The organism is Pseudomonas sp. GW822-FHT04C11, assembly GCF_058800905.1.
Genome location: NZ_JBXAMS010000025.1, coordinates 1 through 57523 on the forward strand (window position 1 = coordinate 1; position 57523 = coordinate 57523).

48 protein-coding genes are annotated in these 57523 nt (G+C 59.9%); 12 read left to right on the top strand and 36 right to left on the bottom strand.

The window, feature by feature from the left end; genetic code table 11:
• Positions 1-719 precede the first annotated feature (719 nt).
• Positions 720-1052, top strand: coding sequence for a hypothetical protein (locus AC1RJ3_RS28200; RefSeq protein ID WP_493081727.1), 333 nt, complete (start codon positions 720-722; stop codon positions 1050-1052).
• Positions 1053-1205: 153 nt separating this feature from the next.
• On the opposite strand, the gene astA is transcribed toward AC1RJ3_RS28200, so the two are convergent.
• The 7 genes from astA to AC1RJ3_RS28235 all read right to left on the bottom strand — a co-directional run bounded on the left by astA (position 1206) and on the right by AC1RJ3_RS28235 (position 8500).
• Complete coding sequence (astA, locus tag AC1RJ3_RS28205; protein WP_493081729.1) at positions 1206-2240, bottom strand: arginine N-succinyltransferase; 1035 nt, start codon at positions 2238-2240, stop codon at positions 1206-1208.
• 31 nt (positions 2241-2271) lie between these two features.
• Positions 2272-3288, bottom strand: coding sequence for an arginine N-succinyltransferase (locus AC1RJ3_RS28210; RefSeq protein WP_493081731.1), 1017 nt, complete (start codon positions 3286-3288; stop codon positions 2272-2274).
• A 132-nt stretch (positions 3289-3420) separates the two neighbouring features.
• On the bottom strand, positions 3421-4770 hold the full coding sequence (locus AC1RJ3_RS28215) for an APC family permease (RefSeq protein WP_493081733.1): 1350 nt from the start codon (positions 4768-4770) through the stop codon (positions 3421-3423).
• 143 nt (positions 4771-4913) lie between these two features.
• Positions 4914-5666, bottom strand: a complete 753-nt coding sequence (locus tag AC1RJ3_RS28220; protein ID WP_493081735.1) for an N-formylglutamate amidohydrolase — start codon at positions 5664-5666, stop codon at positions 4914-4916.
• A complete protein-coding gene (locus AC1RJ3_RS28225) occupies positions 5650-7002 on the bottom strand; it encodes a type I glutamate--ammonia ligase (RefSeq protein ID WP_493081737.1) in 1353 nt (450 codons plus the stop codon). The genes AC1RJ3_RS28220 and AC1RJ3_RS28225 overlap by 17 nt, the downstream gene beginning before the upstream one ends.
• On the bottom strand, positions 6999-7643 hold the full coding sequence (locus AC1RJ3_RS28230) for a cysteine hydrolase family protein (protein WP_347927090.1): 645 nt from the start codon (positions 7641-7643) through the stop codon (positions 6999-7001). The genes AC1RJ3_RS28225 and AC1RJ3_RS28230 overlap by 4 nt, the downstream gene beginning before the upstream one ends.
• A 2-nt stretch (positions 7644-7645) precedes the next feature.
• Complete coding sequence (locus tag AC1RJ3_RS28235; RefSeq protein ID WP_054597875.1) at positions 7646-8500, bottom strand: MurR/RpiR family transcriptional regulator; 855 nt, start codon at positions 8498-8500, stop codon at positions 7646-7648.
• A gap of 258 nt (positions 8501-8758) precedes the next feature.
• Between AC1RJ3_RS28235 and cobF the strand changes: the two genes are divergently transcribed.
• Positions 8759-9526, top strand: a complete 768-nt coding sequence (gene cobF / locus AC1RJ3_RS28240) for a precorrin-6A synthase (deacetylating) (protein WP_493081740.1) — start codon at positions 8759-8761, stop codon at positions 9524-9526.
• A 9-nt stretch (positions 9527-9535) separates the two neighbouring features.
• Here cobF and AC1RJ3_RS28245 read toward each other — a convergent pair whose 3' ends face one another.
• Both AC1RJ3_RS28245 and xthA read right to left on the bottom strand, forming a co-directional pair.
• Complete coding sequence (locus tag AC1RJ3_RS28245) at positions 9536-10873, bottom strand: substrate-binding domain-containing protein (RefSeq protein WP_493081742.1); 1338 nt, start codon at positions 10871-10873, stop codon at positions 9536-9538.
• 111 nt (positions 10874-10984) lie between these two features.
• Positions 10985-11797, bottom strand: coding sequence for an exodeoxyribonuclease III (gene xthA / locus AC1RJ3_RS28250; RefSeq protein ID WP_103317224.1), 813 nt, complete (start codon positions 11795-11797; stop codon positions 10985-10987).
• A 175-nt stretch (positions 11798-11972) separates the two neighbouring features.
• Here xthA and AC1RJ3_RS28255 point away from each other — a divergent pair, with 175 nt between their 5' ends.
• From AC1RJ3_RS28255 to AC1RJ3_RS28285, 7 genes are all read left to right on the top strand, one after another.
• A complete protein-coding gene (locus AC1RJ3_RS28255) occupies positions 11973-12623 on the top strand; it encodes a GNAT family N-acetyltransferase (RefSeq protein WP_054597871.1) in 651 nt (216 codons plus the stop codon).
• A 65-nt stretch (positions 12624-12688) separates the two neighbouring features.
• Positions 12689-14416, top strand: a complete 1728-nt coding sequence (locus AC1RJ3_RS28260) for an autotransporter assembly complex protein TamA (RefSeq protein WP_493081745.1) — start codon at positions 12689-12691, stop codon at positions 14414-14416.
• Positions 14413-18084 carry a translocation/assembly module TamB domain-containing protein gene (locus AC1RJ3_RS28265; RefSeq protein WP_493081747.1) on the top strand — a complete coding sequence of 1224 codons (3672 nt, stop codon included), beginning with the start codon at positions 14413-14415 and terminating at the stop codon, positions 18082-18084. Before AC1RJ3_RS28260 ends, AC1RJ3_RS28265 begins: the two co-directional genes overlap by 4 nt.
• 281 nt (positions 18085-18365) lie before the next feature.
• On the top strand, positions 18366-18839 hold the full coding sequence (locus AC1RJ3_RS28270; protein ID WP_054598367.1) for a MarR family winged helix-turn-helix transcriptional regulator: 474 nt from the start codon (positions 18366-18368) through the stop codon (positions 18837-18839).
• Positions 18836-20311, top strand: coding sequence for an efflux transporter outer membrane subunit (locus AC1RJ3_RS28275; RefSeq protein WP_493081749.1), 1476 nt, complete (start codon positions 18836-18838; stop codon positions 20309-20311). The genes AC1RJ3_RS28270 and AC1RJ3_RS28275 overlap by 4 nt, the downstream gene beginning before the upstream one ends.
• Positions 20312-20326: 15 nt before the next feature.
• Complete coding sequence (locus tag AC1RJ3_RS28280) at positions 20327-21529, top strand: HlyD family secretion protein (protein ID WP_103317218.1); 1203 nt, start codon at positions 20327-20329, stop codon at positions 21527-21529.
• 64 nt (positions 21530-21593) lie between these two features.
• Positions 21594-23123 carry a DHA2 family efflux MFS transporter permease subunit gene (locus tag AC1RJ3_RS28285; RefSeq protein ID WP_347927084.1) on the top strand — a complete coding sequence of 510 codons (1530 nt, stop codon included), beginning with the start codon at positions 21594-21596 and terminating at the stop codon, positions 23121-23123.
• Positions 23124-23203: 80 nt separating this feature from the next.
• Here AC1RJ3_RS28285 and AC1RJ3_RS28290 read toward each other — a convergent pair whose 3' ends face one another.
• Positions 23204-23953 (bottom strand): UDP-2,3-diacylglucosamine diphosphatase, encoded by a 750-nt coding sequence (locus AC1RJ3_RS28290; protein WP_493081752.1) that lies wholly within the window; start codon positions 23951-23953, stop codon positions 23204-23206.
• Complete coding sequence (locus AC1RJ3_RS28295) at positions 23950-24453, bottom strand: peptidylprolyl isomerase (RefSeq protein ID WP_054597864.1); 504 nt, start codon at positions 24451-24453, stop codon at positions 23950-23952. Before AC1RJ3_RS28295 ends, AC1RJ3_RS28290 begins: the two co-directional genes overlap by 4 nt.
• Before the next feature lie 278 nt (positions 24454-24731).
• Here AC1RJ3_RS28295 and AC1RJ3_RS28300 point away from each other — a divergent pair, with 278 nt between their 5' ends.
• A complete protein-coding gene (locus AC1RJ3_RS28300) occupies positions 24732-26429 on the top strand; it encodes a glutamine--tRNA ligase/YqeY domain fusion protein (RefSeq protein ID WP_103319887.1) in 1698 nt (565 codons plus the stop codon).
• 20 nt (positions 26430-26449) lie between these two features.
• Complete coding sequence (gene cysS, locus AC1RJ3_RS28305; RefSeq protein WP_019689810.1) at positions 26450-27832, top strand: cysteine--tRNA ligase; 1383 nt, start codon at positions 26450-26452, stop codon at positions 27830-27832.
• Between the two features lie 80 nt (positions 27833-27912).
• Here the strand turns inward: cysS and AC1RJ3_RS28310 are convergent, their stop codons facing one another.
• The 24 genes from AC1RJ3_RS28310 to AC1RJ3_RS28425 form a co-directional block, all read right to left on the bottom strand.
• A complete protein-coding gene (locus AC1RJ3_RS28310) occupies positions 27913-28290 on the bottom strand; it encodes a type II toxin-antitoxin system VapC family toxin (RefSeq protein WP_103319884.1) in 378 nt (125 codons plus the stop codon).
• Complete coding sequence (locus tag AC1RJ3_RS28315) at positions 28287-28751, bottom strand: type II toxin-antitoxin system Phd/YefM family antitoxin (protein ID WP_237142943.1); 465 nt, start codon at positions 28749-28751, stop codon at positions 28287-28289. Before AC1RJ3_RS28315 ends, AC1RJ3_RS28310 begins: the two co-directional genes overlap by 4 nt.
• A 174-nt stretch (positions 28752-28925) precedes the next feature.
• Positions 28926-30389: an NADH-quinone oxidoreductase subunit NuoN gene (nuoN, locus tag AC1RJ3_RS28320; protein ID WP_019689813.1), complete on the bottom strand. Its 1464-nt coding sequence runs from the start codon at positions 30387-30389 to the stop codon at positions 28926-28928.
• 7 nt (positions 30390-30396) lie between these two features.
• A complete protein-coding gene (gene nuoM / locus AC1RJ3_RS28325) occupies positions 30397-31929 on the bottom strand; it encodes an NADH-quinone oxidoreductase subunit M (RefSeq protein WP_054597861.1) in 1533 nt (510 codons plus the stop codon).
• A gap of 39 nt (positions 31930-31968) precedes the next feature.
• Entirely contained in the window at positions 31969-33822 is a 1854-nt protein-coding gene (nuoL, locus tag AC1RJ3_RS28330) for an NADH-quinone oxidoreductase subunit L (RefSeq protein ID WP_103319882.1), read from the bottom strand.
• Positions 33819-34127 (bottom strand): NADH-quinone oxidoreductase subunit NuoK, encoded by a 309-nt coding sequence (gene nuoK / locus AC1RJ3_RS28335; protein ID WP_054597859.1) that lies wholly within the window; start codon positions 34125-34127, stop codon positions 33819-33821. Before nuoK ends, nuoL begins: the two co-directional genes overlap by 4 nt.
• Before the next feature lie 4 nt (positions 34128-34131).
• Positions 34132-34632 carry an NADH-quinone oxidoreductase subunit J gene (gene nuoJ / locus AC1RJ3_RS28340; protein ID WP_019689817.1) on the bottom strand — a complete coding sequence of 167 codons (501 nt, stop codon included), beginning with the start codon at positions 34630-34632 and terminating at the stop codon, positions 34132-34134.
• A gap of 9 nt (positions 34633-34641) precedes the next feature.
• Positions 34642-35187 (bottom strand): NADH-quinone oxidoreductase subunit NuoI, encoded by a 546-nt coding sequence (gene nuoI, locus AC1RJ3_RS28345; protein WP_203226134.1) that lies wholly within the window; start codon positions 35185-35187, stop codon positions 34642-34644.
• 12 nt (positions 35188-35199) lie between these two features.
• Positions 35200-36207 carry an NADH-quinone oxidoreductase subunit NuoH gene (gene nuoH / locus AC1RJ3_RS28350; RefSeq protein ID WP_019689819.1) on the bottom strand — a complete coding sequence of 336 codons (1008 nt, stop codon included), beginning with the start codon at positions 36205-36207 and terminating at the stop codon, positions 35200-35202.
• The gene (gene nuoG, locus AC1RJ3_RS28355; RefSeq protein ID WP_347927082.1) at positions 36204-38918 is read right to left on the bottom strand and encodes an NADH-quinone oxidoreductase subunit NuoG; all 2715 of its coding nucleotides are present in this window, start codon (positions 38916-38918) and stop codon (positions 36204-36206) included. Before nuoG ends, nuoH begins: the two co-directional genes overlap by 4 nt.
• A 136-nt stretch (positions 38919-39054) precedes the next feature.
• Entirely contained in the window at positions 39055-40410 is a 1356-nt protein-coding gene (gene nuoF, locus AC1RJ3_RS28360) for an NADH-quinone oxidoreductase subunit NuoF (RefSeq protein WP_019689821.1), read from the bottom strand.
• Positions 40407-40904 carry an NADH-quinone oxidoreductase subunit NuoE gene (gene nuoE / locus AC1RJ3_RS28365; RefSeq protein ID WP_007970445.1) on the bottom strand — a complete coding sequence of 166 codons (498 nt, stop codon included), beginning with the start codon at positions 40902-40904 and terminating at the stop codon, positions 40407-40409. The genes nuoF and nuoE overlap by 4 nt, the downstream gene beginning before the upstream one ends.
• A gap of 2 nt (positions 40905-40906) precedes the next feature.
• Complete coding sequence (gene nuoC, locus AC1RJ3_RS28370; RefSeq protein ID WP_054598365.1) at positions 40907-42691, bottom strand: NADH-quinone oxidoreductase subunit C/D; 1785 nt, start codon at positions 42689-42691, stop codon at positions 40907-40909.
• A gap of 73 nt (positions 42692-42764) precedes the next feature.
• Complete coding sequence (locus AC1RJ3_RS28375; protein ID WP_019689823.1) at positions 42765-43439, bottom strand: NuoB/complex I 20 kDa subunit family protein; 675 nt, start codon at positions 43437-43439, stop codon at positions 42765-42767.
• A gap of 10 nt (positions 43440-43449) precedes the next feature.
• Entirely contained in the window at positions 43450-43863 is a 414-nt protein-coding gene (locus AC1RJ3_RS28380; RefSeq protein WP_007905050.1) for an NADH-quinone oxidoreductase subunit A, read from the bottom strand.
• A gap of 642 nt (positions 43864-44505) precedes the next feature.
• Positions 44506-45831, bottom strand: coding sequence for an isocitrate lyase (aceA, locus tag AC1RJ3_RS28385; protein WP_054597855.1), 1326 nt, complete (start codon positions 45829-45831; stop codon positions 44506-44508).
• Positions 45832-46329: 498 nt separating this feature from the next.
• Positions 46330-47151 carry a secretin N-terminal domain-containing protein gene (locus AC1RJ3_RS28390; protein WP_347927080.1) on the bottom strand — a complete coding sequence of 274 codons (822 nt, stop codon included), beginning with the start codon at positions 47149-47151 and terminating at the stop codon, positions 46330-46332.
• Between the two features lie 235 nt (positions 47152-47386).
• Positions 47387-47809 carry a GNAT family N-acetyltransferase gene (locus AC1RJ3_RS28395; RefSeq protein ID WP_054597853.1) on the bottom strand — a complete coding sequence of 141 codons (423 nt, stop codon included), beginning with the start codon at positions 47807-47809 and terminating at the stop codon, positions 47387-47389.
• On the bottom strand, positions 47802-48968 hold the full coding sequence (locus AC1RJ3_RS28400; RefSeq protein WP_054597852.1) for a ribosomal protein uL16 3-hydroxylase: 1167 nt from the start codon (positions 48966-48968) through the stop codon (positions 47802-47804). Before AC1RJ3_RS28400 ends, AC1RJ3_RS28395 begins: the two co-directional genes overlap by 8 nt.
• A gap of 85 nt (positions 48969-49053) precedes the next feature.
• A complete protein-coding gene (gene purB, locus AC1RJ3_RS28405; RefSeq protein WP_103319869.1) occupies positions 49054-50424 on the bottom strand; it encodes an adenylosuccinate lyase in 1371 nt (456 codons plus the stop codon).
• A gap of 137 nt (positions 50425-50561) precedes the next feature.
• Positions 50562-51185, bottom strand: coding sequence for a high frequency lysogenization protein HflD (hflD, locus tag AC1RJ3_RS28410; protein ID WP_054597850.1), 624 nt, complete (start codon positions 51183-51185; stop codon positions 50562-50564).
• Positions 51182-52315, bottom strand: a complete 1134-nt coding sequence (gene mnmA / locus AC1RJ3_RS28415; RefSeq protein ID WP_493081762.1) for a tRNA 2-thiouridine(34) synthase MnmA — start codon at positions 52313-52315, stop codon at positions 51182-51184. Before mnmA ends, hflD begins: the two co-directional genes overlap by 4 nt.
• A gap of 59 nt (positions 52316-52374) precedes the next feature.
• Complete coding sequence (locus tag AC1RJ3_RS28420) at positions 52375-52821, bottom strand: NUDIX hydrolase (protein ID WP_493081764.1); 447 nt, start codon at positions 52819-52821, stop codon at positions 52375-52377.
• A 173-nt stretch (positions 52822-52994) separates the two neighbouring features.
• Positions 52995-55220 (bottom strand): NADP-dependent isocitrate dehydrogenase, encoded by a 2226-nt coding sequence (locus tag AC1RJ3_RS28425; protein ID WP_493081766.1) that lies wholly within the window; start codon positions 55218-55220, stop codon positions 52995-52997.
• Positions 55221-55712: 492 nt separating this feature from the next.
• On the opposite strand from AC1RJ3_RS28425, the gene icd reads away from it, so the two are divergent.
• Positions 55713-56969: an NADP-dependent isocitrate dehydrogenase gene (icd, locus tag AC1RJ3_RS28430; protein ID WP_054597846.1), complete on the top strand. Its 1257-nt coding sequence runs from the start codon at positions 55713-55715 to the stop codon at positions 56967-56969.
• 79 nt (positions 56970-57048) lie between these two features.
• Here icd and cspD read toward each other — a convergent pair whose 3' ends face one another.
• Positions 57049-57312 (bottom strand): cold shock domain-containing protein CspD, encoded by a 264-nt coding sequence (gene cspD, locus AC1RJ3_RS28435; protein ID WP_162491273.1) that lies wholly within the window; start codon positions 57310-57312, stop codon positions 57049-57051.
• Positions 57313-57523 lie beyond the last annotated feature (211 nt).

The window sequence follows — 57523 nt, forward strand, 5'->3', positions numbered from 1 at the left end:
CGACCTCCTCTCGATGTGTCCGGCTGCGCCGTACGGCGCTGCGCGCCCACCCCCTGATGAACACCTCCACTCGGCCTTCCGAAGGGGCGGGTGGATCAAGATCAACAGCTGCAGGCGAGCTAACGCTCGGCCTGTTGAGTGGTGGGGGCGGGTGCATCATTTCGTTGTGGTGGGTGATGTCCGTAGCAGCTGTCGAGCCTGCGAGGCTGCGTTCGAGGACGAAGTCCTCGCAAATCCTGGGAACACGGTTTTCCCGAACGAAAGCGGTGTCTGGTTTTACGACCGCTGCGCGGCCGAACGCAGCCTAGCAGGCTCGACAGCTGCTACGGGCGTAGTCCTGCGTGGCATTTCAATGTTGTGTAAATTCCGATGCTGCGATGGCGGCCACTCAATCGATGAAGTTTCCGGGCGAACTTGTCGGAGATTTCCCGCATGCTGTGGCGGTGTGCATGAACTGGTGCGTGATGGGCTTCATCGATAGTCTTGGGCTGTCACTGCAAATTCAGTGACAGGGTGTGGAAGCCCTTCTATCGTTAGGCGCACAAAGCGCCACCAGTTCGGCGTTTTTTATCGTCTGAGTTTTATGGTGGCTGTGCGCGGGGCGCTTTCGAGCGCGCCGGGTGCCTAACGTCCCGGTCTTCCACACCTGCGTACAGCCGCCACCTATTGCGTGGAAGTGATGTCTGGCGGCTTCAACCCATACGTTAGGAGTCACAAAAATGAACACCTACACCCCCAATCCACCCTACGTCCCGCCAACCTCCCATCCTTCCAACCGCTACATGGCCCTCACCAGCAACTGCTCCGACATGCCGACCCTGTTCGTCGACACCCATGCACCACTCGATATCCTGCTCGACGCTGCCCGTTATCGCATTCGTGCGGTGACTCAAGTGCTGGAGAACCTGGCCATGCGTGGCGAAATTGCCAGCGATTCGGTGATCCTCAACGAATTCGCCTTGCTGTGCGCCATTCCGTTGCGTGACGGTTGTGATCTGCTGGATGTGCTTGGGCGGCGGTTGCCAGAACCTGTTTCGGCATCAGTTAAATAGAGTGTTCAGTGCAGTCTGTCTTTTTCTCGATCCTGCGACAGGCTTTTCACGAATTACTCACATCCTGAAGCGCAGATTGAACTGACAAAAGGATTTGACCCCATCAAGCAGAAAGCCCGCCATGTGCGGGTTTTTTGCTGTTTGTCTGGCACGTTATGCGGCAACCGCCTGCTGTTGTTGCTTGAGCAACGGCACGGCGCGTACCGAGCTGCCAGCTTGCAATTGCAGGCGCTTGGCGGTCAGGCGATCGACCAGCAAGCTGTTGCCGACCAGTCGGGCGCGGGCGGCGGTGATCCGGCAGTTTTCCAGGCGCTGGTTATGGATCAGCCAGAGCGGCGCGTTGTCGTCAGGTGTGCCGACCATCAGGTCCAGAGACTGGCTGTTGCGCACGGCACGGATTTTCGAGACTTGGGCTTCGATGACCGGGCCGCCGTCGAAAATGTCGATGTAACCCTTATGGGCAAAGCCTTCGTTGCAGAGGATTCTGCGCGCCGGTTCGGCGTTTTGATGAGCCTTGCCGATTACCGCCTGGGCTTGCTCGGTGAGCATGCAGGTGTATAGCGGCTGACGTGGCATCAGCTCGGCGATGAACGACTTGTTGCCGAGCCCGGACAGGTGATCGGCGTGGCTGAAATCCATTTTGAAAAAATGTCGACCCAGGCTGTCCCAGAACGGCGAGCAGCCTTGCTCGTCGGCGCTGCCGCGCAGTTCGGCGATCAGTTTTTCGCCGAACAAGTGCGGGAACTCGGCAACAAACAGCAACCGCGCCACCGACAGCAGGCGGCCGTTATGGCCCTGGCGCTGATCTGGGCGCAGGAACAACGAGCAGATTTCCGATTGGCCGGTCATTTCGTTGTTGAGGAACAAGGTCGGAATTTGTCGACGGATTCCCAGGTCCGCCGAGGTGTTGACCGTCAACCCGACGCGGTAGTTGTACCAGGGTTCGCGCAGCCCGACGGCACCTGCCAGGGCGCTGACGCCGATCACTTGCTGATCGTCGTCTTCGAGCACGAACAGGTAGTCGGCGTCGGCCCGTTCAACCTGACCGGCAAAGGTCCGCTGCGCCCAGCGTACGCGCAGGGTCAGACGTTCTTCGTTGGCCGGCAGCGAGGTGAACCCCGGGCCGGCGCTGCGTGCCAGCGCCAGTAACGCAGGCAGGTCGGTCATTTGAACCGGGCGCACGATCATGATGGAGCTCCTTGAGCGCGGAAGACCTGCTTCATAGCGCAATCAGCCGAATCGGGCCGCCATTGTCCAGTTGCAAGGCATCGAGCTGAGTGGCGTCGAGCAGGACGGGTTCGTCTGCGCTCCAGTCCAGCTCGGCGACAATTGCCCGGTAGTTTTCCAGCGCGTCATTGCTCAGCAGGTACGGCGTCTTGCCGCCGCTGTGTGAACTCAGGCGGGCAACGGTCGTGCGGGTCTGGGCGATCGAACGAATGCTCGGGGTGCGCGCAAACAGCGTTGGCCCACCATCGAAGAGGTCGATGTAGCTGTTGGTCTCGAAGCCTTCACGCTCAAGGATGTCGAAGGCTTCCTGGCCATCCGGATGAATCCGGCCAATACACGCCTGAGCGCTTTGCGGCAGCATCGGCACGTAGATCGGGTAGTGCGGCATCAACTCGGCGAGAAAGCTTCGGTTCTGCAAGCCGCAGAGACGTTCGGCCTCGACGTAGGGCAGGTCGAAAAAGTGCTTGCCCAGCGCATCCCAGAATGGCGATTCACCCGTGTCGCTGCTATAGCCGACGATTTCGGTAATCACGGCGTCGGAAAAGCGTTGCGGATGGGCGGCGATGAACATCAGTCGGGCCCGTGAAAGCATTTCCGAGGAGGGCGTGCGTTCAAGCTCGGTGTTGATGTGAAAACCGCGCAGCAAGGTATGGGCGCTGAGGTCCTGGCATAACGACAGCGCCGGCACCCCGTGATGAATGTTCAGCTCGCGCGACTCACTGGTGAACGGGCGGTTGCGCAGGCTGTAGAAGGGCTCGTTGAAACCGGCGGTCGCGAGGACTTCCGAACAGCCCAGCAGCCGTTGACTGGCCAGATCTTCCAGCACGAAGAAATAGTTCTCCGGCCCCTGGCTCTTCACGTCACTGGCAAACGATGCGCAGGATGCGAGAATCTTCTGGCGCAGGCGCTCGGTGTCGTCCGGCAACGAGGTGACACCCACCAGGCTGTCGCGCGCAAGTTGTTGCAACTGAGGCAGGTCGGATAACTGAACTGGGCGTAAGGCCAGCATGGATGTACTCCTGTATCAAAGGGCCTGATACCGGGCATCAGGCTTGACTATCACTGTCGGTTTCCACGCACTACAACGGCGGTCGGCTAATCCCTGTCAGCGACCGCTCGACGTTTTAAATGCTGACCTTTTCTAACTGTTGGAAGGGTCCGGCAACACAGCGCTGGCGCCGATTCTGTTGAGGAAAAACAGATAGACCAGGCCCGCTGCAATCCAGATACCGCCGAGCTTTTGCGCATCGACACCCATGTTGTAGAGGATGGCGCTGACGATGACGAAACCGATCACCGGGCAGACCAGATGACGGATGAACTGGCCGGACTTCTGCCGACGCCAGTAGTAGTTGATCACCGTCAGGTGCAGCAGCATGAAGCCGCTCAGGGCCCCGAAGTTGACCAATGATGTCAGGGTGTCCACCGAGTTGATGAACAGGTAGCAGATCAGCAGCGACAGCACCGCCACCAGGTAAATGCTGATGTACGGGGTGTTGTGTTTCGGATGGACTTTGGCCAGTACTTTGGGCAGTTTGCCGTCGCGTGCCATGCCAAATAGCAAGCGCGATACCGCGGCTTGCGAGGTGATCGCTACCGCCACGCCCCAGGCCAGTGCCGTGGCCACACCGGTGACAGTCGCCAGCCAGCTGCCGGCAGCAATTTCGGCAATTTCATAGAACGCGGTATCGGCGGACTTGAAGCCCATGCCGGCGGCCAGGTCCGTGGCGAGCCAGGTCTGCACGACAAAAATCACCCCCATGACCACCAGCGTGATCAACGCGGCTTTGCCGACGCTGCGGCCCGGATCGCCCTTGATCTCTTCGGCCAGGGTCGAAATCGCATCGAAGCCTAAGAACGACAACACCGCAATCGACACTGCTTGCATCAGCAGCGCGAAGTTGAAGTGTTCAGGGTTGTACAGCGGCGCCAGGGTCAGCTGGCCGTTACCGGCGCCACCGTGCAAGGCGGTCCAGGCGTAGAACAGGAAGATCCCCAGCACCACCAGTTGCGCCAGCAGAAAGATGATGTTCATCCGTGCGGTAAAGGTGATTCCCCGCAGGTTGACGAAGGTCGCACTGACCAGGAAGGCGAGGATGAAACCGACCTTGGGAATGTCCGGGTACAGGTGATTCAGCGCCATTGCCGCATACACATAGAGCAGCGGCGGGATCAGCAGGTAATCGAGCAGCATCAGCCAGCCGGCGATAAACCCGACATGCGGGTGCAGCCCGCGTTGAGCATAGGAGTAGACCGAGCCGGCGATCGGGAAGGCCCGCGCCATGCTGCCGTAACTCAAGGCGGTGAACAGCATCGCCACCATGCCGATGATGTAGGCCAGCGGCACCATGCCGGGCGCCTCCTGGTTGACGTAGCCGTATACGCCGAACGGGGCGATGGGGATCATGAAAATCATCCCGTAAACCACCAGATCGGTCAGCGACAGGCTGCGTTTCAACTCTTGCTTGTAGCCGAATTCTTCTATTTCCATGAAGCGGTTCTCCTTGTGAGCCACTACGGCAATGTGTTTGAACCAGGCAGGTAAAAACACGCTATAGCGTTTGGTATCGTTGTTTTACCGGTACAACCATCTGTGTTTTTTCAGCTTGAAACGGTTCGTTTGAGGTTTCGGTTCTACAGCAACGGCGCCAGATAATCGCTCCAGGTCTGGACCGCCAGCCGATTGCGCAACAGGTCGTTACGCACCTCGATCAGCACCGAGTCGATGCCACGGGCGTCGCCGTGAACCGGCACTGTCATGTCGCTCGCCGGATTGATTTTGTAGGGCTGATTGCCGGCAACCCGCAATGGATGCCTGGCCAACCCGTCGATCAGCCGGTTCGCATACTCCTCGGCCTGCCCATACAGCACGCCGGCTTCCAGCGCTCGAGGTTGGCCGAAGTAGATCGGCGTGAAGCTGTGAATGCCCACCACCCGCACCGTGCGGCCTTCGGCCAGGCGGGCATCGATCAGATGGTGAAGGCGTGTGTGAAACGGTGTGAACAGGCACTCGCGGCGGTAGTCGCGGGTCGCTTCGTTGAGGTTCTGATTGCCCGGCACCGGGTAAATTTCGCTCTTGGCCGGGATGCTGTCCGGCGCCTGCAACGGACGGTTGAGGTCGATCAGCAGACGCGAGTAGTTGGCCGCCAGCAGGGTCGCGCCGAGGGCTTTGGACAGGCTTTCGGCGAGCGCCAGCGCGCCGATGTCCCAGGCAATGTGCTCGTGCGCGGCTTCGCTGCTCAACCCCAAATCGTTCAAGGCCGTCGGGATGTAGCGGCTGGCATGTTCACACACCAGAATCAGCGGGTGCTCGGACGCTTCCCGGCTCAGGCTGTACGCCGGCTCGGTGTAAAACCCGAACTCGGCGGACTCAGTAGAGGCGTGCATAGTGCTCACAGAGTTGGGCGGGCGACAGGTGTTGGGTCAAGGCAAGTTCCTCGGTTTTGACGGCGAAGTAAGTGTCGAGCAAGGCGCTTGGCAAGGCTTCAAGCAAGGCCTCGCTGCCCCGCAAGTGGCTCAGGGCCTGCGCGAGTGACGCGGGCAGGGCGACGATGCCGCGGCGCTGGCGTTGTTCTTCATTCAGCGAATCCGGGACTTCATCGGTTATCGCGTTCAACGCCAGGCGTTGCTCGATGCCCAGTCGGCCGGCAATCAGCACGGCGGCCAGCGCCAGATGCGGGGAGGCCGTGGCGTCCATGGCGCGGAATTCGAGGTTGTATTGCGCGGCTTCGGATTTGCCGCCCAGGCTCACGGTCGGGCAGATCCGCAGCGAGGCCTCGCGGTTGCGTTGGCCCAGGCACGCGTACGACGCGCTCCAGTGATGCGGTTGCAGGCGCTCATAGGAAATCGGGGTCGGTGCGGTCAACGCGCAGAGGGCCGGCAAGTAGTGCAACACGCCTGCGGACCAGTGCTGGCCGAGGGTCGACAGGCCATTCGCGGTCCCGGCGTCGTACAACACCGGATCGCCGGACAGGTCGTGCAGGCTCAGGTGCAGGTGCACGCCGTTGCATACCGCGTGCTCGGACGTCTTGGGTGCAAAGCTCAGGTTCAGGCCCATTTGCCGGGCGATCTCACGGGTGATCTCGCGCACATTGACCGCGCGGTCGGCCGCCGCGACGCCCTGGGTTGGCCGGCAGGTGATTTCGTATTGGTGTTTGCCATATTCGGGCAGGAACATTTCCGGCTCGACCCCGCCTGCGCGCAAGGCGCTGAGCAGCCAGCCGCCGAACGCTGCGCCCTGACGCTGGGCCTCCAGCGAAAACGCCAGATGCTCGGCCTGGGCGCTGTCGGTGGTGAGGTTGAATTCGTGCTCGAAGGCCGACGTGATCTGCAGTCCCAGCTCATCGTGGTAACGCTGTACTTCGTTGCGTAGCAGCGTTCGCGGGCAGGCCGCCCATGGACGGCCATCGGTTTCGCAAATGTCGCCATGGATGAAATCCAGGGCCGGCGCACTGGCATCGGGACCGTTGTTGACCGTCACCCGGCTGGCCAGGTCGGGGATCAGCCGCAAGTCACCGTAGGCACCCCACGGGTTGCTGGAGGCGATGATGTCCTGCGGGGTCAGCGCGCTGTTGGCCGGGACCCAACCGCAACCGGCGGCTTTGTAGTGTTCGAGTTCATCGCTGGGAAACGAGCGGCCGCGGGTCACGCCGATCAGGTCGGTGGTGACGATGGTGGTCATGGCCACGGGCGTCAGGGGCTCACTGCTGTTGGCGCGGCTCATGCCTGCAACGCCTGCAAACGGTCGAGCACGGTCTGCGTGTCGGTGATCCAGCAATAACCCTTGATCGCGTTCAGGCACGCCAGATGGCGTTGCTCGGTGTAGGTCGCGCAAGCGTCTTCTACCAGTGTTACCAGATAGCCGCGATCAGCCGCATCGCGCACGGCCATGTCGACGCACTGGTCGGTGACGATGCCGGCGATGATCAGATGGCGGGTTTGCAGGTTGCGCAGCACGTAGTCGATGTTGGTCGAGTTGAAGACCCCGGAGGAGGTCTTGGGCAAGACGATTTCGTTTTCGGCTGGTGTCAGTTCTTCAATGATGGCGGCGTGCGGGCTGCCTTTTGGCAGGTGCATGTCCGACAGTTTGTGGTCCAGCGAGCGGTCTCGACCGTCGGCGGTGAGGCTTTCGATGAGCGTGTGTAGAACGTTCTGCCGAGCCGTGCGCACGGCGGCCAACAGCCTGAGCTGGTTGGGAATCACCTGTTGGCGGGTGCGCTCGAGGAAGTACTTGGCGTCGGGCCCTTGCAGATGCGGGTCGAACTGCGGCTCAAGCCAGGCGCGTTGCATGTCCACCAGCAGCAACGCGGTGTGGTCGGTAGCAAACGGCAAGTCACGGGGCGAGTGATGGGGGAGCATAAACATCCTTATTTTTCCTCCAGCAGGTGAGTGGTGAAATCGCTTCGTAGTGCATCGATGCCTTCGAGTCGCTCGGCGAGATCCGGGCAACGCGGCGTCAGGCAGGCAATCAAGGCCTCGACCTGGGCCAGCGCCGGCACCAGGGTGTCGAAGGCCGACGCCGACTCTACGGGCGCAGTGATCACCAGATCCGCCATCTCGCGCAGCGGCGAGGCGTAGATATCGGTGAACAGCACGACGCGCGCATGCCGGTTCCTGGCCGCGCTGGCAACGCGCAGAGCCTGGGATTGATAGCGTCGATAGTCGAACACCAGCACTACGTCCTGGCGTTGCACATCGAACAGCCGATCGGGCAGTTGCGCGTTGTCTTCCAGGGCAAAGCAGCCTGCACGCAACAGGCGCAAATGATTGAGCAGGTAGTGGGCGAGGAAACTGCTGAAGCGTCCGCCGAAGCAATGCACTTGATGCCGTGTATCCAGCAGCCATTCGGCCAGGATGCGCACATCTTCGGGCTGGGTCAGGGCCTGGGTTTCGAGCAGGGCGCGGTGACTGTCCGCCAGGTAATGGGTCCAGACATCGTCTTGCTTGAGGTGCGAACGCGGTTGCAACAGTGCACTGGGCGAGCGCAGCCGGTGATCCATGTCGCTGAGCAGTGCGTCCTGAAAATCGGCATAGCCACCGAAGCCGAGTTTTTTCACCAGGCGCACGATGGTCGGATCGCTGACGCCGGCATGCTCGGACAGGCGTGACATCGGGCCCAGCCCGTTGCGCGGGTACTGGTCCAGCAATGCACGTATGACTTTGCGTTCCGACGGCGTGAGGTCCAGGCCGGGATCGGTGATCCGGTCTCTGAGTGAGGGCATCCGAGCTCCTGCTAGAGGGGTGTGTTGCTTTTATTTCATAATCCGTTAAATCAGTATTTATGTAATTTATGCTACATGTCTAGTGAATTTTTTCATGTGCCTGAAAAGCACTAAAGTGGGGCGAAAGTCTTGTCCGACAAGGCCTGCGTGGGTTTCGCCTGATGCTGTACGCTAGTGCTTTAGTTCGTGTAGGAAATTGGTGCGTTTATCTACGGATGAGCCGTTAGACACCATGATGCACAGCGAGGTGAAGCATCCATGAAGCAGCTACTGGTCATTGGCATTGGTGCCGGCAATCCCGAATACATCACCATGCAGGCGGTCAACGCGTTGAACCGGGTCGATGTGTTCTTTCTGATGGACAAGGGGCAGAGCAAGGACAAGCTGATCGACCTGCGGCGGGAAATCTGCGAGCGCTATATCACCGATCCGGCTTATCGCTTCGTCGAGGCCGACAGCCCCGAGCGGGTGCGTGGCGATGTGGACTACAGCGCCAGCGTTGTCGATCTGAACCGCGATAAGCAACAGATCTTCGAGCGCTTGATCAACGAAGAGATGACGGACGATGAGTGTGCGGCGTTTCTGGTGTGGGGCGATCCGGCGTTGTACGACAGCACCCTGCGGATCTTGCAGGCGATCCTCGAGTCCGGTCGTTGTACCTTCACCTTCGAGGTGATTCCCGGCATCAGCAGCGTCCAGGCCTTGGCGGCGCAGCACAAGGTGCCGCTGAATCGCATTGGGCGCTCCATTGAAATTACCACCGGCCGCCGGCTGGCTGCGGGCCAGGTCAGCGACGCCGACAGCCTGGTGGTGATGCTCGATGCAGAAGATTCCTACCTGCAGATGGCCGATCAGGAGCAACAGATTTACTGGGGCGCCTACCTTGGCACGCCGGATGAAATTCTTATTTCCGGCAAGCTCAAAGACGTTGCGCAAGAGATAACGCGGGTCAGGAAAGCCGCGCGGTTGGCCAACGGCTGGATCATGGACACCTATTTATTGCGCAAGCCTGAATCGCCAGAGTGAGCGCGGCTGTCAGTAAACCCAGACTTCCACCCGGCGATTCTTGATCCGTCCTTCATCGGCGCTGTTGGCCGCCACCGGCATTTCGTCTCCAAAGCCACGAATCTCGCGAAACACCACACCACTTTTCACCAGCTCGCGGCGCACGGCCATGGCACGCAGCCTCGATAGCAGGGCGGCCCGTTGCGAATCGGTCTTGGCATCGCCGAAGCCAACCAGTGTTACCTGTTTGTTCAGCTTGTCGTGCTGCTTTAAATAGTCGAGCACCCGCGACAGGTCCTGTCGGGCCTTGTTGTCCAGGTTGGCGCTGCCTTCTTCGAAGCGAAAATTCACCGTGAGTCGTTGTGCATGATCAATGATTGCCCGGTAGTCGTCAGGCATCTGCGGGTTCGGCGCGACGTTCATGGCTTGCACGGTCTGCGCGATAAAACCATTGGCGGCAACAATCGCCTGACCCTTGCTGCTCTGGGCGAATTTCACCAGCGCGTCGGCCCAGGGGTTCTGGCCATCAGGCGGCAAATAGAAATACAACCGACGCGACAGCGGATAGTCCTCGGTGGCGATCAGGCTGTTGAGCGGCAACATCGGCTGTGAGTTGCCATCGACAATCGCCACAGCCTTGGCCTGACGCACGTAAGGCAAGCCGATGAAGCCGATGCCTTGCGGGTCCTGGCTGACCGCATCGGACAGTTGCTCGCTGGATTCGAAGCGTTTTGCCGAACCGGCCAGCGCTTTCCCGCGATGGCTCAGCAGCAGTTCCTTGAAGGTGTCATAGGTGCCCGAATGGTCATCCCGGGCGTAGAGGTTCAGCGGGCCACCGGTGCCACCGAGTTCTTCCCAGGTTTTCACTTCACCGCTGAAAATCCGAGCCAGTTGTTCGGTGTTCAGCTGCGTCAGCGGGTTTTTCGGGTGCAGGATGATCGCCAGGCCGTCGATGGCGATGACTTGCTCGGCGTTCGGGCTTTTCAGGTCGCCGAGGGTTTCGAGGTCGACCAGTTCGCTGTCCTTGATCGGGCGCGAAGACGCCGCCAGGTCGGCGCTGGCGTTTTTCAGTGCGGCGAACCCGGTGCTGGAGCCGTGGGCGGCGATGTCCACGACCACCCGCCGACCCTGGGCCGTCTGGCCGACAATTTGCTGTTCGTTGTCTCTGTCCGAGACTTCGCTATGGACCTTCAGCAACCCTTGTTCCAGCAACAACCCTTTGACCAGCGCCGGGCCGAGGGTCGCACCGATGGTGTTGGAGCCTTGAATGCGCAGGGCAGGGCCATGCTCGGGTATCGGCAGCTCAGCGGCGGTGGCAGAGAGCGGAAGCAAACCGCAGAGCAGCAGCGGTAACAGGACGCGCAGCATCGAGCCGACACCTTTCAAGGTCACAGGAAGTGTCGGGAGAATAAGACAGAAAGGTTGCTGAAATATGACGACGCAATGATCGTTCCCACTGCGTGGGAACGATCGCAGCGATCAGCTCAGCTCAAGCCAGATCGGCGCATGGTCCGAAGGTTTTTCCATGCCGCGCAGTTCGTAGTCGACACCGGCTGCCTTGACCCGTGGCAGCAGCCCTTGGGAGGCGAGGATCAAGTCGATGCGCAGGCCGCGCTTGGGCTCGTCTTCAAAGCCACGGCTGCGGTAGTCGAACCAGCTGAAGCGATCCGTTACGTCCGGGTTCAGGTGGCGGAAGCTGTCCACCAGGCCCCAGTTCTTCAAACGGGCCATCCACTCGCGCTCTTCCGGCAAGAAGCTGCATTTCCCGGTTTTCAGCCAGCGCTTCATGTTGTCCGGGCCGATACCGATGTCGCAGTCTTCCGGGGAAATGTTCACATCGCCCATCACCACCAGCGGCTGGTCATTGCTGAACTGGGTTTCGAGCAGCGTCTGCAAGTCGTTGTAGAAGCGCTCCTTGGCCGGGAACTTGGTCGGGTGGTCGCGGCTTTCACCCTGTGGGAAATAGCCGTTCATGATCGTCACCGGTACGCCGTTGGCATCGGCGAACGTGCCCCAGATGAAGCGGCGCTGGGCGTCTTCTTCGTCGCTGGCAAAGCCCTTATGCAACGCGAGCGGTGCCTGACGTGACATAAGGGCGACGCCGTAATGACCTTTCTGGCCGTGGAAGCTCACGTGATAGCCCAGCGCCTCAAGCTCGGCGAGCGGGAACTGGACGTCATCGACCTTGGTTTCCTGCAAGCCGATGACGTCCGGCTGGTGCTTCTCGATCAGTGCCGCCAGTTGATGGGGGCGAGCGCGCAGGCCATTGATGTTGAACGAGACGATCTTCATGGTCGGCAGTCCTAGCAAAAGTGCGATGCTAGCTGACATGTACGAAGTCAGCCAGCATGGCAGTAGGGCAGATGCACTGCTAATGTCCTTTAGTGTGGGAACGATCAGCTTTGTAGCGGGTTCGTACTTATAAGAACGGGGCCATTTTAGCCCCGCTCAGGGGAGATAGACCGTCATGCCTGAAACCTCAACTGCCATTGCTGATGTCCACCGGCTCGACAGTGGCTATTCGCACGAAGCTCGCTCCTTGCTGTACCACGCCTATCGACACGAGCCAGTCTTCAAGTACCTGTTCGAGGCTGAACGCCCTGGCTATGAACACCGGGTGCGAGCCACGATACGGGAACTGGTCGAACAGCATTTTGTGCAGGAATTGCCGGCGATCGGTCTGCTGATCAATGACCGGTTGATCGGCATTGCGCTGATCGCGCCGCCGCAACGTCGTCTGGGCATCACCGAAAGTTGGGCCTGGCGCCTGCGGATGGTGCTGAGCGCCGGGTTGCGTTGCACCCGGCGTTATCTGGAGTATCACGCGGCGGTGGCGGCCTGCCTGCCATCGGACTCGGTGCATGTCTTGCCGTTGCTGGGGATTCATCCGGAGTTTCAAGGTCGGCACTTCGGCGAGCAGTTGCTTACAGCCGTGCATAACTGGTGCGCCGTCGACGAGCATTCCCAAGGTGTAGTACTCGACACTGGGAATCCGCGTTATCTGGAGTTCTATAAGCGGCAGGGTTATGAAGAGATTGGCGAGGTCGCTGTAGGGCCTGTTCTCGAACACGTGTTTTTCCACGCCAATCCGCAGGTGTTGCACAGCGCAACGGGTTGAGATCGAATTATTGTTCAGATTGTTCGCTCTATCACGCCCCCACGCTCGTGATAGCATCCGCGCCTATGAAGTTTCCAGGAAGATTTACCAGCGGTTTGCTCATGCTGTTCAGCAGTGTAGCGGCCCTGGCGCAAAGTGAATTGGACGTCAGGATCAAACCGTCCAACGATGAACTGAAGGCCAATATAGAGGGCTATATCGGCGGCCTCGGCGATCGCGATGAGGAAGCCTTGTTGCGCTTTCGTCGTGGCGCCGAAGAGCAGGCCCGCAAGGCCGCCCAGGCCTTGGGTTACTACCAGCCTCATATAGAAAGCGAAGTCAAAAACGGCAAGTCGCCAACGTTGGTGTTGAACATCGACCCCGGCGAACCGGTGCATTTGCGCAACGTGACCATTCGTGTCGACGGCCCGGCCGCGAGCCTCAAATCCTTTCGTGTGCCCAAGAGCGACCTGCTCAAATCCGGTGCTGTGCTTAATCACGGCCATTACGAAGACGCCAAGCGGCTGATCCAGAATCAGGCTTCGCGCTTCGGCTTTTTCAGTGGACGCTTTACCAGCCAGAAACTGTTGGTCGATCCTCGGGCTGGTGTCGCCGACATCGAACTGATTTACGACAGTGGCCCGCGTTATGCCCTGGGCAAGGTCAATTTCACCGGCGATACACCGTTCGACGAAGACCTGCTGCAACGCATGGTGCCGTTCAAGAGCGGCGCACCGTATGACTCCGAACTGATCGCCGAACTCAATCAGGCGTTGCAATCGAGCGGCTACTTCGACGCGGTGCGGGTGGATGCGGCGCCGACCGCTGCGGCCAATGATGTGATTCCGGTGGCGGTCAAACTCGACACGCGCAAACCGCGCACCATGGGTCTGGGGCTGGGCTTTTCGACGGACGTCGGGCCGCGGGCCAAGGCCAACTGGACCCGGCACTGGGTCAACGCCGAAGGCCACAGTTATGGCTGGGAAGCGGAAGTCTCGGCGCCACGGCAGAACGTCGGCCTCTGGTATGACGTGCCATTGGACCCGCCACTCACCGACAAACTGCGCTTTGCCGGTGGTTATCAAAATGAAGAACTGGCCAACACTGACAGCCTGAGCAAATTGCTGACCGTAGGCCCTGAATGGCACAGCAAATTGCCCAGCGGCTGGCAGCGGGTGATCTCGTTGAAATGGCAGCGCGAGGAATATCGCCTGGGCGACGATTCGGGCCTGAGTACCTTGTTGATGCCCGGCATCAGTTATTCCTATCTGCGCAGTGACAACCGCATCGACCCGCACAACGGTTACCGCTTGCAGTTCGAGAGCAAGGTGGCCAAGCAAGGGGTGGGTTCGGACAATAACGTGGTGTATGGCACTGCATTGGTCAAAGGCATCACCACGGTGTGGGACAACCATCGGTTCCTCGCTCGTGCACAGTTAGGTGGCAGTGCCACCAATGGTTATCGAACCATACCGCCGTCATTGCGCTTCTTTGCCGGTGGCGATCAGAGCGTGCGCGGTTACGACTATCAGAGCCTGTCACCGGAAAACTCCGCTGGCGAGCGCGTGGGTGGGCGTTACATGGTGGCTGGCAGCGTCGAGTATCAATATTCCATCGCCGAAAAATGGCGTATCGCAACCTTTGTCGATCAGGGCAACTCGTTTAACACGCTGGACCTGCCGAGCCTCAAGACCGGGGTCGGCGTCGGCGTGCGCTGGGTTTCTCCGGTCGGGCCGATCCGCCTCGACCTGGCCCATGCGCTGGATGATCCCGGTGGTATTCGTTTGCACTTTTCCATGGGGCCTGAGCTGTGAAGCGTGGTTTGAAAATAGCGCTGCTGGCGATGCTCTCGCTGGTGGCGTTGCTGTTGCTGAGCATCGGCGCCTTGCTCGGTACACCAGCGGGCAGCCGTTGGACGCTGGGCCAGGTGCCGGGTTTGAGCGTGGAGAATTTCCAGGGTCGCCTGGGCGGCCAATGGAGTGCCGATCACTTGCTCTGGCAGCAAACGGGCAGTCGGGTCGAGCTGAACAAGCCATTGTTCGCCTGGTCGCCACTGTGCCTGCTGCGCATGACCCTGTGCATCGAGCAATTGAAGGCTGAGCAAGTCATTCTGCAATTTGCTCCGAGCAGCGAAGCCAGCAGCGGGCCGATCAGCCTGCCCGAGTTGAAATTGCCGGTGGCGATCCAGTTGGGCGAGGTGCAGATCGGCAGCCTGTTGCTCAACGGAAGCGAGCAGCTCAAAGACCTGCAACTGGCCGCGCACTGGACGACCAAGGGCTTGCAGATCGACTCTGTGCATCTGCAACGCGACGACCTCAGCCTGGATTTGTCCGGGCTGCTGCAACCAACCGGCAACTGGCCGCTCAGCGCCGAAGGCAAGCTGACCTTGCCGGCACCGGGTAAAGCACCGTGGACGCTGGCGCTGAAAGTCGACGGCGATTTGTTGAAAACCCTGAACCTGCGCGCCGACAGCAGCGGTTACCTGCAAGGTCAACTGACGGGTGAGTTGCAACCGCTGGTGGAAAACCTGCCGGCCAAGGTGCGGATTACCGCCGATGGCTTCAAGGCCAGCGCGGATTTGCCGGACACCTTGCAGCTCAATCAGCTGGAACTGACCGGCAACGGTGACCTGAAAAGCGGTTATCAGTTGCTCGGCAAAGCGACATTGCCAGCGGAGCAGGGCCCGGTCGCGTTGCTGCTGCAAGGCAAGGTCGACGCCAAGGGCGCGCAGATCGCCGGGCTCGATCTGAGCGCCAATGACACGCAAAACCTCAAGCTGAGCGGCCAGCTCGATTGGTCCGAGGGGCTGAGTGCCGAGGCGAAAATCGATTGGCTGGACTTCCCGTGGCATCGGTTGTACCCGCTGATCGCCGAACCCCAGGTGGCGCTGCGCAGCTTCAATGGTCAAGTGTCCTACCGCGACGGCAACTACCTGGGCAACTTCAAGGCGGCGCTGGATGGTCCGGCCGGAGCGTTCAGCCTGAGCAGTCCGTTCAGCGGCGACCTGACGAAAATCTTCCTGCCGGAATTCAAACTGGCGGCAGGGCAGGGCAAGGCCGAAGGGCATTTGAACCTGCAGTTCGCCGATGGCATTGCCTGGGATACTGCGCTGGATTTGTCGGCGATCAACCCGGCGTACTGGCTGGCGGAGCTACCGGGGACCCTCGCCGGTCCGTTGCGCAGCAAGGGTGAAATGAAAAACGAACAACTGAGCCTCAACGCCGATCTCGACCTCAAGGGCAAGCTGCGCGGTCAGCCGGCCGTCTTGCAAGCCAAGGCCGATGGCGCGGGCGAGCGCTGGAACCTCAGCGCGCTGCACATTCGTCTGGGCGATAACCGCATCGATGGCAGCGGCAGTCTGCAACAGAAACTCGCCGGCCAGATCGACATCAAGGCACCACGTCTCGGCCAGCTCTGGCCGCAGTTGCGCGGTCAGCTCAACGGTCGGGTCGACGTCGCCGGCAACCTCAAGGCACCGCAAGGCAAACTCAGCCTGCAAGGCGTGCAGTTGGCGTTCGACGACAATCGCCTGCAAAGCCTGAACCTCGACGCCAGTCTCGACAGCGCGCAACGGGCGAAGATCGACCTCAAGGGCAGCGGCATTCAGGCCGGCGACACTCAACTGGGCACGCTGACCGCCAGCGGCCAGGGCGATATCAAAAGCCAGAAGCTGCAACTGGACCTGCTGGGCCCGCAACTGAAACTGGCGCTGGGCCTCGACGGCAATCTGGATAAAGGCAATTGGCGCGGCCGTTTGGCCAGTGGCGACATACAGGCTGGCGGCCAGGACTGGAAGCTGCAAAATCCGGCAAGAATCGAACGCCTGGCCGACGGCAAGCTGACCTTCGGCGCGCATTGCTGGATGTCCGGGCAGGCCAGCCTGTGCGGCGAAGACCAGCGGCTGATGCCCGAACCGAAGCTGCGTTACCACCTCAAGCAGTTTCCGATCGACAGCCTCGCGCAATGGCTGCCGAAAGATTTTGCCTGGCACGGCAAGCTCAATGCCGATGTGCAACTCGACCTGCCGGTCAGCGGCCCGAAAGGCCAGATCATGGTCGATGCCAGCGGCGGTACGCTGCGCATGAAGGAAAAGGATCAGTGGCTGGATTTCCCTTACCAGACGCTGAAACTGACCAGCACCCTGACCCCGAAACGCATCGACACGCAGCTCGACTTTGTCGGTGGCAAGTTGGGCGAGCTGATGGTGCAGGCGCAGATCAATCCATTACCCAAGAGCAAACCGCTGAGCGGCTCATTCCGTTTGAGCGGTCTGGACCTGTCGGTGGCGCGACCGTTTGTGCCGATGGTCGAGAAACTGACCGGGCGCTTGAATGGCAGCGGCAGTTTGTCGGGCGGGCTGCTGGCGCCGCAGGTCAATGGCAACCTGACCCTCAGTGACGGTGAAATCTCTGGCCCACAGCTGCCGACGCGATTCGAAGCGTTGCAGCTTCAGGCGCAGATTGCCGGTGAGAGCGTGCAACTCAACGGCGGCTGGAAAAGCGGCAAGGCCGGGCAGGGCAGCTTGAACGGGCATGTTGCCTGGGGTCAGGCGTTGGTGGTGGATCTGAGCCTCAAAGGCACACAACTGCCGGTCACGGTCGAGCCGTACGCCGTGCTGGAAGTGGCGCCGGACCTGAAAATCTCGATCAACAACGACAAACTGGCGATTGTCGGCAAGGTGCAGGTGCCCAAGGGCGAAATCACCGTGCGTGAGTTGCCGCCATCAACGGTCAAGGTCTCCGATGACACGGTGATCGTCGGTCACCAGACCGAAGCGGGCAAACCGCCGATGGCCATGGCGATGGACATCGATGTGGCGGTTGGTGAGGACAAGCTCAGCTTTACCGGGTTCGGCCTGACGGCGAACCTGCAAGGTCATGTGCACATCGGTGACAACATGGACACCCGCGGCGAGCTCTGGCTCAACGATGGCCGTTATCGTGCGTACGGCCAGCGCCTGACGGTACGGCGAGCGCGGCTGCTGTTCGCCGGGCCCATCGATCAGCCGTATCTGGACATCGAAGCGGTGCGCCAGACCGACGACGTGATCGCCGGTATTCGCCTGAGCGGCAGCGCCGAGCAGCCGACCACGCAGATCTTCTCGGAACCGGCGATGAGCCAGGAACAGGCATTGTCCTATCTGGTGCTCGGGCGTCCGCTGACCAGCAACGGCGAAGACAACAACATGCTGGCTCAAGCTGCGTTGGGACTGGGCTTGATGGGCAGTTCCGATCTGACCGGCAGTCTGGCCAAGGATCTGGGCATTCAGGACTTCCAGCTCGACACCCAGGGCAGCGGCACCACCACCAGCGTGGTGGCCAGCGGCAACCTCTCCGAGAAACTCAGTTTGCGTTACGGCGTCGGCGTATTCGAACCGGCCAACACCATCGCCTTGCGCTACAAACTGAGCAAAATGGTCTACCTGGAAGCCGCCAGCGGCATCGCCAGTTCGCTGGATATCTTCTACAAACGGGATTTCTAAGCCCGCCCCCGATTGGGGCCGCTCCCTGTGGCGAGGGGGCTTGCCCCAAATCTGCAATCACATTCGTTCAGGCACACGTCGATTTTGATATCGACGGCTGCTGCGCACCCGAACGGGGCGGTGCGGCGTTTCGACAAGCCCCCTCGCCACAATGATTGCGATCTTATTCCCGCCATTTATCAGCTAATTACAAAGCTTCCTAACTATTGCGTTGACATTCGCTGCCTAAGCAGTAATATCTGGACATACTTTCCCTGCCTAGGCAGCTAATGGGTGGTCAGATGAAACATTTCACGCCAGACGAATTCCAGAATTGCCACCTCGGTCTCTTGCTCGGGCGCGCCGCGCTGCTCAAGGACCGAATCATCGATACGCACATGGAACCCCATGGCATCACCGCAGCGCAGTTCAAGGTGCTGATCATCATGGCCCAGTTTGGCGTCGATACCCCGGCTGAGCTGTGCCGGCACCTGTCACTGGACAGCGGTTCGATGACCCGCATGCTCGATCGTCTGGAACAGAAGGGTTTTCTCTCCCGCCAACGCTGCGAAGGCGACCGCCGTCAGGTACGGCTGGTACTGACCGGGGAAGGCCAGAAGCTGGCCGACCGTCTGCCGCATATCGGTGCCGAGGCGATGAACGAACTGGCAGGCGCCATCACTCCAGAAGAGTTGAAAACCCTGGAGCAGATCCTGAAGAAAATTTTGCTGGCGGCCGGTGATCCGATCACCGTGCTGCGGGTAGGTGACAAATGAGCAGTAAAACCTTGCGTACTCGCGTCAGCCTGGTGCTGTTGGCCATGAGCCTGGCCGGGTGTGCCAGCTACAGCGGCCTGAACACCCAAGGCGTGAGCCTCGATGCGAAAACCCTCAAGGCCGGGCAGTCCCTCAACGGTGTCAGCCTGTCGCCGGCGGCCTGGCCAAAAAGCGACTGGTGGAAAAGCCTTGGCGACCCGCAGCTCGACGGCCTGATCCGCGAAGCCCTGCACGACAGCCCGGACATGCAGATCGCCGACGCCCGTGCCCACCAGGCCAGCGCCGCCGCTTATGCCGCCGATGCCGCGCGGATGCCGACCCTCGACGCCAGCGCCAGTGTCAGCCGCTCGCGCCTGGCGCGTGACAAGGACCCGACCGGAGCGGGCGGCAACTACGCCACGGTGCGCAGCATCGGTGCCAGCTTCAATTACACCTTCGACCTTTGGGGCGGTCAGCGTGCCAACTGGGAAGCGGCGCTGGGCCAGGCCCGCGCGGCTGAAGTCGATCAGCAAGCCGCGCAACTGACCTTGTCGGCCGACGTCGCCCGCGCCTACAGCAACCTGGGGCAGGCCCATATCGTTTATGACCTGGCTAACGACGACCTCAAGCGCACCCGGCAAATGCTCGATCTGAGCAAGCGCCGACTGAGCTCCGGCATCGATAGCCAATACCAGTATCAGCAAACCGAAAGCCTGGAAGCCAGCTCCGAAGCGACGTTGATCGACGCTGAAAAGACCCTGCAGAGCGCGAAAATCGCCCTGGCCGTGCTGCTCGGCAAAGGCCCGGATCGTGGTAATGAGATTGCCCGACCGAAAGTCCTTCAGGCCAGCGCCGTGGCGTTGCCATCGACGTTGCCGGCCGAGTTGCTCGGTCGTCGCCCAGACCTGATCGCCGCGCGCTGGCGGGTCGAGGCAGCGAGCAAAAGCATCGACGCCGGCAAGACAAAGTTCTACCCGAACCTCAACCTGAGCGCCGCCGCCGGTACCGAATCGTTGTTGGGTGACGCGATGTTCGGCTCGGCGAGTCGCTTCTTCAACATTATGCCCACCGTGTCGTTGCCGATCTTCGATGGCGGCCGCTTGCGCGCCAACCTCGATGCACGCGACGCCGACTACGACCTCGCCGTTGCGCAGTACAACAAGACGCTGGTGAAAGCCTTGGGGGATGTCAGCGACACGATTTCCCAGTTGCGTGACATCGGTCGGCAGATTGGTGCGCAGCAACACGCCACCGACATTGCCCAGGATTCTTACAACACGGTGGTCCAGCGTTACGGATCCGGCATCGGTAACTACCTGGACGTGCTCAGCATCGAGCAGCAATTGCTCCAGGCCCAGCGTCAGTTGGCGAACCTGAATGCCGAGCAGATCGATCTGTCGATTCAACTGATGCAGGCACTGGGCGGCGGCTTTCAAGCCGACACCCTGGCCACGGCCACCCCATCCGCAGCGCCTGCCACGCTGAATCAATAATTCAAGGTACTTGTCATGGCCACTATCGAAAACAACCCAACGCCTGAAAGCGCCCAAGACGCGGGCAATCCAGGCAAACGCAAATTCATGCTGCTGGTGCTGACGGTCCTGGTGATTGTTGGCTGCCTGGGTGTCTGGGGTTGGCACGAACTCTACGGACGCTGGAGCGAAAGCACCGACGATGCCTACGTCAATGGCAACGTGGTGGAAATCACGCCGCTGGTCACCGGCACGGTTGTCAGCATCGGTGCAGACGATGGCGATCTGGTCCACGAAGGCCAGGTGCTGGTCAACTTCGACCCGAACGACGCGCAAGTCGGCCTGCAAAGTGCACAAGCCAATCTGGCCCGCACCGTGCGCCAGGTGCGCGGCCTGTACAGTAACGTTGACGGCATGAAAGCCCAGGTCAACGCCCAGAAAGCCGAAGTGCAGAAGGCTCAGGACAACTTCAATCGCCGGAAGAATCTGGCGGCGGGCGGGGCGATTTCCCAGGAAGAACTGTCCCACGCACGGGATGACCTGACCTCGGCGCAAAACGCCCTGGCCAATGCCCAGCAGCAACTCGCCACCACCAGCGCGCTGGTCGATGACACGGTGGTTTCGTCCCACCCGGACGTCCAGGCCGCCGCTGCGCAAGTGCGCCAGGCTTACCTGACCAACGCCCGCAGCACGCTGATCGCGCCGGTCACCGGTTATGTGGCCAAGCGCACCGTCCAGCTGGGCCAGCGGGTCCAGCCGGGGACTGCGCTGATGGCGGTGATCCCGCTGGATCAACTGTGGATCGACGCCAACTTCAAGGAAACCCAGCTGCGTGACATGCGCATCGGTCAGCCGGTAGACATCGAAGCCGACCTCTATGGCAGCGAAGTGAAATACAACGGCACCATCGACAGCCTGGGCGCCGGGACCGGCAGTGCGTTTGCCTTGCTGCCGGCGCAAAACGCGACCGGTAACTGGATCAAGATCGTTCAGCGGGTGCCGGTGCGGATTCACATCAACGCCGAGCAACTGGCCCAGCACCCGTTGCGGGTCGGTCTGTCGACGATGGTCAACGTTAACCTGCGCGACCAGAGCGGTCCGGTGCTGGCGCAGCAATCGCCACAAAAAGCTTCGTTCAGCACCAACGTCTACGACCGTCAGTTGGCCGAGGCCGACGCAATGATTAGCCGCTTGATCCACGACAACAGCTCACTGGCGGCCAAAACCGCTCAACGCTGATTCGCCAATCCCTCAGCTGCGGCCGTAACGGTCGCAGCGACTGCCTCGTTTCAAAGGATTCGCGATGAGTACTAACGCGTCTTTCAAACCGCCCAGCCTGGTGCTCAGCACCATTGGCCTGTCGCTGGCGACCTTCATGCAGGTGCTCGACACCACCATCGCCAACGTGGCCTTGCCGACTATTTCCGGCAACCTGGGCGTGAGTTCGGAGCAGGGCACCTGGGTCATCACCTCGTTCGCCGTGAGCAACGCCATCGCGCTGCCGCTGACCGGTTGGTTGAGTCGGCGTTTTGGCGAAGTGAAGCTGTTTCTGTGGGCGACCATTCTCTTCGTGCTGGCGTCGTTCCTCTGCGGTATCTCGACCTCGATGCCCGAACTGGTCGGCTTCCGCGTGGTGCAAGGGTTGGTGGCGGGGCCGTTGTATCCGATGACCCAGACGCTGCTGATTGCGGTTTATCCGCCGGCGAAACGGGGGATGGCCCTGGCGTTATTGGCGATGGTCACGGTGGTCGCACCGATTGCCGGTCCCATACTCGGTGGCTGGATTACCGACAGTTATAGTTGGCCGTGGATTTTCTTCATCAACGTGCCGATTGGCGTGTTCGCGGTGATGGTGGTCAAGCAGCAGCTCAAGGAGCGTCCGGTGGTCATCAGTCGTCAGCCGATGGATTACATCGGTCTGTTGACCCTGATCATTGGTGTCGGCGCGTTGCAGATCATCCTCGACAAAGGCAATGACCTGGACTGGTTCGAGTCGAACTTCATCATTATCGGTGCGGCTATTTCGGTGATTGCGCTGGCGGTGTTCGTGATCTGGGAGATGACCGACAAGCACCCGGTGGTGAATCTGCGGCTGTTTGCCTATCGCAACTTCCGCATCGGCACCATCGTGTTGGTCTTCGGTTACGCCGGGTTCTTTGGTATCAACCTGATTCTGCCGCAGTGGCTGCAAACCCAGATGGGCTACACCGCGACCTGGGCCGGATTGGCAGTGGCGCCGATCGGTATTCTGCCGGTGCTGATGTCGCCCTTTGTCGGCAAGTACGCGCACCGGTTCGACCTGCGGCTGCTGGCCGGGCTGGCGTTCCTGGCAATTGGCCTGAGCTGCTTCATGCGCGCCGGCTTCACCAATGAGGTGGACTTCCAACACGTGGCACTGGTGCAGTTGTTCATGGGGATTGGCGTAGCGCTGTTCTTCATGCCGACCCTGAGCATTCTGATGTCGGACCTGCCACCGCATCAGATCGCCGACGGCGCGGGGCTGGCAACATTCCTGCGGACCCTGGGCGGCAGTTTTGCGGCATCGCTGACCACCTGGATCTGGATCCGTCGCGCCGATCAGCATCACGCTTACCTGAGCGAAAGCCTCAGCACGTTTGATCCGGCAACCCGGGACACGCTGAATACGCTGGGCGGGGCGGGCAATCCGGCGTATGCGCAGCTTGACCACCTGCTGACCAGCCAGGCGTACATGCTCTCCACCGTGGATTACTTCACGCTGCTGGGCTGGGGCTTTATGGGCTTGATTCTGCTGGTGTGGCTGGCCAAACCGCCGTTTGCGGCGAAGGCGGGGCCGGAGGCGAGCGGACATTGATAAGGGGGATGAGGGGACGTAGCAGCTGCCTCGCAAGCTCGACAGCTGCTACGGGCTGAGTTGTGGTGTTTACGGGCCGCTCAGCTACCTGGCAATGCCAGCTGCGGGTTCACAAAATCAAACGCCGCCAGCTGAAACCCTTGCTCATCCACCTGCAACGCCCACCCCTGGCGATCCCAATCCCCCAGCACAATGCGCTTGGCGGCTTGCTCGCCAATCTGCAATTTGTGGATGGCGGGGCGGTGGGTGTGGCCGTGGACCAGGGTTTTCACGCTGTATTGCTGCATGATCCGCGGGATTTCCTCGGGGGTCACATCGACGATGTCGTTGGCTTTCATCCGGGTTTGCGCGCGGCTTTCGCTGCGTAGCTTGCGCGCCAGTTTGCGGCGGGTGCGCAGCGGCAGATGGCGCAGGATGAACAAGCTGATGGGGTTGCGCAGGTAACGGCGCAGTTTCATGTAGCTTTCGTCGCGGGTACACAGACTGTCGCCGTGCATCAACAGCACCGGCTCACCTGCAAGTTGCACGACACTCGGATCCTTGAGCAGGGTGCAGCCGGCTGCTTTGCAGAAGGCCTTGCCGAGCAGAAAATCACGATTGCCGTGCATCAGAAAGATTGCCGTGCCGCTGTCGCTAAGTTCGCGCAGGGCCTGGCAGATGGAGCGTTGGAAGGGGCTCATGGCGTCGTCGCCAATCCACACCTCGAAAAAGTCGCCAAGAATGTACAGCGCTTGCGCCGAACGGGCGCGGGTGGCGAGCAAATCCAGAAACGCCCGGGTAATGTCCGGGCGCTCCTCTTCCAGATGTAAATCTGAAATCAGCAATATCACTCAATGATCTCGGCTTTCTCGATGATCACGTCGTCTGCTGGTACGTCCTGGTGACCGGACTTCATGGTGGTCGAAACACCTTTGATCTTGTCGACAACGTCAGTGCCTGCAACCACTTTACCGAATACCGCGTAGCCCCAGCCCTGTGCGGTTTTGCCGCTGTGGTTGAGGAAGCTGTTGTCAGCGACGTTGATGAAGAACTGTGCGGAAGCCGAATGCGGCTCCATGGTGCGGGCCATGGCGACGGTGTATTTGTCGTTGGAAAGACCGTTGTCAGCTTCGTTCTGGATGCTTGGACGCTTGTCTTTCTTTTCCTTCATGCCTGGCTCGAAACCGCCGCCCTGGATCATGAAGTTGCCGATGACACGGTGGAATACAGTGTTCTCGTAGTGGCCGGCTTTAACGTATTCAATGAAGTTGGCCACGGTGATCGGGGCTTTCTCGGCGTTCAGTTCCAGGACGATGTCGCCGTGGTTGGTGGTCAGTTTGACTTGAGTCATGATCGATACTCTTTTAAGGAGAAACGTTTTCAAGGAATTCGTGGCTTTCGGGGCGCTGCGAGACGCGTGCGAGCCCCTGCCTGTTTGGCAAAAAATCGCCAAGGTGCGCAGTTTAGCGTGATGGCCGCGAATTTCGAGGCTGTTTTTCATATCCAGTGGATTAAAAGCAGCAGTTTTAGGGCCTGCTCTGTCAGGCGCTTGACCGCATCGGCTATGATAGCGGCTTTGTTTTGTCAGGCCCTTTATTCTGGCCACGCACTTGTACGTTCAAGGATCCTATGAGCAAGCCGACTGTCGACCCCACCTCGAATTCCAAGACTGGCCCTGCCGTGCCGGTCAATTTCCTGCGCCCGATCATCCAGGCGGATCTGGACTCGGGTAAGCACACGCAGATCGTCACCCGTTTCCCGCCTGAGCCCAACGGCTACCTGCACATCGGTCACGCCAAGTCGATCTGTGTGAACTTTGGCCTGGCCCAGGAGTTCGGTGGCGTGACGCACCTGCGTTTCGACGACACCAACCCGGCCAAGGAAGACCAGGAATACATCGACGCCATCGAAAGCGACGTCAAGTGGCTGGGCTTTGAGTGGTCCGGTGAAGTGCGCTATGCCTCGCAATATTTTGACCAGTTGCACCAGTGGGCGGTCGAGCTGATCAAGGCGGGCAAGGCCTACGTCGACGACCTGACCCCTGAACAAGCCAAGGAATACCGTGGCAGCCTGACCGAGCCGGGCAAGAACAGCCCGTTCCGCGACCGTTCGGTTGAGGAAAACCTCGACCTGTTCGCCCGCATGAAGGCCGGCGAGTTCAAGGACGGCGCACGCGTGCTGCGGGCCAAGATCGACATGGCCTCGCCGAACATGAACCTGCGCGACCCGATCATGTACCGCATCCGTCATGCCCATCACCACCAGACCGGTGACAAGTGGTGCATTTACCCGAACTATGACTTCACTCACGGTCAGTCGGACGCCATCGAAGGCATCACTCATTCGATCTGCACCCTGGAGTTCGAAAGCCATCGTCCGCTGTACGACTGGTTCCTCGATAACCTGCCAGTACCGGCGCACCCGCGTCAGTACGAGTTCAGCCGTCTGAACCTGAACTACACCATCACCAGCAAGCGCAAGCTCAAGCAACTGGTCGATGAAAAGCACGTCAATGGCTGGGACGATCCGCGCATGTCCACGCTGTCGGGCTTCCGCCGCCGTGGCTACACGCCGAAATCGATCCGCAACTTCTGCGAAATGATCGGCACCAACCGTTCCGACGGCGTGGTTGACTTCGGCATGCTCGAATTCAGCATCCGTGACGACCTTGACCACAGCGCCCCGCGCGCCATGTGCGTACTGCGTCCGCTGAAAGTCGTGATCACCAACTACCCGGAAGGTCAGGTCGAAAACCTCGAACTGGCGTGCCACCCGAAAGAAGACATGGGCGTGCGTGTTCTGCCATTCGCCCGTGAGATCTACATCGACCGTGAAGACTTCATGGAAGAGCCGCCGAAGGGCTACAAGCGCCTGGAGCCTGCCGGTGAAGTGCGCCTGCGCGGCAGCTACGTGATCCGTGCCGACGAAGCGATCAAGGATGCCGATGGCAACATCGTCGAACTGCGTTGCTCGTATGACCCTGAAACCCTGGGCAAGAACCCTGAAGGCCGCAAGGTCAAAGGTGTGATCCACTGGGTGCCGGCCGCGGCCAGCGTCGAGTGCGAAGTGCGTCTGTACGATCGCCTGTTCCGTTCTCCGAACCCGGAGAAGGCCGAAGACAGCGCCAGTTTCCTGGACAACATCAACCCTGACTCACTGCAAGTCCTCACCGGTTGTCGTGCTGAACCCTCGTTGGGCAATGCACAGCCGGAAGACCGTTTCCAGTTCGAGCGCGAAGGTTACTTCGTCGCGGATATCAAGGACTCGAAACCGGGCGCTCCGGTATTCAACCGTACCGTGACCCTGCGTGATTCGTGGGGCCAGTGATCAAGTCTTAAGGAACAATCGTGCTTACGATCTACAACACGCTCACCAAGAGCAAAGAAGTCTTCAAGCCGCTGGATGGCAACAAGGTGCGCATGTACGTCTGCGGGATGACCGTGTACGACTACTGCCACCTGGGCCACGGCCGCAGCATGGTCGCGTTCGACCTGGTGACCCGCTGGTTGCGGTTCAGCGGTTACGACCTGACCTACGTGCGCAACATCACTGACATCGACGACAAGATCATCAACCGCGCCCGTGAAAACGGCGAGTCGTTCGAAGCGTTGACCGAGCGCATGATCGCGGCAATGCACGAAGACGAGTCGCGCTTGAACATCCTCAAGCCGGACATGGAACCGCGCGCCACCGGCCACATTGCCGGCATGCACGCGATGATCCAGACCCTGATCGACAAGGGCTACGCCTACGCGCCGGGTAACGGCGACGTGTACTACCGCGTCGCCAAGTTCATGGGCTACGGCAAGCTGTCGCGCAAGAAAATCGAAGACCTGCGCATCGGCGCCCGCATCGAAGTCGACGAGTCGAAACAGGACCCGCTGGACTTCGTCTTGTGGAAAGCCGCCAAACCGGGTGAGCCGAGCTGGGAATCGCCATGGGGCGCCGGGCGTCCGGGCTGGCACATCGAATGCTCGGTGATGTCGACCTGCTGCCTCGGTGAGACTTTCGATATTCATGGCGGCGGCAGCGACCTTGAGTTCCCGCACCACGAAAACGAAATCGCCCAGAGCGAAGCGGCCACCGGCAAGACCTACGCCAACGCGTGGATGCATTGCGGGATGATTCGCATCAATGGCGAGAAGATGTCCAAGTCCTTGAACAACTTCTTCACCATTCGCGACGTGCTCGACAAGTACCACCCGGAAGTCGTGCGCTACCTGCTGGTATCGAGTCACTACCGCAGCGCGATCAACTACTCGGAAGACAACCTCAAGGACGCCAAAGGCGCTCTGGAGCGTTTCTACCACGCGCTGAAAGGCCTGCCGACGGTTCCGGCCGCCGGTGGCGAAGCCTTTGTCGAACGTTTCACCCAGGTGATGAACGACGACTTCGGCACGCCGGAAGCCTGCGCGGTGCTGTTCGAGATGGTGCGCGAGATCAACCGTCTGCGTGAGAGCGATCTGAACGCGGCGGCAGGTCTGGCGGCACGCCTGAAAGAACTGGCCAGTGTGCTTGGCGTGTTGCAGCTTGAAGCCGATGACTTCCTGCAAGCCGGCGCTGAAGGCCGGGTCGATGCAGCAGAAGTCGAGGCGCTGATTCAGGCGCGCCTGACCGCCCGTGCCAACAAGGACTGGGCCGAGTCGGACCGCATCCGCGACCAGCTCACCGCCATGGGTGTGGTGCTGGAAGACGGCAAGGGCGGCACGACCTGGCGCCTGGCTGACTGAAGCCTGCTTGAGCTAAAAACAAAACCCGCCTAGTGCGGGTTTTTGTTTGATGGACGTAATCTTTGTTGAGATAGAACCAGTTAAACCAAAATAGCGAGTGATGTGTATTTGGCGACTAAAGGGTCGGCGGTGAGTAGCTTCATTGGTTCTGTGATTGCAGTTGCAACAATAAGGCGATCGAACGGATCGCGATGGTGATGTTCGAGGTCTTTCACTGCAATGGCGTGTTCTGAAGTGACAGGCAACTCTATGAAACCGCTTTCGAGGCAGTATTCTCGAACCTCTTCCAAATCAACGCTTAGCTTTCCCAGCCCAACCTTGATCGCCATCTCCCAGAAAGTAGCTGCGCTGATGTAAATCTCAGCGGCGCTCTCAATGAGTTTTCTGGCTCTGCCGGATAGTTTTGGATCATCACTGAGAGTCCAAAGCAGAATATGTGTATCGAGTAAGACCCTCATCCAGGAGTCCCTTCAAATGCGTCCAGCATCTCATCCGGTAGCGGCGCATCAAAGTCTTCAGGCAGGGTCAGTTTGCCTTTCATCGCTCCGATGCGCCGTCCGGAGGGTTTTCCCACGGGAACAAGGCGGGCAAGGGCTCGGCCATGTTTAGCGATCGTGATGATCTGTCCGGAAGCAGCGTCATCGACCAGTTTGGACAAATTGTTTTTTGCTTCACCTAACGGAACGATGATCATGATGCCCCTCCAATATTCTGGACAAATATAGCCAGAATTTTTGGGGTAGGCAAAGGTGAGCGGACAATAGGTCGCGTTGTCATGTGTCGAGTTAGCGGTGAAAGGTCGAGAGGTTTTTGAGGGTGCTGGCGATTCGGGAGTACCCCTTACCAGAATGTTGCGTTGTTGCTCAGTCGCCAGGCATTTAAAACCTTCGACTACGTCTGAAAAAATATCCTGTTTCATTGAATGCTCCTGATAGCCCGTCACTCACCTTAGCGCTTGGTTGCATCAGCCGGATGTCAGCTGCCACCGGTCTCTTTGCAGGCATATTCCGAGAAAGGGGAGAGCAGTCCCCCAAACGCAAAAACGGCACCCGAAGGTGCCGTTTGTGTTTTCTGCTGCGTATCGCTTAAGCGATCAACCCGCCAGGCCAGTCTGCTGAACCAGTGCCAGCAACGGCTGTGGGTACAGGCCGAGGAAGAACGCCAGCACTGCGATGGCCAGCAGCATCACGCCGCCTGCCTTTTGTTCCCAGTGCAGCTGGGCGTCGACGCGACGCAGGTTTGGCTCGATCAGGTACAGGGTGACCATCACGCGCAGGTAGTAGAAGACGCCGATGGCGCTGCCCAGTACCAGGGAGCCGACCAGCCACCATTGGTGAGACTCGACACCGGTGGCGATGATGTAGAACTTGCCGATGAAGCCTGCGGTCAGCGGGATGCCGGCCAGCGACAACATCATCACGGTCAGAACAGCGGTCAGGTACGGACGACGCCAGAACAGGCCGCGGTACTCGTACAGTGCGTCAGCGTCACGGCCTTTGTACGGCGAGGACATCAGGGTGATCACGCCGAAAGCACCGAGGCTGGTGATCACGTAGGTGACCAGGTACACGCCGATGGCTTCCATCGCCAGACCCTTGCTTGCCACCAGGGCGATCAGCAGGTAACCGAAGTGGGCGATAGACGAGTAACCCAGCAGACGCTTGAGGTTGCTCTGGGTCAGTGCCAACAGGTTACCGAACAGGATCGAGGCAATCGCGATCACGGTCAGCACAGTGCTCAACACACCGCTGCTGGCCACTGGCGATATCTGGAACAGACGCACCATGACCGCGAACACGGCAACTTTCGAGGCGGTGGCCAGGAATGCTGCAACCGGTGCCGGGGCACCTTCGTAGACGTCCGGCGTCCAGAGGTGGAACGGTACCAGCGACAGCTTGAATGCCAGGCCGATCAGCATCATGCCCAGGCCCATCTGCGCCAGCGGGCTTGGCAGTCCGGTGGCCGCAAGGGCGTGGCCGATGCCGCTGAAGCTCAGGGTGCCGGCTTCGGCGTAGAGCAGGGCCATACCGAACAACAGGAACGCCGAACCGGCTGCCGACAGCACCATGTACTTGATGCCGGCTTCCAGTGAGCGCTTGTTGAAGAAGGCATAGGCCACCAGACCGTAGACCGGTACCGAGAGCAGTTCCAGACCGACGAACAACCCGGCCAGGTGCTGCGCGCTGACCAGAACCAGGCCACCGGCGGCAGCCATCAGGATCAGCAGGTACAGTTCTTCACGGTTGCCCGGGTAACCCGTACCGCCTTCGCCGAGGTAGGCATGGGCGAGAGTGACGCAAGCGAGGGTGGCGACCAGGATCAGCGCCATGTACAGGCAGGCAAAGCTGTCGATCTGCAGCAAGGGCGTCACGGCCAGAGGCGCGACTTTCAAAGCTGGCAGGATCGACAGCAAGGCCAGGTTCAGACCCGCGACCGACAGCAGGAAGGTCTGCGAGTGGTTGCGGCGCCAGGCGATCGCCAGCATCACCACGATGATCGTGGCGCTGGTGATCAACAATGGCGCAAGCGCGATAAAGTGTTGAATCGTAAAGTCCATAGCGCTCTTACCGGGCCGAAGCGAGTTGAGTGAAGGCGGTACCGAACCATTGCTGCACGCCATGCATCGTCGCGGCAGAGGTATCGAGGAACGGTTGCGGGTAGACGCCGATGTAAATCAGCAGTGCCGCCAGTCCAACCACCATGATCATTTCGCGAGTATCCATGCCATGCAGCACGGCGTCCGATTTGGACGGACCGAAGTAGGCACGGTGAATCATGATCAGCGAGTAGACCGAACCGAACACCAGGCCGGCAGTCGCGATCACGGTGACCCACGGCGCGCTGGCGAAGGTGCCGATCAGGATCAGGAACTCACCGACGAAGTTACCGGTCACCGGCAGGCCCAGCGAAGCTGCAGCGAAGAACAGGCTGATGGCAGGCAGGTAGGCGATCTTCGACCACAGGCCGCCCATCTCACGCATGTCGCGAGTGTGGGTGCGCTCGTAGAGCTGGCCGCAGAGGATAAAGAGTGCCGCTGCCGACAGGCCGTGCGCGAGCATCTGGATCACTGCGCCTTGCAGGGCCAACTGGCTGCCGGAGTAGATGCCGATCAACACGAAGCCCATGTGCGAAACGCTGGAGTACGCAACCAGGCGCTTGATGTCGGTCTGGGCGAACGCCAGGAACGCACCGTAGAAGATCCCGACCAGGCCCAGGGCCATGGCGAACGGCGCGAACTCGGCCGACGCATTCGGGAACAACGGCAGGGCGAAACGCAGCAGACCGTACGCAGCGGTCTTCAGCAGAATACCGGCCAGGTCAACGGAACCCGCAGTCGGTGCCTGTGCGTGAGCATCCGGCAGCCAGGAGTGGAACGGCACTACCGGCAGCTTCACCGCGAAGGCGATGAAGAAGCCGAGCATCAGAACGTACTCGGTGGTCAGCGACATCTTGGTTTTCAACAGGTCGGCGTAGTTGAAAGTAATCACGCCAGTGCTGTTGAAGTTGACCAGTACCAGACCCAGGATCGCCACCAGCATGATCAGGCCGCTGGCCTGAGTGAAGATGAAGAACTTGGTCGCCGCGTAGATCCGGGTTTTCTTGCCGTCCGAAGAACTGTGACCCCAGAGCGCGATGAGGAAATACATCGGCACCAGCATCATTTCCCAGAAGAAGAAGAACATGAACAGGTCGAGCGCGAGGAACACGCCGACGACACCGCCCAGGATCCACATCAGGTTCAGGTGGAAGAAGCCAACATGACGCTGGATCTCTTTCCACGAGCAGAGTACCGAGAGGACACCCAGCAGACCGGTCAGCATGATCATCAACAGCGACAGGCCGTCGAGGGCCAGGTGCACGTTGATGCCGAAGCGCTCGATCCAGACATGCTTGAACTCAAGCGCCCAGGTCTGATCGGCGCCAGGCGCCGGAGCAAATGAATAGTCACCGTGGGCCCACAGCCAGAGGCCGAGGGAGAGCAGCAGGGACATGGTGATCAGCGCAATCCAGCGGGGGAGGGTAGCGCCGAAGCGCTCACCCATCCAGCACAGCAGGCCGCCGATGAAGGGGATCAGGATTAGCCATGGCAAAATCATGACGGGCTCGTTTCCTTTCGCAAGTTCGCAAGGTTCATATCAGACCGCTACCAGCACGACAGCGCCGATAACCAGCACGGCACCAGCAGCCATCGAGGCGGCGTACCAACGCAGTTGACCTGTTTCGGTACGGCTCAGGGAGTTGTGACCCCCTTTGGCCATCCGCGGGATCAAACCGATGGTTTGGTCGAACGGGTCTTTGCGCAGCATGTGGCTGATCGCAAGGTACGGCTTGACGAACAGTTTGTCGTAGATCCAGTCGAAGCCCCAGGCCGCGAACCACCAGGCCGAGAGCAGACGGCCGATGCCGCTGTTGGCGATGGCGGTGACGAAGCGACGCTTGCCGAGGAACAGCAGCGCGGCCAGCAGGATACCGGACAGGGCGATAGCGCCCGAGGCCAGTTCCAGGCTGTGCTTGGCTTCGCCGCCGGCATGCCCAACGCTTTCTGGCAGTACGCCGTGCAGTGGCGGAACGATCATCGCGCCAATGGCGGTCGACAGTACGATCAGCACCGACAGTGGCAGCCAGTGAGCGATGCCGTGACCGGCGTGGGCTTCGGTCTTCACTTCACCGTGGAACGCGATGAAGATCAGGCGGAAGGTGTACAGCGACGTCATGAAGGCACCCACCAGACCTGCATAGAGCAGACCGTGGTTGCCGCTGGCGAAGGCTTCCCAGAGGATTTCGTCTTTCGAGTAGAAACCTGCGGTCACCAGTGGCAGGGCCGCAAGGGCCGCGCCGCCGACGATGAAGCTGGTGTAGGCCAGTGGCAGTTTCTTCCACAGACCGCCCATCTTGAAGATGTTCTGCTCGTGGTGGCAGGCAACGATCACCGAACCGGAAGCAAGGAACAGCAGCGCCTTGAAGAATGCGTGAGTCATCAGGTGGAAGATCGCGCCTTCCCAGGCACCTACGCCCAGCGCCAGGAACATGTAGCCGATCTGGCTCATGGTCGAGTAGGCGAGGATACGTTTGATGTCGGTTTGGACCAGGGCTGCGAAACCGGCGAGCACCAGGGTCACACCGCCGACGATGCCGACCAGGTGCAGGATATCCGGTGCCAGGGCGAACAGACCGTGGGTACGGGCGATCAGGTAGACACCGGCGGTCACCATGGTCGCGGCGTGGATCAGTGCCGAAACCGGGGTAGGGCCGGCCATCGCATCCGCCAGCCAGGTTTGCAGCGGCAGTTGCGCGGATTTACCGACAGCGCCACCCAGCAGCATCAGGGTCGCCATGACGATCCAGAAGTCGCCGGTCTTGAAGTGCTCAGGCGCTTTGACCAGCAGCTCTTGAATGTTCAGCGTGCCCAACTGCTGGAACAGGATGAACAGGCCGATGGCCATGAACACGTCACCGATACGGGTGACGATGAAGGCTTTGAGTGCGGCGTTACCGTTGTTGCGGTTGCTGTAGTAGAAACCGATCAACAGGTAGCTGCACAGGCCCACGCCTTCCCAACCGAAGTACAGGAACAACAGGTTATCGCCCAGCACCAGGAACAGCATGCTGGCGATAAACAGGTTGGTGTACGCGAAGAAGCGCGAGTAACCGTCTTCACCGCGCATGTACCAGGACGCGAACAGGTGGATCAGGAAGCCCACGCCGACGACCACACCGAGCATAGTCACGGACAGGCCATCCAGGTACAGGGCGAAGTTCGGCTTGAAGTCGCCTACCGACATCCACTGCCACAACACCTGGGTGACGTGACCGCCTTCAGGCGGCGCGACGTTGAACTGCCAGATCACATAGGCAGCAACGATCGCCGAGAGGCCGACGGAGCCGACGCCGATCAGCGCCGAGAGGTTTTCCGAGAGGCGCCCGCGTGAGAACGAAAGCAGCAGGAAACCGATCAGGGGGAATACGAAAGTCAGATAGAGAAGGTTCATCCGCGCATCTCGCTGGCAGCGTCGATATCGAGAGTGTGGAAGCGGCGATGCAGCTGCAACAGAATCGCCAGGCCAATACTGGCCTCGGCAGCTGCCAGGCTGATCACCAGGATGAACATGATCTGTCCATCCGGCTGGCCCCAACGGCTACCGGCAACGATGAACGCCAGTGCGGAGGCATTCATCATGACCTCCAGGCTCATCAGCACGAAAAGAATGTTGCGGCGGACCATCAGGCCAACCAGACCGAGGCAGAACAGGATGCCGGCAACCGCCAGACCATGTTCGAGAGGGATAGCAGGCATAAAGTTACTCCTTCGCCTCGTTGCGGCCCAAGTGGAACGCCGTGACGGCTGCAGCGAGCAGCAGCATCGAGGCGAGTTCGACCACCAGCAGATAAGGACCGAACAGGCTGATGCCCACGGCCTTGGCGTCTACGGTGGTGTGGCCGACGCCGGTGCCGCTGGAATGGCTGAACAGCACATACAGCAGTTCAGCCAGCAGCAGCGCAGCCAGTACCACCGGCCCCGCCCAGATACCGGGCTTGAGCCAGACGCGCTCTTGCTGAACCGAGGCGGGGCCGAGGTTCAGCATCATCACCACGAACACGAACAGCACCATGATGGCGCCAGCGTAGGCGATCACTTCCAGTACACCGGCAAATGGCGCACCGAGGCTGAAAAAGGTCATCGCCACGGCGAGCAGCGAAATAATCAGGTAGAGCAGGGCGTGTACAGGATTGGTGTTGGTGATCACGCGAAGCGTGGACACAACGGCAACTCCTGACGCGAAATAGAAAGCGAATTCCATCTTTCTTCCTTAAGGCAGCAAGCTCTTCACGTTGATCGGTTCGGCTTCATTCTGCGCGGAGCCTTTCGGCTTGCCAGCAATGGCCATACCTGCAACACGATAGAAGTTGTAGTCAGGGTTTTTGCCGGGTCCTGCGATCAAAAGATCTTCTTTCTCGTAAACCAGGTCCTGACGCTTGAACTCGGCCATTTCGAAATCCGGTGTCAGCTGGATCGCGGTGGTCGGGCAGGCTTCCTCGCAGAGGCCACAGAAAATGCAGCGCGAGAAGTTGATACGGAAAAACTCCGGGTACCAGCGACCGTCTTCGGTTTCGGCTTTCTGCAGCGAGATGCAACCGACCGGGCATGCCACGGCGCAGAGGTTGCAGGCAACGCAACGCTCTTCACCATCGGGGTCGCGGGTCAGGACGATACGTCCACGAAAGCGCGGCGGCAGGTACACCGCCTCTTCCGGATATTGCAGCGTGTCGCGCTTGCGGAAGGCATGGCCGAAGATCATCACCAGGCTGCGAAGCTGGGTGAAGAAGCCATGCACGATGTCAAAAATATACTTCATGATTCTCTATCCTCACTGAGCCGCGATGGCGGGCGTGTTGAGCAACACGATCGCAGCGGTCACCAGCATGTTGACGAGGGTCAGCGGCAGGCAGAACTTCCAGCTGAAGTCCATCACTTGGTCATACCGTGGGCGCGGAATCGAGGCGCGCAGCAGGATGAAGAACATGATGAAGAACGCGGTTTTCAGTGCGAACCAGATGAACGGGATCTGCGGCAGAATGCCGAACGGACCGTGCCAGCCACCGAAGAACAAGGTTACCAGCAGCGCCGAAATCAACACGATGCCGATGTACTCGCCGACGAAGAACATGCCCCATTTCATGCCGGCGTATTCAATGTGGTAACCGTCGGCCAGTTCCTGCTCCGCTTCCGGCTGGTCGAACGGGTGACGGTGAGTCACGGCGACGCCGGCAATGAAGAAGGTCAGGAAACCGAAGATCTGCGGAATGACGAACCACAGGTGCTGGGCCTGGTAGTCAACGATGTCGCGCATGTTGAACGAGCCGACCTGGATCACGATGCCCATCAGCGACAGGCCCATGAACACTTCGTACGACACGGTTTGTGCCGAGGCCCGCAAACTGCCCAGCAAGGCGAACTTGTTGTTACTCGACCAGCCGGCGAACAACACCGCGTAGACCGACAGACCGGCCATGGCGAAGAAGAACAGGATGCCGATGTTCAGGTCCGCGACACCCCAGGTCGGGGTGATCGGGATGATCGCGAAGGCAATCAGCAAGGCGCTCATGGCCACGACCGGCGCCAGGGTGAAAATCACCTTGTCGGCGAACGGCGGCGTCCAGTCTTCCTTGAAGAACATCTTGATCATGTCGGCCGCGATCTGGAACGCGCCGAACGGGCCGACGCGGTTCGGACCGTAACGGTCCTGCCAGAGGGCGAGCAAACGACGCTCGACCCAGCTCAACAGCGCGCCGCAGACCACTACGGCGAGCAGGATCACGATGGCCTTGAGCACCGCGATGATGATGTCGATCACTTCAGGAGTGAACAAGGTCATTGCGCTGCCTCCTGCAGACCGTCAACGGATTTGCCAAAGATTGCCGGTGGAATGCCGGCGATACCCGCAGGCAGCGCCACCAGGCCGGCGCCCAGTTCTTCGTTGATGCGCAGCGGCAGACGCAGGGTCTGGCCGGCAACGTTCAAGCTCAGCATGGCACCGTCATTGACGCCCAGGCGATCGGCTTCGGACTTGGCCAGCGACACATAAGCAGCCGGAATGCGTTCCTGGACCGGAGCGGCTTTAGAAGAGTTCTCTTCGCTGCCGAACAGGTGATAGAACGGCACAACCTGCCAAGTGCCTTGGGCCGGATTGAATGCACGCGGAACACTGGCGAACCAGTTCAGCGAATCACCCTGGCTTTCGATCAGGCGAGCACCCGGATCACCGGCACGCAGGTGACCACCGACTTCGTCCTGGAACTTGTTCCAGGCTTGCGGCGAGTTCCAGCCCGGCGACCAGGCGAATGGTACTTGCTGACGCGGTTCGACCGAGCCCGAGTAACCTTCCATGGAGAACGAGAACGCGGTGTCGTTGTCCTGGGATGTACGCGGCTCGTGCACGCTGATGTCGGCGCGCATGGCGGTCCGGCCACTGTAACGCAACGGTTCGCGGGCCAGTTTCAGGCCTTTGATCCGGAACGAAGCGGACGGTGCGGCGTTGACGATGCCGGCCAGTTGTGGAGTGCTCGAAGCGCAGGCCGCGGTGACGTGGTCCAGTTGGGTCCAGTCGATCGGCTGGTTCAGCAGGGTTGCGCGCAGGGCATGCAGCCAGCGCCAGCCTTCGTGAACCAGGATGCTCGCATCGAGGTAAGTCGGGTCGAAGACCTGGAAGAAGCGCTGGGCGCGGCCTTCCTGGCTGACCAGCGTACCGTCGCCTTCAGCGAAGCTGGCAGCTGGCAGAACCAGGTGCGCGCGATCGCTGGTAGCGGTTTTCTGATGGTCGGCAACGATCACCACTTTGGCGGCGGTCAGGGCCGCATCGACCTTGGCTTTGTCGGTGCGGGTGTACAGATCGTTTTCCAGCACCACGATGGCGTCGGCTTTACCCTCGATCACCGCTTGCAGGGCTGCATCGACCGATTCGCCGCCGAGCATGGCCAGGCCGAGGCTGTTGGCCTCTGGCACGATCAGGCTGATGGAACCGTTCTTCTCGCGCAGCTTCAGGGCTTTGGCGATGTTCGCCGCCGCTTCGATCAGGGCTTTGGAGCCCAGCGAAGTACCGGCGATGATCAGTGGGCGCTTGGCCGCGAGCAGGGCGTTGGCGATGCGTTGAGCCAGTTCGAGAGCTTCGCTGTCCAGGCCTTCAACGGCTGGAGCGCTGGCGTCGAGGGCGTGAGCCACGGCGAAACCGATACGTGCCAGGTCGTCTGGAGCGGCGTGAACGCATTCTTCAGCCACGTCGTCGAGCTTGGTTTCGGCCAGGCTTGCGATAAACAGCGGGTTCAGCGCGTGCTGACCGATGTTTTTCACCGCGGCGTCGAGCCAAGGCTGAACACGCATCGCGTCGGCCATGTCTTCGGCTTTGCCCTTGACCGATTGACGCAGGGCCAGGGCCATGCGCGCAGCGGTCTGGGTCAGGTCTTCACCGAGGACGAAAATCGCGTCGTGGTCTTCGACGTCGCGCATGTTCGGGATCGGCAGCGGGCTGTCTTTCAGCACCTGCATGACCAGGCGAATACGCTCGAGCTCGGAAGCCTCGATACCCGAGTAGAAGTGCTCGGCACCGACCAGTTCGCGCAGGGCATAGTTGCTTTCAAGGCTGGCACGCGGCGAACCGATACCGACGATGTTGCGACCGCGCAGCAGGTCAGCGGCTTTATCCAGCGCTTCGTCGAGGCTCAGCTTCGCGCCGTTGGCCAGCAGCGGCTGACGTGGGCGATCTTCGCGGTTGACGTAGCCATAACCGAAACGGCCACGGTCGCACAGGAAGTACTGGTTCACCGAACCGTTGAAGCGGTTTTCGATGCGACGCAGTTCGCCGTAACGCTCACCCGGGCTGATGTTGCAACCGCTGGAGCAGCCATGGCAGATGCTCGGCGAGAACTGCATGTCCCATTTACGGTTGTAGCGCTCGGAGTGAGTCTTGTCGGTGAACACACCGGTCGGGCAGACCTCGGTGAGGTTGCCGGAGAACTCGCTTTCGAGGGTGCCGTCTTCAACGCGACCGAAGTACACGTTGTCGTGGGCGCCGAATACACCGAGGTCAGTACCGCCGGCGTAGTCTTTATAGAAGCGTACGCAGCGATAGCAGGCGATGCAGCGGTTCATTTCGTGGGAAATGAACGGGCCCAGTTGCTGGTTCTGGTGGGTACGCTTGGTGAAGCGGTAACGGCGCTCGTTGTGGCCGGTCATTACCGTCATGTCTTGCAGGTGGCAGTGACCGCCTTCCTCGCACACGGGGCAGTCGTGCGGGTGGTTGGTCATCAACCATTCGACGACGCTTGCGCGAAACACTTTGGCTTCTTCGTCGTCGATGGAGATCCAGCTGCCGTCGGTCGCAGGGGTCATGCAGGACATGACGATACGACCACGCTTGTCGTTCTCGTCGGTGTACTGCTTGACGGCGCACTGGCGGCAAGCGCCAACGCTGCCAAGGGCGGGGTGCCAGCAGAAATAAGGGATATCGAGGCCTAGCGACAGACATGCCTGTAACAGGTTGTCTGCCCCATCGACTTCGAGCTCTTTGCCGTCTACGTGGATAGTGGCCATGGTTCAAAGTTCTTCGTTGGCCCGGTGTCAGCGGGCGTGGCTAATGGAATCTTGTTATCCGTCCAAATCCAAACAGCCTGAAAAGGCGTCATCGGACGAAAGGCGAACGGCACGGACCGTTCGCCTTTTTAAAGCGTTAAGCGCCGACTACGATCGGCCTTGCCAGAGGCGGGACGGCGGCGCGGGTGGGCGCGATGCCGGCTTCGAACTCTGGACGGAAATACTTGATGGCACTGCCCAATGGCTCCACGGCACCCGGTGCGTGAGCACAGAAGGTCTTGCCTGGGCCGAGGAAGCCGACCAGACCCAGCAGGGTCTCGATGTCGCCGGCTTGCCCTTCACCGTTCTCGATGGCGCGCAGGAGCTTGACGCTCCACGGCAAACCGTCACGGCACGGGGTGCAGAAACCGCACGACTCACGGGCGAAGAACTCTTCCATGTTTCGCAGCAGGGACACCATGTTGACGCTGTCGTCTACCGCCATGGCCAGGCCGGTACCCATACGGGTGCCCACTTTGGCGATGCCGCCGGCGTACATTTGTGCGTCCAGGTGTTCCGGCAACAGGAAGCCGGTACCGGCGCCGCCTGGCTGCCAGCACTTGAGCTTGTAACCGTCGCGCATGCCGCCGGCGTAGTCTTCGAACAGCTCGCGCGCAGGGACGCCGAACGGCAGCTCCCACAGGCCAGGGTTCTTCACTTTGCCGGAGAAGCCCATCAGCTTGGTGCCATGGTCTTCACTGCCTTCGCGAGCGAGGGATTTGTACCAGTCCACGCCGTCGCCGATGATCGCCGGCACGTTGCACAGCGTTTCGACGTTGTTCACGCAGGTCGGCTTGCCCCACACGCCAACGGCGGCAGGGAAGGGCGGCTTGGAGCGCGGATTGGCGCGGCGGCCTTCGAGGGAGTTGATCAGTGCGGTTTCTTCACCGCAGATGTAACGCCCGGCGCCGGTGTGGACGAACAGTTCGAAATCGAAACCGCTGCCCAGGATGTTCTTGCCCAACAGGCCTGCAGCCTTGGCTTCTTCCACGGCACGGTTCAGGTGCTTGGCGGCGGTGGTGTATTCGCCACGCAGGAAGATGTAGCCACGGTAGGTTTTCAGTGCGCGAGCACTGATCAGCATGCCTTCGATCAGCAGATGGGGCAGTTGCTCCATCAGCATGCGGTCTTTCCAGGTGTTGGGTTCCATTTCATCCGCGTTGCACAGCAGGTAGCGGATGTTCATGGATTCGTCTTTGGGCATCAGGCCCCACTTCACGCCAGTGGGGAAGCCTGCGCCACCGCGACCCTTGAGGCCGGAGTCCTTGACGGTCTGGACGATATCGTCCTGGGACATGTCGGCGAAGGCTTTACGCGCTGCGGCGTAGCCGTTCTTGGCCTGGTACTCGTCGAGCCAGACAGCCTCGCCGTCGTCACGCAGGCGCCAGGTCAGCGGGTGAGTCTCTGCACTGCGCTTGATGCGGTTGGCAGGGCCGAAGGAAGTCAGGGTCATACGTAGCCCTCGAGCAATTTGGCAACGCCAGCAGGCTGCACATCACCGAATGTGTCGTCGTCGATCATCAACGCCGGCGCCTTGTCGCAGTTACCGAGGCAGCAGACCGGCAGCAGGGTGAAACGACCGTCGGCGGTGGTTTGACCCAGGCCGATGCCCAGCTTGCTCTGGATTTCGCTGACCACCGACTCGTGGCCGCCGATGTAGCAGACCATGCTGTCGCAGACGCGAATGATGTGACGACCGACTGGCTGACGGAAGATCTGGCTATAGAACGTCGCCACGCCTTCAACGTCGCTGGCCGGGATGCCAAGGATTTCGCCGATGGCGTAGAGCGCGCCGTCAGGCACCCAACCACGTTCCTTCTGGACGATCTTCAGGGCTTCGATCGACGCCGCGCGCGGGTCTTCGTAGTGATGCAGCTCGTGCTCGATGGCCGAGCGCTCGGTTTCGCTCAGGGCGAAACGGTCTGTCTGGATAAGCGTGCTGTTCATGCTTAGCGGTCCACGTCGGCCATAACGAAGTCGATACTACCCAGGTACGCGATCAAGTCCGCGACCATGCTGCCTTTGATCACCGAAGGGATCTGCTGCAGATGCGGGAAGCTTGGGGTGCGAATCCGGGTGCGGTAGCTCATGGTGCCGCCATCGCTCGTCAGGTAATAACTGTTGATGCCCTTGGTCGCTTCGATCATCTGGAAGGATTCGTTGGCCGGCATGACCGGGCCCCACGAAACTTGCAGGAAGTGCGTGATCAAGGTTTCGATGTGCTGCAGCGTGCGCTCTTTCGGCGGCGGCGTGGTCAGCGGGTGATCCGCCTTGTACGGGCCTTCCGGCATGTTGCGCAGGCACTGGTCGATGATCTTGATGCTCTGGCGCATTTCTTCCACGCGCACGATGCAACGATCATAGGCATCGCCATTGGCCGCCAGCGGCACTTCGAATTCGAAGTTCTCGTAGCCGGAGTACGGACGGGCCTTGCGCAGGTCGAAATTGCAACCGGTCGAACGCAAGCCTGCACCGGTGACGCCCCATTCCAGGGCTTCTTTGGTGTTGTAGGCGGCGACGCCGATGGTCCGGCCACGCAGGATGCTGTTGTCCAGTGCGGCTTTCTGGTATTCGTCCAGACGCTTTGGCATCCACTCGACGAAGTCCTTGACCAGTTTTTGCCAGCCGCGCGGCAGGTCGTGGGCAACGCCACCGATGCGGTACCAGGCCGGGTGCAGACGGAAACCGGTGATGGCTTCAATCACCGTGTACGCCTTCTGGCGGTCGGTGAAGGTGAAGAACACCGGGGTCATGGCGCCGACGTCCTGGATGTACGTACCCAGGAACAGCAGGTGGCTGGTGATCCGGAAGAACTCGGCCATCATGATGCGGATGACGTCGACCTTCTCTGGGACCTTGATGCCGGCCAGCTTCTCGACCGAGAGCACGTACGGCAGGTTGTTCATCACGCCGCCGAGGTAGTCGATACGGTCGGTGTAAGGGATGAAGCTGTGCCAGGACTGACGCTCGGCCATCTTCTCGGCACCACGGTGGTGGTAGCCGACGTCCGGCACGCAGTCGACGATTTCTTCGCCGTCCAGTTGCAGGATGATGCGGAATGCACCGTGAGCGGAAGGGTGGTTCGGGCCCAGGTTGAGGAACATGTAGTCCTCGTTGGCGCCGGAACGTTTCATGCCCCAGTCTTCAGGCTTGAAGCGTGCAGCCTCTTCTTCAAGCTGATGCTTGGCCTGCGTCAGGCTGAACGGGTCGAACTCGGTGGCACGGGCCGGGAAGTCCTTGCGCAGCGGGTGACCTTCCCAGGTCGGTGGCATCATGATGCGGGTCAGGTGCGGGTGGCCGGCAAAGTTGATGCCGTACATGTCCCACACTTCACGCTCGTACCAGTTGGCGTTCGGCCAGATACCGGTCACGGTCGGCACGCTGAGGTCGCTCTCGGACAAGGCGACCTTGATCATTACGTCACTATTACGTTCGATCGACATCAAGTGATAGAACACAGTGAAGTCGGCACCGTTCGGCAAACCCTGGCGCTTGGTGCGCAGACGCTCGTCCACGCCGTGCAGGTCATAGAGCATGACGTACGGCTTGGGCAGGTTGCGCAGGAAGGTCAGGACTTCGACGAGTTTGGCACGGGCAACCCAAAGCACCGGCATGCCGGTGCGGGTGGCCTGGGCGCTGAACGCCTCAGGGCCAAAACGATTGTTCAATTCGACGACCACATCCTGGTCGTCTGCCTTGTAAGGCGGGATGTACAGAGCACTGCCTGTAGTCATGGTTTTTTTATCGCTTTCGGTCAACGTAAAGAATGAAGCCAGTTTCTCGTTTCTTTGTAAGAACAGAGCTGGATCAGACTTCGTCGGGGCTGCGCAGGTTGGTTACCTGAATACGCTGTTCGCGGCGCTGTTCCTTTTGCGAAGGCATCTCGGCGCGGTAAACGCCTTGATCGCCAACGACCCAGGAAAGTGGGCGACGCTCCTGGCCAATCGACTCCTGCAACAGCATCAAGCCTTGCAGAAAAGCTTCAGGGCGGGGCGGGCAGCCAGGCACGTAGACGTCCACGGGCAGGAACTTGTCCACCCCTTGAACGACGGAGTAGATGTCGTACATGCCACCGGAGTTGGCGCACGAACCCATGGAGATAACCCACTTCGGCTCGAGCATCTGCTCGTAGAGACGCTGAATGATCGGCGCCATCTTGATGAAGCAGGTTCCGGCAATAACCATGAAATCCGCTTGACGCGGCGATGCCCGGATAACCTCGGCGCCAAAGCGCGCGATGTCGTGGGGCGCCGTGAAGGCGGTGGTCATTTCCACGTAGCAGCACGAAAGGCCGAAGTTATACGGCCACAGGGAGTTCTTACGCCCCCAGTTGATCGTGCCGTTAAGCACGTCTTCGAGCTTGCCCATGAAAATGTTTTTGTGGACTTGATCTTCTAACGGATCGGAGACGGTTTCCCGTGCGCCAATCGGGTACTGCTCGTTAGGAGCATCGGGGTCGATCCTGGTGAGATTGTATTGCATCGCCAAAGCCTCATTGTTTCAGCTTCGCCTGCCGCTTACGACGAGCTTCCGGAGCCCAATCAAGGGCGCCCACTCGAAATAGGTAGACAAGACCTGCCAACAGAATTGCTATGAAAACGAGAGCTTCGACGAATCCGGTCCAGCCGCTTTCGCGGACGGACACAGACCAGGCAAAGAGAAATAGGGCTTCGATATCGAAGATCACGAACAGCATCGCGACCAGATAGAATTTGGCTGAGAGCCGCAAGCGGGCGCCACCGGTAGGTAGCATGCCGGACTCGAACGGTTCGTTTTTGCTGCGGCCCCAGGCTTTTGACCCGAGGAGGCTGGAGACGCCGAGCATGAAGGCGCACAGGCCGCCGACACCCAGAAGGAAAATGGCAAAGCCCCAGTTGTGGGCCATGAGTCCTGTCGCTTCGGGCATGCTGGTAATCCTTAACAGAGAGCAAAGGTCTCTGAGCTTGAAAAGAAATAAAGCAGTGACGATATGTCGCAGCAATCAATCGCGGTGATTTTATGGCTAAACACCGAGCAAGTAAAATTCCTGTAGCGAAATTATTTATAAGAATAAGGACATAGCGCACCTCAAAAAGCCTGCAGCCCATGCGTTGCGGGCATTAGCAGGGGTTTCGTCAATAATGTTTTGTGCGAGTTGTAACGAACATGAATCGCGCCAAATGATAATCAATATTGTTTGCGGCGGTTTTTGAACTGTTATTCGGGGTGGTGGCTGGAAAGTTGCGCTTACATGCCGGCTACTGCAAGTAGTGCGCGGGGCCGTTTTACCCTGTTTTGCCGATTGAAATACCGCTCTGGATCAATGTTTTTGCTCGTCCTTGCTCCCCCTTCCTGTAGGAGCAAGGCTTGCCCGCGATGAACGATGACTCGGTTTGTCTGAAAAACTGCGGCGCACCCATCGCGGGCAAGCCTGGCTCCTACGAGGGCTTGTGGTGTTCGTGAAATTGCGGGCAAAAAAACGCCCCGAACCAGTCGGGGCGTCAGATGTGCGGCATTCCGGTTAGTTTTTTACTCGGTCCGGAAGGGCCGTTTGTTCGTTCGAATCAGATCAGTGGAACTGTTCTTCTTCGGTGGAGCCGGTCAGTGCGGTAACCGAAGACGAGCCGCCCTGAATCACGGTGGTCATGTCGTCGAAGTAGCCGGTGCCCACTTCCTGCTGGTGCGCTACGAAGGTGTAACCCTTGGCGGCGTCAGCGAATTCCTGCTCTTGCAGCTTCACGTAGGCAGTCATGTCGTTGCGGGCGTAGTCGTGCGCCAGGTTGAACATGCTGTGCCACATGTTGTGAATGCCGGCCAGGGTGATGAACTGGTGCTTGTAGCCCATGGCAGACAGTTCGCGCTGGAACTTGGCGATGGTCGCGTCGTCCAGGTTTTTCTTCCAGTTGAAGGAAGGCGAGCAGTTGTACGACAGCAGTTGGTCCGGGTATTCCTTTTTGATCGCTTCAGCGAAGCGACGGGCTTCGTCCAGGTCCGGCTTGGCGGTTTCGCACCAGATCAGGTCGGCGTACGGCGCGTAGGCCAGGCCGCGAGCGATAGCCTGGTCGAGTCCCGCGCGAACTTTGTAGAAGCCTTCCTGGGTGCGCTCGCCAGTCACGAATGGCTGGTCGTACGGATCGCAGTCGGACGTCAGCAAATCAGCAGCGTTAGCGTCGGTACGGGCCAGGATGATGGTCGGCGTACCGGCAACGTCGGCTGCCAGACGAGCTGCGATCAGCTTCTGTATGGCTTCCTGGGTTGGAACCAGTACCTTGCCGCCCATGTGGCCGCATTTTTTCACGGAAGCCAGTTGGTCTTCGAAGTGAACGCCGGCAGCGCCTGCTTCGATCATGCTCTTCATCAGCTCGTAGGCGTTCAGAACACCACCGAAACCGGCTTCAGCATCGGCAACGATCGGTGCGAAGTAGTCGATGTAACCTTCGTCGCCCGGGTTCTTGCCGGCTTTCCACTGGATCTGGTCGGCGCGACGGAACGAGTTGTTGATGCGCTTGACCACGGTCGGTACGGAGTCGACGGGGTACAGCGACTGGTCCGGGTACATCGATTCTGCAGAGTTGTTGTCTGCAGCAACCTGCCAGCCCGACAGGTAGATCGCCTGGATGCCGGCTTTAACTTGCTGTACCGCCTGGCCGCCGGTCAGGGCGCCCATGCAGTTGACGAAATCTTTCTCGGGGCGGAAGGCTGGCTTGGCACCCTGGGTAACCAGGTTCCAGAGCTTCTCGGCGCCCATTTTTGCAAAGGTGTGCTCAGGTTGAACCGAGCCACGCAGACGGACGACGTCAGCAGCGGAGTAAGTGCGTGTCACGCCTTTCCAGCGCGGGTTTTCAGCCCAGTCTTTTTCAAGGGCTGCAATTTGCTGTTCGCGTGTCAGTGCCATGGAGATAAACCTCGTCGCATAGGTCTGGTGGAAAATTCCTGTTGCCAGATACGCACATTCAAATGGGGCGTAGATGGCTGCTCGCTGACCAGAAGCTTAGGCGGTCAAGTCGGGTCTGGCGGGGAAGGCGACGGGATGAACGATGGGCTCGAGGATGAAAGCTGAGCAGGTAAGGGCGAACTGGCGGGCGCATTCGGGCGTCGTGGGCCTTTATACGATCATCAGTGTGTTGCCGGGCTACCTATTACGCTTCCGTCCCTCGGGACAACTTCGTTCCAGTCGCAACCTCGTCAAACACACCTTATGGGCGGTACAGACACGAATCGGCTCAGGTCGGTAAGGTTAGAGCGCGATCCGAAGGCCCTTGCCAGGGCCCCTGATTAGCGGGAGCGAGGCCATCATGCCTTCGCTTTTTTGGCTCGTCAAACGTTTTGTAGTGCTATTTTTCAAGCACTACATCTTTAGTCTAATACGACTAATCAGTCAGTTTTTGGTGTGTTAGTCCAAGGTGTCGACTTTGACTCGCAACGTCATGTCATCCCGTCCCTGAGTAGAGTAGCTGCGGCTCATAGCCTGTTTGTCGGCTTGCGTCTGGCGGTTGACGCCAGCCAGGGTGATCCACTCGCCCAGGCGGCCGCTGACGGTTGTGTCGGTACTTTGCACGTTCACTACATCGGGGCGTTCCTGGCTCATGCGGTCACGGTTGGTGCTGATTGCCAGGTGAACGATGTCGCCGGTAACGCTGGCGGTGACGTAGAAACCCTGGGTGACGTTGCGGTATTGGGTCTGGTTTTGCTGGTGAGCGTAGTTGTTGAGCGGGTTTTGCGGCTGGCCGGAGGTATTGGCCTGGGGCTGGCGCAAGGTGTTTATCTGGTTTGGCAGGCTGGTGTAGGTGTCGGTCTGGGTGGTGGTCAGCGGTACGCTCTGGCCGATCTGGATCAGGGCGGGTGTGCCTTCGCTGGTCTGGACCTGCTGGATGCCGCCTTCACGGCTGTCGGTGCTGTAGCTGATGATCTGCGTTTGCCGATCGGCGTTGTTTTGCTGGTTGTTTTCGTTGGTGTCGACCGTGATCAGCAGGCGCTTGGGTGCGGTGTCGAGCTGTGCGATCAGGGCTTTGAGTTCGTCGATCTTGTCGGGTTCGGCGTTGACGATCAGCTGGTTGCCGTAGGCGCTGACCTTGCCGTCCCTGCCGATAAAATTCTGCGCCACCGGCAGCAGGTCGGCGCTGGTGCGATTGTTGAGCTGCACCACCTCGGTAGCAGCGACGACCGAAAAACTGCAGGTCAGCAGCAGCGTGGTGAGCAGGGTGCGTAGGGACATGTCCGTTATCTCCGCGATCAAAGGCTTGAGTTTGCCAGTTTGTCGGCCTGCGGTGGGGCAAGTTGAATCGTAGACAGCAAAACGCCCCGCTACCTGAGGATAGCGGGGCGTTTTGTGGTGTTACTGGTGTGTACTTGTGGCGAGGGAGCTTGCTCCCGCTGGGCTGCGCAGCAGCCCTAATAATTTTGGGGCCGCTTCGCGACCCAGCGGGAGCAAGCTCCCTCGCCACAGGTAATCAGCCCTTGCGAACCATGTCCACGTGAGGAATCCCTGCTTCCAGGAACTCTTCACTGACCACGGTAAAGCCCAGGCGCTCGTAGAACGCTGTCGCCTGAACCTGCGCGCTGAGCATCTGCTGCTTGAGCCCGCGCTTCTCGGCTTCGCCGATCACTGCTTGCATCAGCTTGTCGCCGACCTTCAGGCCGCGCCAGTCCTTGAGTACCGATACCCGGCCGATGTGGCCATCGGGCAGCAGGCGGGCGGTACCAATCGGAAAGTCGCCTTCGAAGGCGAGGAAATGCACGGCGCTCGCGTCGTCGGCATCCCATTCCAGTTCGGGTGGAACGGATTGCTCGGCGATGAACACCGTTTCACGAATGCGCCGGATCTCGGCGTTATCCTTTTGCCAGTCTGCGACACGTACGCGAATTTTATTCATCAGCGAATCCCAGGCTACCTTGCTTGACCAGCTCGCACAGCAGGTTGCGGCCGTCTTCATCGCTCAGCCATTGGCCAAGGTTGTCGACGTGCAGCGCATCGGCGGCGCAAATCATTTTCAGCAGTTCGCGCAGTTTGCCCGGCAGATAACGGCTCTGGCCGCTGGCGAACAGCAGCAGGTCGTCGTCGACTTCGGACCAGGCCAGGCGCGCGCTTGGATTGCGAATCAGCACGGCGCCTTGTTCAAGGCTGCTCAGCAGGTCGTCTTCTTCCAGTTCCGGGCCAACCACCAGTTCCGGGTAGCGTGGCTCGGTCATGAACTGGCCGAACCAGGTCAGCAACAGGCGCTCGTCGCTCATGTGCTCGGCCAGCAGGCTTTTCAAGCGGTCGAGCGCATCGTGCTGGATCTGGTGCGGGTCGATCGCTGGCTGCGCGTCGGCATCGGTGTAGCGTTCTTCGTCAGGCAGGAACTGGCTGAGGAAGTCGGTGAAGTGGGTCAGCACTTCAGCGGCGCTTGGGGCGCGGAAGCCGACCGAGTAGGTCATGCAGTCATCGACGGCCACGCCGCAGTGGGCCAGGCGCGGCGGCAGGTACAGCATGTCGCCCGGTTCCAGGGTCCACTCGTCGGTGGCTTCGAAGTCGGCGAGGATGCGCAGGTCGGCATGTTGCAGCAGCGGACTGTCGGAATCGCACATCTGGCCGATTTTCCAGTTGCGCTTGCCGTGGCCTTGCAGCAGGAACACGTCGTAGTTGTCGAAGTGCGGGCCGACACTGCCACCCGGGGCGGCAAAGCTGATCATCACGTCGTCGATGCGCCAGCTCGGCAGGAAGCGGAAGTTTTCCAGCAGCTCGGCGACTTCCGGCACGAACTGGTCGACGGCCTGCACCAGCAGGGTCCACTCGCGCTCTGGCAGCTTGCTGAATTCGTCTTCGGCGAACGGGCCGCGACGCAGTTCCCAAGGGCGCTCGCCATGCTCGATGACCAGGCGCGATTCGACTTCTTCTTCCAGTGCCAGACCGGCCAGTTCGTCGGCGTCGATCGGGCTTTCGAAGTCAGGGATCGCCTGGCGGATCAACAGCGGTTTTTTCTGCCAGTAGTCGCGCAGGAATTCCCGTGCCGTGATGCCGCCCAGAAGTTGAAGAGGAGTATCAGGATTCATGTGTAACCTATTGAAAAAAAGCACTTTTCAGACGGGAATAAAAACGCCCGGCGCTGCCGGGCGTCTCAAAGGGTCAAGCGGTCGATCAGATGCGTTTGGCTTGTGCCACGGCGTTGCCGATGTAGTTGGCCGGGGTGAGCTTTTTCAGCTCGGCCTTTGCTTCGGCAGGCATGTCCAGTGCATCGATGAAAGTCTGCAACGCTTCAGGGCTGATGCCCTTGCCGCGCGTCAGTTCTTTCAGCTTTTCGTACGGGTTTTCAATGTTGTAGCGACGCATCACGGTCTGGATTGGCTCGGCCAGAACTTCCCAGCACGCGTCCAGGTCCGCAGAAATCTTCTGAGCATTGAGCTCTAACTTGCTGATTCCCTTGAGACTTGCTTCGTACGCAATCACGCTGTGGGCGAAGCCGACGCCGAGGTTGCGCAGTACGGTGGAGTCGGTCAGGTCGCGCTGCCAGCGGGAGATCGGCAGCTTGCTCGCCAGGTGCTGGAACAGTGCGTTGGCGATACCCAGGTTGCCTTCGGAGTTTTCGAAGTCGATCGGGTTGACCTTGTGCGGCATGGTCGAGGAACCGATTTCGCCGGCAATGGTGCGCTGCTTGAAGTAGCCCAGGGAGATGTAGCCCCAGATATCGCGATCGAAGTCGATCAGGATGGTGTTGAAGCGCGCGATCGCGTCGAACAGTTCGGCGATGTAGTCGTGCGGTTCGATCTGCGTGGTGTACGGGTTGAAGCCCAGGCCCAGCTCGTCTTCGATGAAGGCGCGGGCGTTGGCTTCCCAGTCGATCTCAGGGTAAGCCGACAGGTGAGCGTTGTAGTTGCCGACGGCGCCGTTGATCTTGCCCAGCAGCGGTACGGCAGCGACTTGAGCGATCTGGCGCTCGAGACGGTAAACCACGTTCGCCAGTTCTTTGCCCAGGGTGGTCGGCGAAGCCGGCTGACCGTGGGTGCGCGACAGCATCGGCACGTCGGCGAAGCGGATGGCCAACTCGCGGATGGCTTCGGCGGTTTGGCGCATCAGCGGCAGCATCACGTCATCACGGCCTTCGCGCAGCATCAGGGCGTGGGACAGGTTGTTGATGTCCTCGCTGGTGCAGGCAAAGTGGATGAATTCACTGACGTTGGCCAGTTCGGGCAGCTTGGCCGCCTGTTCCTTGAGTAGGTACTCAATGGCTTTAACGTCGTGGTTGGTGGTGCGCTCGATCTCTTTGACGCGCTCGGCGTGTTCCAGAGAGAAGTTTTCCGCCAGGGTGTTCAGCACGGCGTTAGCTTCGGCGGAGAACGCCGGCACTTCGCTGATGGCAGGATGAGCGGCCAGGCGCTGGAGCCAGCGCACTTCAACCAGGACGCGAGCACGGATCAGACCGTATTCGCTGAAAATTGGGCGCAGGGCCTGGGTTTTGCCGGCGTAGCGGCCGTCAACAGGGGAAACCGCAGTGAGCGAAGAGAGCTGCATGGGGTGTTCTCGGACAGTCGGGCAACGAAATGGGGCGCGTATCATACATGAAAAAAATCCGCCGGTCCGTTGCCAACTGACCAGCGTCTTACGCGTTACAGGCTACAAAAGGGTGTTGCTGGCTGTGCGGGTGTGGTTCAGCTGCTGCGCATCAGCGGATAAAGCTCTTTGAGCAGTTTGCGGCGACTGATCACCAACTGCCAGCGATGACCGCCCAACTGCCGCCACAAGCGCGCCGAGCGGATGCCGGCCAGCAACAGGGCGCGGATTTTCGAGGCGTTGCTTGGCTGCTGCAGGTTGCGCATGTCGCCGTGCACTTGAATGCGTTGGCGCAGGGTGCTCAAGGTGTCCTGATACAGCGCGCCACAGGCGGCGATCACGTTTTCGTGGGCCGGGCCGAAATGCTCGACCTGGGACTGAATCTGCGGCAAGCGCTTGCCGATCACTTCAAGCATGTCGCCGCGCTTGGCCAGTTGCCGCTCAAGACCGAGCATCGACAGGGCATAGCGCAAGGGTTCGCGCTGCAAGGTGCTCGGGTCGCGTTCAAGGGCGCCGATCAACGCGCGATAACCTTCGCGCAGATTGATATCGTCGCCGCCGTAGACCTCCAGCGTGTCCTTGGGGTCGATGATCAACAAGCTGCCAAGCATGCAGGTCAGGCCGGCTTCGCTGACCTGGCCGGTCTTGGCAATCTTGTCGACCAGCACGGCGGCGAGAAACACGCCGCCAAGCGCTGTCAGTTGCTCCTGAGTCGGGCTCATGCGCGCGAATCCTTGCTGCTCCAGGGTTCGGCGACTTCGATGACACCGCCACCGAGGCAAATCTCACCGTCGTAAAACACCACCGATTGACCAGGGGTGACCGCGCGCTGCGGGTCATCGAAGGTGGCGCGGTAGCCGTTGGCGGTTTTTTCCAGGGTGCAAGGCTGATCGCTCTGGCGATAGCGGACTTTCGCCGTGAGTTTGCGCGGCGAGCTCAGGTCGACCGGGTTGACCCAGTAGATGTCCGAGGCGAGCAGGGCGCGGGAGAACAGCCAAGGATGGTCATTGCCCTGGCCAACGATCAGTTCGTTGTGTTCCAGGTCCTTGATCAGCACGTACCACGGCTCGTCGCTGGCGTCTTTCAAGCCGCCGATGCCCAGGCCCTGACGTTGACCGATGGTGTGGTACATCAGACCATGGTGGCGGCCGATCACTTCACCTTCGGTGGTCTTGATGTCGCCCGGCTGTGCCGGCAGGTATTGCTTGAGGAAGTCGCTGAAGCGTCGCTCACCGATAAAGCAGATACCGGTGGAATCTTTCTTCTTCGCGGTGGCCAGGGCGTGTTTCTCGGCAATCGCGCGAACTTCGGGTTTTTCCAGTTCGCCGACCGGGAACAGGGTCTTGGCGATCTGTTCGCCGCCTACGGCGTGCAGGAAGTAGCTCTGGTCCTTGTTCGGGTCCAGGCCTTTGAGCAATTCGGTACGGCCATCGATGTCGCGACGGCGCACGTAATGGCCGGTGGCGATCAGGTCGGCGCCGAGCATCATGGCGTAGTCGAGGAACGCCTTGAACTTGATTTCACGGTTGCACAGGATGTCCGGGTTCGGCGTGCGGCCGGCCTTGTATTCGGCCAGGAAGTGCTCGAACACGTTATCCCAGTACTCGGCGGCGAAGTTGGCGGTGTGCAGCTTGATGCCAATCTTGTCGCACACGGCCTGAGCGTCCGCCAGGTCGTCCATGGCGGTGCAGTAGTCTGTTCCGTCGTCCTCTTCCCAGTTCTTCATGAACAGGCCTTCCACCTGATAACCCTGCTCGATCAGCAGAAGGGCGGAAACGGAAGAGTCCACGCCGCCGGACATGCCGACAATGACGCGCTTCTTTTGTGTGTCAGAAGGGGCTGGATCACGCATAGGGATTTAATGAGTGTCTTGAAAAAGGACGCGATTCTATCAGGCCCGAGCCTGCAAGGCTAAAGAGAAGGGCGGATCAGTTCGAGACTGAAGAGTTTACCGCTCAGGTAATCGTCGATACAGCGAATAATCAGCTCGCTGCGCCAGTGCTCGCGTTGCGCAAGGAGTTCGTCGCGGGTCAGCCATTTTGCGCCGACGATGCCGTCGTCGAGTTGATAGTCGGGGTGGTGTTTCACTGCTTTGGCGGCAAAACACACGCGCTGGTAAGTCACGCCGTTGCTTGGCGCGGTGTAGAGGTAGATGCCCACTACGCCAGTGGCTTCAACGTCCCAGCCGGTTTCTTCGAGGGTTTCGCGAATGGCGGCTTCGGTCAGGGTTTCGTTCGGGTCCAGATGCCCGGCCGGTTGATTGAGTACCGCGCGTCCGGCCTTGAGTTCTTCGACCATCAGGAAACGGCCGTTGTCTTCGACGATGGTGGCGACGGTGATGTGGGGTAGCCAATCCATGAATGTGCCTCGGATCATTGTAGGAGCAAAGCTTGCTCGCGATGGTATCACTGCGGTGTGTCTGTAAGGCCGCGGTGCCTGGATCGCGAGCAAGCTTTGCTCCTACAGGTTTGTGGGGTGTTGGAAGCAGAAACCCCGGCACGGGGCCGGGGCTTCTTTGCATCCTTACAACCTTAAACCAGCGCAGCAATCGCCGCGTTGAAGGTGTTGCTTGGGCGCATGGCCTTGCTGATCAGCTCGGCGTTGGCGTGGTAGTAACCGCCGATGTCGACTGGCTTGCCCTGAACGGCGTTGAGCTCGGCAACGATGGTTGCCTCATTCTCGGTCAGGGTTTTCGCCAGTTGGCTGAACTGCGCTTGCAGCGCTGCGTCTTCAGTCTGGGCGGCCAGGGCCTGGGCCCAGTACAGCGCCAGGTAGAAGTGGCTGCCGCGGTTGTCGATGTTGCCGACTTTGCGCGATGGCGACTTGTTGTTGTCCAGGAACTGGCCGGTGGCCTGGTCCAGGGTCTTGGCCAGCACCAGCGCCTTAGGGTTGTTGTAAGTAACACCCAGGTGCTCGAGGGAGGCGGCCAGGGCCAGGAACTCGCCCAGGGAATCCCAGCGCAGGAAGTTTTCTTCCAGCAGTTGCTGAACGTGCTTCGGTGCCGAACCGCCAGCGCCGGTTTCGAACAGGCCGCCGCCATTCATCAGTGGAACGATCGACAGCATCTTGGCGCTGGTGCCCAGCTCCATGATCGGGAACAGGTCGGTCAGGTAGTCGCGCAGTACGTTGCCGGTCACCGAGATGGTGTCCTTGCCTTCGCGAGTACGGGCCAGGGTGAAGGTCATCGCGTCGACTGGCGACATGATGCGGATGTCCAGGCCGGAAGTGTCGTGATCCTTCAGGTAAGCCTGAACTTTCTCGATCACTACGCCGTCGTGGGCGCGCATTGGGTCCAGCCAGAAAATCGCCGGCGTTGCGCTTGCGCGAGCACGGTTGACGGCCAGTTTGACCCAGTCCTGGATCGGCGCGTCTTTGGTCTGGCACATGCGGAAGATGTCGCCGGCTTCAACCGACTGCTCCAGCAGAGTGCGACCAGCGCTGTCGGAAACGCGAACCACGCCGTTTGCCTTGATCTGGAAGGTCTTGTCGTGGGAACCGTACTCTTCGGCTTTTTTCGCCATCAGGCCAACGTTTGGCACGCTGCCCATGGTGGTTGGGTCGAAGGCGCCGTGTTGCTTGCAGTCTTCGATCACCGCCTGGTAGATGGTCGCGTAGCAGCGATCCGGGATCACGGCCTTGGTGTCGTGCAGCTGGCCGTCGGTGCCCCACATCTTGCCGGAGTCACGGATCATGGCTGGCATCGAGGCGTCGACGATAACGTCGCTCGGCACGTGCAGGTTGGTGATGCCTTTGTCGGAGTTGACCATCGCCAGCGAAGGACGAGCGGCGTAGACCGCCTGGATGTCCGCTTCGATCGCCGCTTGCTGCTCGGCTGGCAACGCCTTGATGCGGGCGTACAGGTCGCCGATGCCGTTGTTCAGGTTGAAGCCGATCTGTGCCAACACGTCAGCGTGCTTGGCCAGGGCGTCTTTATAGAACTCGGCAACGATCTGGCCGAACATGATCGGGTCGGAGACCTTCATCATGGTGGCTTTCAGGTGAACCGACAGCAGAACGCCTTTTTGCTTGGCGTCTTCGATTTCTGCGGCGATGAAGCTGCGCAGGGCGTTTTTGCTCATCACGGCGCAATCGAGGATCTCACCGGCTTGCACGGTGGTTTTTTCTTTCAGGACGGTGGTGGTGCCGTCTTGAGCGATCAGTTCGATTTTCACGGCGTCAGCGGCGTCGATCAGGGCAGCTTTTTCGCTGCCGTAGAAATCGCCGGTGCTCATGTGAGCGACGTGAGACTTGGAGTCTTTTGCCCAGGCGCCCATTTTGTGCGGGTGCTTGCGAGCGTAGTTCTTGACCGACAGTGGCGCGCGGCGATCGGAGTTGCCTTCACGCAGAACCGGGTTTACCGCGCTGCCCTTGATCTTGTCGTAGCGGGACTTGGCGTCCTTGTCAGCGTCGCTGGTGACGGTTTCCGGGTAGTCCGGCAGTGCATAGCCCTGGGCTTGCAGTTCTTTGATCGCGGCCTGCAGTTGCGGAACCGAAGCACTGATGTTCGGCAGTTTGATGATGTTGGCTTCAGGCGTGACGGCCAGCGCGCCGAGTTCGGCGAGGTGGTCGGCTACGGCTTTATTACCCAATTGCTCGGGGAAGCTGGCCAGGATGCGCCCTGCAAGAGAGATATCGCGGGTTTCCACGGCGATATCAGCGGAGGCGGTGAAGGCCTCTACGATAGGCAACAGTGAATAGGTGGCGAGGGCTGGGGCTTCGTCGGTGAAGGTATAGATGATCTTCGAGCGGTTGGGCATATTCGGATTAACTCTCTTCTTTGCTAAAGCGTGCGCAGAAACTCGAGGGGCGCCGGGTAAGCGCGTTCGTTCAAAGTCATCCATGAGCCGAATGTCGAGGTTTCTTCGCGGTGATGTTGGGTGCATCAGTCGAGCGTCAAGCGGGCGGACTGCGGTAACAGTCCAGCTTTAATCGGGCGGAAAGTCTCGTAATAGAGACCTTCGCCTGCGTGACCCTGCGGTCAGCGGCGGCATTATACATAGGTAGCTGGCAATCTGCCGATGGTTCATATGCAACGAATATCGTCCATTGGTCTAAAGGTCGCAGGCGTGCGTGGGGCGTAGAGTCGTCCACCGTGCTTGAGTTTGGCGCTTTTCCCTTTGCTTTCAGACTTGTACGTCGCGAACTGTGCGGCTTTGCGGCAGATCGATGGAACATAGGGTTTGCGTGCCGATTCAACTGGGGTACGCTCGGACGAAGCCAGATGTTCAATCCAAACAATGGAGTTCAGCATGGGATACAAGAAGATTCAGGTTCCAGCAGTCGGCGACAAAATCACCGTCAATGCAGACCATTCTCTCAATGTTCCTAACAACCCGATCATCCCTTTCATTGAAGGTGATGGTATCGGCGTTGATATCAGCCCGGTCATGATCAAGGTTGTCGATGCTGCTGTTAAGAAGGCTTACGGCGGCGAGCGCAAAATTTCCTGGATGGAAGTCTACGCCGGGGAAAAAGCGACTCAGGTTTACGATCAGGACACCTGGCTGCCTCAGGAAACTCTGGATGCAGTCAAGGATTACGTGGTTTCCATCAAGGGTCCGCTGACCACTCCGGTCGGTGGCGGTATCCGTTCCCTCAACGTTGCTCTGCGTCAGCAGCTTGATCTTTATGTGTGCCTGCGCCCGGTGCGCTGGTTCGAAGGCGTACCGAGCCCGGTCAAGAAGCCTGGCGACGTCGACATGACGATCTTCCGCGAGAACTCGGAAGACATCTACGCCGGTATTGAATGGAAGGCCGGTTCGCCGGAGGCGACCAAGGTCATCAAGTTCCTTAAAGAAGAAATGGGCGTTACCAAGATCCGTTTCGACCAAAATTGCGGTATCGGCATCAAGCCGGTTTCCCTGGAAGGCACCAAGCGTCTGGCACGCAAGGCCCTGCAATACGTTGTCGACAATGATCGCGATTCGCTGACCATCGTCCACAAAGGCAACATCATGAAGTTCACCGAAGGTGCCTTCAAGGAGTGGGCCTACGAAGTGGCTGCCGAAGAATTCGGCGCAACCCTGCTCGACGGCGGCCCGTGGATGCAGTTCAAGAACCCGAAAACCGGCAAGAACGTCATCGTCAAGGATGCCATCGCCGACGCCATGCTCCAGCAGATCCTGCTGCGCCCGGCTGAATACGATGTGATCGCGACCCTGAACCTGAACGGCGACTACCTGTCCGACGCCCTGGCAGCTGAAGTCGGTGGTATCGGTATCGCGCCAGGGGCCAACCTGTCCGACACCGTGGCGATGTTCGAAGCCACCCACGGCACTGCACCGAAGTACGCCGGCAAGGACCAGGTCAACCCGGGTTCGCTGATTTTGTCTGCTGAAATGATGCTGCGTCACATGGGCTGGACCGAAGCGGCCGACCTGATCATCAAGGGCACCAACGGCGCAATCTCGGCCAAGACCGTGACCTATGACTTCGAACGTCTGATGGAAGGCGCCAAACTGCTGTCTTCTTCCGCGTTCGGCGATGCGCTGATCTCGCACATGTAAGCTGATTTGCGTTAAATAAAAAACCGGCCGACTCAAATGATGAGTCGGCCGGTTTTTTATGTCTCTAAGTTTGCTGGTATCAGCTCAACGCACGCTCGTGCTGGACGGTCGTTGCAGGTGCGGGCGCATTGGCCTTTACTGTAGCTGAGTCGATGTTGATCGCGTGCAGGCCTTTGGGGCCCTGGATGATCTCGAAACTCACGGATTGGCCTGCTTTCAAGGTCTTGTAGCCGTCCATTTTAATGGCCGAGTAGTGGGCAAAGAGATCTTCCTCCTTGCCGTCCTCGTTGATGAAGCCATATCCCTTGGCATTGTTGAACCACTTGACCTTACCGCTAGCCATGCTCATATCCCTCTGCAACAGACTCCATCACTGGAGTATCATCCAGTTAATCCGCATCAACCCTGAAATGGGGTTGGCTGTGCGGACCTTTTTTACCCACCGTGGGCTCTATTGGTTGTAACACTGATTTGCCGATAGTCAAGGTGACCAAGCAGTCGGGGTTGAAAAGCTCTGGGGCCGCCCCCACCACTGTATTCAGCTCAACTAACGA

What these genes read in the sequence shown, in the direction of transcription:
- AC1RJ3_RS28200 (WP_493081727.1), top strand. Translation starts at nt 720, where the DNA reads ATGAACACCTACACCCCCAATCCACCCTACGTCCCGCCAACCTCCCAT.
- astA (WP_493081729.1), bottom strand. Translation starts at nt 2,240, where the DNA reads ATGATCGTGCGCCCGGTTCAAATGACCGACCTGCCTGCGTTACTGGCG.
- AC1RJ3_RS28210 (WP_493081731.1), bottom strand. Translation starts at nt 3,288, where the DNA reads ATGCTGGCCTTACGCCCAGTTCAGTTATCCGACCTGCCTCAGTTGCAA.
- AC1RJ3_RS28215 (WP_493081733.1), bottom strand. Translation starts at nt 4,770, where the DNA reads ATGGAAATAGAAGAATTCGGCTACAAGCAAGAGTTGAAACGCAGCCTG.
- AC1RJ3_RS28220 (WP_493081735.1), bottom strand. Translation starts at nt 5,666, where the DNA reads ATGCACGCCTCTACTGAGTCCGCCGAGTTCGGGTTTTACACCGAGCCG.
- AC1RJ3_RS28225 (WP_493081737.1), bottom strand. Translation starts at nt 7,002, where the DNA reads ATGAGCCGCGCCAACAGCAGTGAGCCCCTGACGCCCGTGGCCATGACC.
- AC1RJ3_RS28230 (WP_347927090.1), bottom strand. Translation starts at nt 7,643, where the DNA reads ATGTTTATGCTCCCCCATCACTCGCCCCGTGACTTGCCGTTTGCTACC.
- AC1RJ3_RS28235 (WP_054597875.1), bottom strand. Translation starts at nt 8,500, where the DNA reads ATGCCCTCACTCAGAGACCGGATCACCGATCCCGGCCTGGACCTCACG.
- cobF (WP_493081740.1), top strand. Translation starts at nt 8,759, where the DNA reads ATGAAGCAGCTACTGGTCATTGGCATTGGTGCCGGCAATCCCGAATAC.
- AC1RJ3_RS28245 (WP_493081742.1), bottom strand. Translation starts at nt 10,873, where the DNA reads ATGCTGCGCGTCCTGTTACCGCTGCTGCTCTGCGGTTTGCTTCCGCTC.
- xthA (WP_103317224.1), bottom strand. Translation starts at nt 11,797, where the DNA reads ATGAAGATCGTCTCGTTCAACATCAATGGCCTGCGCGCTCGCCCCCAT.
- AC1RJ3_RS28255 (WP_054597871.1), top strand. Translation starts at nt 11,973, where the DNA reads ATGCCTGAAACCTCAACTGCCATTGCTGATGTCCACCGGCTCGACAGT.
- AC1RJ3_RS28260 (WP_493081745.1), top strand. Translation starts at nt 12,689, where the DNA reads ATGAAGTTTCCAGGAAGATTTACCAGCGGTTTGCTCATGCTGTTCAGC.
- AC1RJ3_RS28270 (WP_054598367.1), top strand. Translation starts at nt 18,366, where the DNA reads ATGAAACATTTCACGCCAGACGAATTCCAGAATTGCCACCTCGGTCTC.
- AC1RJ3_RS28275 (WP_493081749.1), top strand. Translation starts at nt 18,836, where the DNA reads ATGAGCAGTAAAACCTTGCGTACTCGCGTCAGCCTGGTGCTGTTGGCC.
- AC1RJ3_RS28280 (WP_103317218.1), top strand. Translation starts at nt 20,327, where the DNA reads ATGGCCACTATCGAAAACAACCCAACGCCTGAAAGCGCCCAAGACGCG.
- AC1RJ3_RS28285 (WP_347927084.1), top strand. Translation starts at nt 21,594, where the DNA reads ATGAGTACTAACGCGTCTTTCAAACCGCCCAGCCTGGTGCTCAGCACC.
- AC1RJ3_RS28295 (WP_054597864.1), bottom strand. Translation starts at nt 24,453, where the DNA reads ATGACTCAAGTCAAACTGACCACCAACCACGGCGACATCGTCCTGGAA.
- AC1RJ3_RS28300 (WP_103319887.1), top strand. Translation starts at nt 24,732, where the DNA reads ATGAGCAAGCCGACTGTCGACCCCACCTCGAATTCCAAGACTGGCCCT.
- AC1RJ3_RS28310 (WP_103319884.1), bottom strand. Translation starts at nt 28,290, where the DNA reads ATGAGGGTCTTACTCGATACACATATTCTGCTTTGGACTCTCAGTGAT.
- AC1RJ3_RS28315 (WP_237142943.1), bottom strand. Translation starts at nt 28,751, where the DNA reads ATGAAACAGGATATTTTTTCAGACGTAGTCGAAGGTTTTAAATGCCTG.
- nuoN (WP_019689813.1), bottom strand. Translation starts at nt 30,389, where the DNA reads ATGGACTTTACGATTCAACACTTTATCGCGCTTGCGCCATTGTTGATC.
- nuoM (WP_054597861.1), bottom strand. Translation starts at nt 31,929, where the DNA reads ATGATTTTGCCATGGCTAATCCTGATCCCCTTCATCGGCGGCCTGCTG.
- nuoL (WP_103319882.1), bottom strand. Translation starts at nt 33,822, where the DNA reads ATGAACCTTCTCTATCTGACTTTCGTATTCCCCCTGATCGGTTTCCTG.
- nuoK (WP_054597859.1), bottom strand. Translation starts at nt 34,127, where the DNA reads ATGCCTGCTATCCCTCTCGAACATGGTCTGGCGGTTGCCGGCATCCTG.
- nuoJ (WP_019689817.1), bottom strand. Translation starts at nt 34,632, where the DNA reads ATGGAATTCGCTTTCTATTTCGCGTCAGGAGTTGCCGTTGTGTCCACG.
- nuoI (WP_203226134.1), bottom strand. Translation starts at nt 35,187, where the DNA reads ATGAAGTATATTTTTGACATCGTGCATGGCTTCTTCACCCAGCTTCGC.
- nuoH (WP_019689819.1), bottom strand. Translation starts at nt 36,207, where the DNA reads ATGACCTTGTTCACTCCTGAAGTGATCGACATCATCATCGCGGTGCTC.
- nuoG (WP_347927082.1), bottom strand. Translation starts at nt 38,918, where the DNA reads ATGGCCACTATCCACGTAGACGGCAAAGAGCTCGAAGTCGATGGGGCA.
- nuoF (WP_019689821.1), bottom strand. Translation starts at nt 40,410, where the DNA reads ATGACCCTGACTTCCTTCGGCCCTGCCAACCGCATCAAGCGCAGTGCA.
- nuoE (WP_007970445.1), bottom strand. Translation starts at nt 40,904, where the DNA reads ATGAACAGCACGCTTATCCAGACAGACCGTTTCGCCCTGAGCGAAACC.
- nuoC (WP_054598365.1), bottom strand. Translation starts at nt 42,691, where the DNA reads ATGACTACAGGCAGTGCTCTGTACATCCCGCCTTACAAGGCAGACGAC.
- AC1RJ3_RS28375 (WP_019689823.1), bottom strand. Translation starts at nt 43,439, where the DNA reads ATGCAATACAATCTCACCAGGATCGACCCCGATGCTCCTAACGAGCAG.
- AC1RJ3_RS28380 (WP_007905050.1), bottom strand. Translation starts at nt 43,863, where the DNA reads ATGCCCGAAGCGACAGGACTCATGGCCCACAACTGGGGCTTTGCCATT.
- aceA (WP_054597855.1), bottom strand. Translation starts at nt 45,831, where the DNA reads ATGGCACTGACACGCGAACAGCAAATTGCAGCCCTTGAAAAAGACTGG.
- AC1RJ3_RS28390 (WP_347927080.1), bottom strand. Translation starts at nt 47,151, where the DNA reads ATGTCCCTACGCACCCTGCTCACCACGCTGCTGCTGACCTGCAGTTTT.
- AC1RJ3_RS28395 (WP_054597853.1), bottom strand. Translation starts at nt 47,809, where the DNA reads ATGAATAAAATTCGCGTACGTGTCGCAGACTGGCAAAAGGATAACGCC.
- AC1RJ3_RS28400 (WP_054597852.1), bottom strand. Translation starts at nt 48,968, where the DNA reads ATGAATCCTGATACTCCTCTTCAACTTCTGGGCGGCATCACGGCACGG.
- purB (WP_103319869.1), bottom strand. Translation starts at nt 50,424, where the DNA reads ATGCAGCTCTCTTCGCTCACTGCGGTTTCCCCTGTTGACGGCCGCTAC.
- hflD (WP_054597850.1), bottom strand. Translation starts at nt 51,185, where the DNA reads ATGAGCCCGACTCAGGAGCAACTGACAGCGCTTGGCGGCGTGTTTCTC.
- mnmA (WP_493081762.1), bottom strand. Translation starts at nt 52,315, where the DNA reads ATGCGTGATCCAGCCCCTTCTGACACACAAAAGAAGCGCGTCATTGTC.
- AC1RJ3_RS28420 (WP_493081764.1), bottom strand. Translation starts at nt 52,821, where the DNA reads ATGGATTGGCTACCCCACATCACCGTCGCCACCATCGTCGAAGACAAC.
- AC1RJ3_RS28425 (WP_493081766.1), bottom strand. Translation starts at nt 55,220, where the DNA reads ATGCCCAACCGCTCGAAGATCATCTATACCTTCACCGACGAAGCCCCA.
- icd (WP_054597846.1), top strand. Translation starts at nt 55,713, where the DNA reads ATGGGATACAAGAAGATTCAGGTTCCAGCAGTCGGCGACAAAATCACC.
- cspD (WP_162491273.1), bottom strand. Translation starts at nt 57,312, where the DNA reads ATGGCTAGCGGTAAGGTCAAGTGGTTCAACAATGCCAAGGGATATGGC.